This window comes from Fimbriimonadaceae bacterium, from assembly GCA_023957775.1.
Lineage (GTDB): Bacteria > Armatimonadota > Fimbriimonadia > Fimbriimonadales > Fimbriimonadaceae > JAMLGR01.
This window is the reverse complement of sequence record JAMLGR010000005.1, coordinates 1-57,671: the sequence shown is the minus strand read 5'-3', so window position 1 is coordinate 57,671 and position 57,671 is coordinate 1. Positions and strand designations below refer to the sequence as shown.

Sequence of the window (57,671 nt, the reverse complement as noted above, 5' to 3'; positions counted from 1 at the left end):
CCTCCGCGACGCCCCCGCGCGCAACCATCTGCTTGAGCGGGTGCCCGAAGAAGTGCGCGTTCGCGCCCATGGCGCACAGATGCTCCGCCGACCATGGGAAGGGCGTCACGATTGCGTCCGTCAGCGCCGGGAGGTCGCCGCCTTGACGGTCGCGCCTCCACGAACCGGGCGGAATGAAGTAGAGCACCCGCCATCCGTGGTTCTTCGCGTGCCGCGCCAGACGCAGGTTCATGTAGCCGAAATCGATCGGGACCAGCACCCCGGGTTCTCCGCGGCCCACCGCCCGCTTGGCCCGGTAGTAGGACCCCAGCATCCGCGGCACGACCCGCAGGGCCTGGGCGATCCCGATGGCGCCCCAGCGCGTCGAGTCCGCCACGAGGCGCGCGCCCGCCGCGCGGAGCTTCGGTCCGCCAACCGCTTCGACCGCCACGTTCGGAAGCGGCCCCAGCGCGTTCAGCAACGCCGCGCCGTAGGCGTCTCCGGAAGCCTCGCCGGCGGAGACGAAGAGCCTCACGGCTGGTCGCCGCGGCCGTTCTTGCCGCGAAACACCCGTTCCTGGAAGGCGAGCATGTACTCCACCTCCTCGGTGGAGGGCACTTCGCGCCGCACCGTCTCGAGCGCGTTCGTGAGGCCGAGCTGCGACTTGAACAACAGCTTCACGGCCTTGTGCAAGGCCAGCCGCGACTGGGACGTCACACCGATCCGGCGCAGACCCACGGCGTTGATGTCCCGCACCTCCCCTCCGTCGACCAGGGTGTAAGGCGGGACGTCGCGCACGATCTTCGAAAAACCGCCGACCATCGCGAGCTTCCCGACCCGTACGAACTGGTGGATGCCGCACATGCCCCCGATCGTCACCATCTCTTCGATCGTCACATGACCCGACACGCCGCACGAGTTCGCCATGGTCACCTGGTCGTGGATCGTCACGTTGTGCCCGAGGTGGCAGTACGCCATCAGGAAGCAGTTGTTTCCAACCACGGTGGAGCGCCCCTCGCCCGTGGCCCGGTGGATCGTCACGTACTCGCGGAACACGTTGTGGTCCCCGATCTCGAGGAACGTCGGCTCGCCGCCGTACTTGCGGTCCTGAGGGTCCCCGCCCAGCACGCTTCCCTGCGCGACGAAGTTCTCTTTGCCCAGCGTCGTCCCGCCCTTCACCACCACGTGCGACTCGAGGACCGTTCCCGCGCCGATGCGGGCGCCCGCTTCCACCATGCAGAAGGGTCCGACCTCGACGTCCGCGTCGAGTTCGCTTTTGGGATCGACCACCGAAAGCGGGTGAATCTTGGGCACTACAGATCCTTGGGTGCGAGTTTGAAGGTCAGTTCCATCGTTGCGGCGACCTCGCCGTCCACCGTGGCCACCCCGCGCATGCGGCCGACCCCGTGGCGGAACCAGAGGAGCTCGACGTCGGAAATGAGCTGGTCCCCCGGCACGACCGGACGCTTGAAGCGCACGTCGTCGATCGCTCCGATCAGGGGAATCGTCCCCAAATTGGCCTCCTCGCAGAGCAACACCACCGCGCCGGCCTGCGCGATGGCCTCGACGATGAGCACCCCGGGCATGATCGGCCGGCCAGGGTAATGGCCCTGGAAGAACGCCTCGTTGATCGTCACGTTCTTCAGGCCCCGGCAGCGTTTGCCGGGCTCCATCGAGACGATCCGGTCCACGAGCAGCATTGGGTACCGATGCGGCATCAGCTCCATGATCTGTTCGACTGTCAGCACAAGTGTCACTTCCCCCCCAAACGGGCTTTTCGCAGTGTACCGGGACGCCCTGGCTCCGGCTTCCGTAACCCAACCCGTCGAACAGACGTTGATCTAGATGTGAGATCCGTTTACTTGCTTTGTGTTGGGTTGGTCTGTGGAACGATGGCGGGATGCGGAGGTGGCGGCACCTCGGCCCTGGGCCAGTTGGCCGGCGTGATCACCGACATCAACGGCGGCGTGGTGCGCGGCGCGCGCGTGTGGATCGGGTCGAAGACCACGAATTCGAACTCGAGCGGCGCGTACATCCTCGACGGCATCGAGGAAGGCGAGCAGACCGTCCGCGCGGAGATCGTGCAGGACGGCATCCGTTACGTGGGCCAGAACGTCGCGACGATCTACCGCAGCGAGCGCTCCAAGAGCGTGAACATCGTCGTCGTGAACGAGAGCCAGCGCGGCAGCGTCCGCGGCCACGTGTACGACCGCCAGGGGCGCGGCCTCGTCAACGCGCGCGTGTTCGCCTTCGGCAACGCGCTCAGCAGCGCGGTCGCCATCACCGACTCGAGCGGCTACTACTCGCTCGACGGGCTCCAAGCGGGGCTGGACTACGAGATCGCGGGGAGCGCAAGGGGCTACAACAGCGACACGCTCTACGCGAACCTCGCCGCCAACGAGCAGCGGACCCTGAACTTCACCCTCGACGACGGCACCAATCCGGGCTTCGGCCCGCCCCAGAACCTCGAGGCCGTGATCTGGACCTCGCCGTTCGAAATGACGCGCGGAGCCACGAGCCGAGAGGCCGTCGAAGCGATCAAGCGGCTGTTCGATCCCCGCCACCCGCGTGCGGTCCACACCCGCGATTCGGTCGGCGGCTCGCCCATCGAGACGGACCTCTACTGGGACCCCGTGGTGAGCGACTCCCTCCTCGGGTACGGCATCTACCGGGGAACCAGCGCGTTCGGCCCCGTGGCCGCGATCGACTTCCTGCGCGACCCCCTGACGTACTTCTTCGCGGACTCGGACGACCGCCTCCAGGAAGGGATCGCCTACTACTACGAGATCACCGCGCTCGGCACCCTCTACCCGGACGTGGCGGGGAGCGAAAGCGCGCCCAGCAACCGGTACGGCGTCACCCCGCTCGGCGATCTGAGGCTCCTGTCCGTCGGGGCCGGACCCCGGTTCCAGTGGCAGCCGGCGAACCACGCGACCTCCTACGTCGTGTACCTGTTCGATCGGTATCCGGGCCTCGACGTGGACTCGATCTGGAACAACGAGAGCACGCGGACGACCAACAACTATGCGGACTACACCGGACCGGGTCTCCAGTCGGGGCGGCGGTACTATTACGTGGTCCTCGGTCTGGCCAACGACGACGACAGCCGCACGATCAGCGAGATCGGGGAGTTCGTCGCGAACTAATCCCCAGCCCGGAGTGGTCTTCCGCCACACCTCTTTCATGAACAACGTGTCGAGAATCCTTCGTCTCCTCGGGGCGTCCGCCCTCGTGGCCGTTTGCACGGTCGCCTCCGCACAAGATCCCGGCCTCGCCGTGGAGGTCTCCGGATGCCGCACGGCCGAACAGGTCGGACAACGCGTGGACGCTTCGGCTCGGGCCTTCGCCCGAAACCTGGCCAAGCTGACCGAAGCCGCGCGCGCCGCGCGCGCCAAGGCGGGGCTCTACGACGAGGCGATCCCGTTCAGCATGCCCACCGTAGCCCGCCTGCGCTACCAGGGCCGCGCACCCGTCTACGGTCCGGCGAGGCCGACCTTCCTGGGCCGGGGGCCCAGCCCGATCACCCTCGTGTTCGACAACACCGGCACCCGCGTCTTTCCCACGGCGTATCGGGACCTGCTTGCAAGCGTCCTGAGCTCCGCGGCCCCCACGATCGGGATCGTGTTTGGAAACCCCTCGGTGGGCGGCGTCGTCCACGTGAGGAACTACGACGCGGACATCGGCGACCGCGACGCGGTCGCGGGAGGCGTGTTCCTTCCCGACAACGGGTTCGGTGAGGCGGAGATCCGCTTCCCCGTGTACACCAACAGCGAGGCCGCGGCCGTCAACTTCCTTCACACGTTGCTGCTCGCCTATCTCGGGCCGTCCGCGTACGGGTTCGACGCCTTCCAAGAGGGCCTCGTGCGCGCGTCCGCCATGCGCATCGCCCGCACCCCCGGAGCCATGCCCGCCGGGCTCAGCTCAGCCCAGATCGACCAGGTGCTGGAAAACACCTACGACGTCGGCACGTTCTACGACTGGTACAACCAGCGCGCCCTAGGAGGACCGCGGTTCATCGCGCCCAACCTCTTCGATGTGCCGTTGCCCGCGGGAGGGAGCTTGGGAGGCATCTACCTCCTCCGCTACCAGATGGCCGGGAGCGCGTGGCAGAAGGCGCTCGTCGAGTACCCCGCGTTCGCGGCCTCGTTCAACCAGGCGTTCTACGCCATGCCCGGCCTTGCCAGCGACGTGCCCGGCCTGGTCGCCCTCGGCCAGCAGGTCATCGATTCGTTCGGCGGCGCCGGCTCGACGCTCGAGGGACTCCCCTTCGCCGAGTGGTTCCGCCGCCAGCACATCCTTGAAACCAAGCTCACGTACGGGCCGAAGCTGCTCGTGCAGCCCGTTCCCATCGCGACGGGCTTGGGAGGCAACGACTTCGGCGTATTCGACGTCCAGGCCACCTACTTCGACACCGACTCCAACGCCAACGAGACCCTGCTGAGCGGCGTCTCGTTCCCGATCTTCTGGGAGAGCGACTTCAACCGCGTCTTCCCCAGCGCCCAGGAAGACCGCATGGACATCGCCGGCGCGTTCGGATCCGTGGCACCCAACTTCCCGGACCTGAACGCCGGCGCTCCCTACCGCGTGGCGATCGACCTCCCGGTCCAAGACCTGATCGCCCGGGCCTACGTGCCCGCGGGCGCGGTGGCGACCGCCTCCAACCCCACGCCGAACGACTTCTACGGAACGGTCGTGGGGCTCGGGCTCGCCACCGGCGACACCGGCCGCGTGCGACTTAGCTTCGGCGCCACCACCATCGACACCATCCCGATCCAGAACGGGGCCTTCGGGACCCGCATCGCAACGGGCGCCTACCTGGGCAACCAACGCCTGCTCGTCGAGGTCGTTCGGACCCGGGGCGGCCTCGACACCGTCGTGCTCTCGCGCCGCGTCAACAAGGGTCCCGGCCCCCTTGCCCTCGACCTCCGAGTCGAGGGCGACGGCAGCTACGCCCTCCCCGGAGGGCTGCCCAAGGGCATGTCCCTGGTGGGAATCGCGATCGACCCGTACAGCAGCGACCTGGCCACGGTGCTCGGGGTGCCGGAGAACCAGATCCTCGCCGGGCGCTACAACCAGGCGCACGCGAGCTACGACCTGTTTCCGACCCTCGGCCCGTTCCGACAGGGCCACTCGTTCTTCGTCCGCCTGCCCGCCGCGCAGCCCGGCTTCACCCTTCAAGGCCGAACGAGCCCCGGCACCCCGATCGCGGTGGCCCTGAGACCGGGCTGGAACATGATCGCCGATCCGCTCCTGGAGACCGTGCCGACCAGCCGGGTGAGGGTCGTGCGCGCCGCGGACTTCCCACGCACCTATGGCGAGGCCGCCGGGGTGGAGATCGGCACGGACTTCTTCACGTTCCAACCCGGCCCGCCGGACGCCGCTTCGGGGGCGCCGGAAACCGGCACGCTCGTCGCCGCCACACAGTTCGAACCGGGCAAGGGGTACTTCGTGCGGGTCCTCGCGGCCGAGGGCGCGACGTTGTTGTTCACTCCGCAAACACCCCTGGGTCCGGGATCACCCGGGCGAACGGCCTCGGCCAACCCCATTCCGCACCCGGAAACGTGGAGCATGAAGCTGACCTTCGACGACCGACTCCAGCGCGCAAGCGTGATCCTCGGCCAGCGCCAAGGGGCATCCCGAGGCGTGGATTGGAGGGAGGACGGCGCCATCCCGCCGGGCATCGGGGGCTTCCAGGCGTGGGTCGACGGCGGCAGCCGGCTCTACCGCGACGTGCGGCCGGTCGAACCCACCGTCTACCGCGTGCAGCTCGAGGGCCTGCGGGTGCGGAAGGTCATCCGCCTCTCCTTCGAGATGCTCGAAGGCGACCTGCGCGAGTTCGACGTCTACGATCCCGTGTTGCGGCGTTGGAAGGAGCTGGAACCCGACGGCGGATTCCAGTTCACTCCCCAGCAGTCGCAAAGTTGGATCGACGTCCGCATCACGCGACGAGGCATCCGATGAGGGCGTGGACCCTTGCGCTCTTGGTCTTCGCCCTTCTCGCCGCGGGGTGCGGTGGAGGGGGCGGGGGCGGCGGAGGCACCGCCGTGATCCTCGGTCGCGTTCTCCAGGTGGCGACCGGCGGTCCGCCGAACCCGCGCGCTTCGGTGCAGCAGGGGGGCACGAGCGTGCTCACCTCCGCGGCGGACGGGTCGTTCCAGATCTCGGTGCCGAACGGCACTACCTCGCTCCTCGTGGACCCGCTGAACGGCTCGGGCACCTGGACCTTCGTGTTCCCCTCCGCCTCGGGAACGGTCGACATCGGCGACCTTTGGATCGGCCCCGAGCGCGTGCGCGTGCAAGGCAAGGTGCTGAACTCCACGAACAACCTGCCGGTGCCCGGCGCGACCGTCAGCTTCGCGGGACGCCTCGGAACCACGGACGCGGCAGGCCTCTTCGACCTCGTCGACGTGGCGTACTCGAGCGCGACCCAAACGGCCTTCTGGGGCATCACGGGCTCGGTCCGAGCAACCGGATTCTTCAAGACCGACTTCAGCGCCCAGCCGAATACGGCCGTCGCGGGCGTGGTGACCGTCAACGACATCCTGATCACGCCGACCAGCAACACGATCCCCCCCGGTCCGCCGTACAACGTGTGGGGGCGCATCTCGCCCAGCGCGAGCGCACCCGGCACCGTCGTGACGGCAAAACTCTCCGGCACTCCCGTGCGTATCTTCAACGTGGGGTCGGACGGCACGTACAAACTCTGGCTCAGCCCGGGCACCTACGTGATCACGTATGTGAACGGCGGCTTGACCGCTCCCGATGAGACCGTGACGCTGACCCAACCGAACCAGGTCGTCCAGCGCGACGTGGTCTTGCATTAGAACGATGAGCACCCGACCTCCCCGACGACTCGCACGCAACGCGCTCCTGGCGCTGGGAGGGGTGGTCGCGATCTTTGTGGGCATCGCGTGGCTGCGCGAACTGGCCCGGCTGGACCCGTTCGCCGGCTACCGGCGGACGCCCGAAATGATGGGACTCCACACGGCGGTCGTCCTCGACGACGTCCAGTTTTGGAACTATCAGGGGGGCGAGCTGACGGCCAACGGAAGCGTCGACCGGGTCAACGTGCGCGACGACCGCCAGTTCTTCGAGTTCCTCGGGGTGCGGGACAGCCGTTACCGCGCCAAAGAGGGAACGTTCGCGTTCGACGCCCCCCACGCCACGTGGAACTCGATCACCCACCAGCTCGAGGTGGACCGGGGCGTGCACGTGATGAACGACAAGATGAACCTGCGCGCCGCAAGCTTTACGTACGACGAGAAGACCGCCAAACTCACGGTTCCCGGTGCGATCAAGGGACGCCTGTACGAGGGCGACGTCGAGGCTGACGGCCTCGTGTACGCGATGGAAGAGGAGTCGTACACGACGGGCCCGGCGGTGTGGGAGGGCAAGACCCACTCGCCGCTCGACGAGATCCAAGGGGAAAGCAAGCCCACGAACTGGAAATTCGATACCAAGGGCGTCACCAGCCACAAAGGCGAGGTGCAGACCATGCTCGACGCCCAGGCGACCGACGGCGAAGTCATCGTGAAGGCCGAGAAGCTCGAGCGGAACGTGAAGACCGACGTGGTGATCGCCACGGGCAAGGTGCACTACTACAGCGCCAAGGCCAATCTCGTGTGCGACAAGGCCGTCGTGTACCGCAAAGAGAAGCGCGCGGTCCTCACCGGCAACGTGGACATGCTGGTCAAGCCCAAAGACCAGCAGAAGTTGGTCGAGGAGGAGATCCCTCCCTTTAGGCCGATGGTGCCGGACGAGGTGGCGAAGGACCGTCCCTCCCCGCCCGCTGTTCAGAAGTCCGAGGCGGAGAAGCAGATGGACGACGAGGTGCGCGCCTCGTCGAGCGCCCGGCGCTACCCCGTCTCGATCACCGCGGCCCGCATCGAGTACTGGTACGGCGAAGGCAACCGCCACGCCGTGGTGACGGGCTCGCCGCAGGCGATGCAGCAGATCGACGCGAAGCGCTGGCGCTACGTGTGGGCCGACAGCGCGCTCTACGACGGGGAGAAGGAACGGCTCCGCATGCTCGCTTCGGAGGGCAAGGACGACCTGCGGGTCAAGACCTCGCTCGGCGACGATGTGACCGCGCAGTGGTTCGACATCTCGACCAAAGAGAACGAGGACGACTGGCAGGCGCTTGGTCTGAAGGGCGTGCTCTATCCCGACGAGGACGAGGTCCCGAAAACGGGCGGGCAGCCCCCTCCGCTTCAAGGACCGATCGGCGGGAAGCGACCCCCACCGAGATAAAAAATGGGCCGCGGCGGCAAAGGGGAGAAAAAGCCGCACACGACCCAATCGTTTGCGTGTTCATTGTCGCCGACGATCTCCCTTCATGAACGGCCCGACGTTGCGGTTTTCAGCGCAATTTCCGCGCACCGATCCCGGCTCCATTCACCCCGCGAAACGAAACACCGCCGCCCCTCCCGCCACGCCGTCGCCCGAGGGAAGCTGGTAGCCGGGCCCCACCTCGCCGTCCAGGCTCATTCCCGAGTCCACCGCGCGGATGGTGTCGCGGACGGTCAGTTCCACCGAACTCGGCACGACGTCGGCGGCCGGAGTCAAGGTCGCGGTGCGGGTCGCCGCGTCGTAGGCGAAAGCGAAGGAGAGCGGTCGTCCGGCGGCCCGGAGCTGGAAGTCCGCCGCCGTCGCGAGGACGGGCGTGTGAAAGGTCACCTTGATCTTGCCCAGCGAGTTGTCCGAACCCGGGCCCGGCGGGGGGAACACCGACACGATCTTGGGAGGGCCCGGCCGGTACGCCTCGGTGCTGACCGAGGTGGTCAGCAGCCAACCGTCGGGATCGACGGAGGCCGACGATGCCGGTCCGGTCAGGGGGATCACGTAGTTCTGGACGTCGGCGAAATTCCAGAGCGAGCGCGTGACGGTCTGGCCGGCGACCGAGTAACGGAAGTCGACCGGCATGGTGAACCGGGGGTACGCGGAGTTTTGGGTCTGCCGCAGGTGGACCATCAGGTAGCGGCGCCCGTTCACGGTGGTTTCTTGGCTGCCCCATCGGTACGCCAGCGCTCCCCGGTCGTACACCCAGGGATCGAAGAACCAACGCAGGGGTGCTCCGTAGACATCTTCCGCGGTGTGGATGAAATCCTCCGTGGTGGCCGCGGAGTACTGGTAGCGGTTTCGCCACTCGGCGAGAATCGCGAAGAACGTCGAGTCCCCGACGACGTGCCTGAGCTGGTGCAGCACCCAACTGCCCTTCCGGTACGAGAAGTTGGAGTTGAAGATGCTCCCGACGCTGGTCGCGTCGTAGCAGTACACCGAGCCGTTGACGCTTGAGGGTTTCCGCGCCTGCATGGCGGCGCTCAGGGCCGGCAGTCCGCTGCTGCCGGGCTTCAATTCGAGCCACAGGGCTTCGGCGTAGGTGGCAAACCCCTCGTTGAGCCAGATGTCCTCCCAATAGCGGCACGTCACCATGTCGCCCCACCACTGGTGCGCCAGTTCGTGGGCGGTGAGGCTCTCGCTGAAGCCGCCCTGGCCCGTGATGGTCTGGTGCTCCATGCCCCCGCCGAACCCGAATTCGACGATCCCGTACTTCTCGCCCACGAAGGGGTACTCGCCAAAGCGCGTCGCAAACGTCTGGATCATCTGGACCGACTGGTTCCAACCCGCCCGGTTCGAAGGGGTGTCGTGCTCGGGGTAGACGAAGAACTGGACGGGCATCGAGCCGGAGCCGATGGAGTAGGTCTGGGACCAAGTGTTGAAGTTTGTGGCGTTGAAACTCACCAGATAGGGCGCGATCGGGTACTGGCTGCTCCACCGGTACCGCAGGGCTCCGCCGCCCAGGGCGTCGACGCCTTGGAGCAGGCCGTTGGAGGCGACGACCATGCCCGAGGGCACGACGACGGCCATGTCGATGAGGGCCTTGTCGCCGCTCACATCCTTGGCGGGCCACCACGTGTAGGCATACCACGGTTCGCTCAGGCTCCACGCCTCGGCCGCTCCGGTCGAGCGAGTCCGGAAGTTGATCGAGCCGAACCCCTGGCCCTGCGCGGTGGAGCCCTCGTAGGCGATGTCGAGTTGGAACACTTCGCCCATGGCGTAGGGCCGGTCGAAGTTCGCGCGCACGGTGGCGAAGTCGAGCCGGGTGTACGTGATCGGTCGCCCGTCGAGCGTGAGGTTGCCGATCGTGAACGAGTCGCCGAGGCGAAACGTGAACTGCGTGAGACCGTTGGTTTTGGGTTCGACGCGCATCCGGTTGGTGCCGGCGATGTGCTCATTCCCGAAGTTGGGCTGGATTGCGAGGCTGTAGCTGAGGACGTCGGTGTCCTGTTCCGCCTCCAGCCGGCGGATGGGGCGCTTGCCGATCTGCTGGCGTTGTGCGGCCAGCAGGTGGCCGCAGACCTCGTGGGTCGCGGCGCCGTTCCGGGCGGCGGGAGCGGCGGTGGCCGCCATCGCGGCGGCAAGGATCGAGAACAAGGCGGTACGAATCGTGCGTCTCATGCGAGGTCTCCCTTCCAATTTCAATGTCTCCCCTGTCCATGATACGCCGAGGTTGCGCGGCGGCACGTTGCCTCGCCGCTCGAAATCGCCTTACAATTCGGCAGGTGAGGAAGCGGAGGGAAGGTGCGAGAGTTCGGTGGAGCCGGCACACAGTGCTGCACATCCTCGTGTTCCTCGTCCTGTTCCCCACAGGCGCGTTCGTCGTCGAGCCCCGGGTGAGCGAGCGCGTCGAGTCTCTGGCACTCACCAACCTGCGAGAGTGGCTTCGGCCGGATCGGCTGGATCCCGCAAGTGTCCCCGTGGCCGTTTGCGATGTCAGCTCACTCTACGATTTGGAGGGCAACCAGATCGTGCGTCCCATCGGTTCCGAGCGGTGGGAACGGTTCTTCGCGGAATTGCGAGCGCTCGACCCGCCGCCGCTGGCCATCGGCTTCGACATCGACGTATCTCCCGGCACCGACGGGATCATGCGCTCCGAGCACGAAGCCTTGATCGCCCAAATGAAGCACTACACGGCCGACACGGGGGTCCCCACCTACGTGGGAGTGGGACGCGGGTTGTTGGTGGGTCCGGAACACTGGCTGCCCAAGGACGCGCGGCACCTCGCGGCGGCGATCTTCCTCCCGACCGACTTGACGGCCCAGCCGCTCTTCTACGAGGACACCCGGACTGGCGACCGCCTACCCGCCATGGGCGCGGTCCTTGGCCGCGCTAAGATCCGTCCCGAAGCGTTTGGTCAACGGGACGTCTTTCAGCCAAGGCACTGGATCGAGAGCGACCCCCGATTCCCCCCCGAACTTCGCGCGCCGAGGTTCCTCGTCGACTACTCGCTCCTCAAGCACGCTGAGGAGATCACCGCCTTCACAGGTCCACCCGAGGGAGGTGCCCTCCTGGATTCCCTCTCGCGCTCGATGCTGGAGGGCAAGATCGTGCTGGTCGGAAAGGCCGATCCCCTCCGCGACCAGGACTACTTCGCGTACGACGAGCATCGGCAGCCGGCGGGCGGGGACATCATGCGCGGCATCTACGCCCACGCGTGCGCGGCCTACACAATGGCGCAGGCTCCGATCCAGCAGCTGCACCATGCGGAGAGCATCGCTTTGGACGCGTTCATCGGTCTTTTGGGGCTCGCCCTCGCCCTGTTTTGGCCGTGGCAGACGCACCTCGATCTCCGCCGTCCGAAGACGTTGGCGTGGCACTACGGCGGGGTCCTCGTCCGCCTTGCTGTGGCTCTGGTGCCCCTGGGTCTGGCCTACCTCCTGGCGCACCAAATGCGGGTTCTGTGGCTTGACTTCCTGGGAGCCTGGGTCTATCTTCTATTCGAGCCGCTCTTGGCCCCGTTCATCGAAGGCTGGAGTCGGACGGAGGCCCATTGATCATGCTCAAGCTGATGCTGGGGCTGACCTTGCTCGCGCAGCAGCCGCCCCCGGAACCCCTCGCGGTCATCGTCTACGCGAAGGGCGCGGTGCAGTTGACCCGCGCCGGCAAGACCACGCCCGTTCGGTCGTTCGATGGTTCCGACAAGTACTCGTGGGTCCTGCTGTTCCGGGGCGACCGCGTGCGTTGCGGAAGCACCGGGCAGGCGATCGTGTTCGACGGGCGAGTGCCCCCCGCGGGTCAACGCGTCAAGGTCGATGCCGGCAAGACAATGATCCTGACAGGGGACGCGTCGCGGCTACCCGAACGAGCGCGGCGGCGCTTGGCCGGTATCGGAAAGACCTTTGGCGCATCGATGGGAGGAGGCAGCGGTTGGATCCTGCCGCTCGATCGCACCCCCGTTCAAGGCGACGGGTTGGTGTTTCGTACCTCGACGGTGCCCGCCGATTGGCAATCGATCCGGGTCCTCGATCCGGCCACCGGCGCCGTCGTCGCGACGGAAGTGCTCTCCCACGAGGCCAGGAAGGCGATGGCCGGCCGCGGCGGGCATCGACTCCGAGTGCCTCGGGTCCAACCTGGTTCCGAGCTCGTGGTGAGCATTCTTGGCGCCGCTGGGGAGCTCCTCAGGCGGCGCGTCGAGTGGGTCGGCGGCGAAGCCGTTCCGACGGACGAGGCGGAGCTGCGTGCACTTCTCCGGGCCACTACGAACCTCGAGGCCGGCGCAGACTTGCTGGAGGTGCTCGGGGCTCTCTATGAAGGGGGGCGATTGTCCGAGATGCTCGACCTCCTGATCCGGTGCGCGTGGCTAGAGCCCAAGAACGAGTTTTGGCGCACCCGGGCGCACGATCTCGCCGACTCGGTCGGTGTCTCGGATGCCGCTCTCGACGCGCTGCTGCCTCAGAAGGCCTGAATGGTGACGAGCAGAATTCGCTGGTCCTGGTACTGCTGAGCTTCCTGGAGGTTGGCGATGCGCTGGGTGACAAGAAGGTACTCCGGTGTGGGTTCCACCATGCCGATCTTGACGTACACGGACGCCCCGTTCTGATCGCGCCGCCGCAGGGTCACCACCTGGGGAAACCGCTCCTTGGTCCACATCCACTTGGGGGCATTGGGGTTCGCATTGGTCGGCCGTCTCGACTTGCCTCCGAGGATGTCGATCACGTCGCCCAGATCGATCTTCGACAGGTCGGGAAGGCCGCCCAGAATCCCCACCTGCTCGGTGCCTTGGGCCTCTTTGAACCGGAGGGTTTCGCAGAACTTCGTTGCCACCCCGTAAGCGTCGTTTTCCGTGGGATAAAGGCCAAGCACGGCATAGAACGTGTAACCGGAGCGGTTGTCCACGAGCCAAGTCGCTTCGGCACCTGGAAAGCCCCGTTTGGATTCGACGAGTTTCGGGCGACCGCGGCGGAGGACGTTCAGCTCCTGCAGTTCGGCACCCGCGAGGGTCCGGAATTTCGAAGCCGCATCTCCGTAAAAGGCGTTGAGGGACTTCCAGAATTTGTCCCGGTCGAAGGTTCCCGGGCGCACAAACTCCTCGGGCCGTTCGGGCGTTCCGCAGAAGTGGAGCCCGTCCCCCGGCAGGTTCGCGGCTTCGAATTCCGGTTCGACGCGTGCGTTCCGGAACTTCGTCCGGAACGACTTGTACCGCTCGGACACGTACTCCTGAAGGCGCGGCGTGCGCACTTCCGAGCCTTCGCGGTCCAAGTCGGCGAACTTCCCCGCTCGTCCTTGGGCTGCCTCGATCACGAACCGGCAAAGAAGGCTGCCGCCCGCGTCCGGGTGGGACAGTCCCACTTCGTTGTCGCGGGTCGCATGCACGACGAGCACGCGCCGCTTGTCCGCTCCCGGGGGGACGGCCGCGGCGAGTCGGCTGGCGAATCCGTTCCATCCATCGCCGCTGACGGCGCCTGCGGCGAGGTTGCGGCACGCGTCGTTGAACACCACGATCTCGCTCGCCTTAGTGCCCTTGAGCCAGTTGTAGAGGTCCTCGGTCGAAATGCTGCCTTCGGTCGAGGTGGGGCGGCCGGCGTCGGCGCGGGTGTCCACGGTGGCCCAGTAGCTCGAACCTCCGCTCTTGAACCCGTGTCCGAGGTAGTAGAGCGTGAGGCCGTCGTCGGAGCCGGCTCCCGCCGCCAGGTTCTGCACCGCGCGGGCGATGGCCTCGCGCCCTTCGTTGAAGGACGTCCCCTTGACGGTCACCCCGTCCAGCTTGGCGAGTGTGTTTTTGAGTTCGATGCCGTTCTCGACGGCTTGCGGGAGTTTGGAGTCACCCCCGACGTTGTCCACGACGATGACCAAGACGTGGCGCCGCGAAACGTCGGCGCGGGCGCAAGGAAGCGCCACGACCAGGGCCGCGAGGAAGAGCAGTGCGCGTGCCATGACCCTTCCATTATCCGGTACTTGCGCGTTCCCCTGTTGCAAAAACGGGGGGACCCCGGGGTCCGGCTTAGAAGTCCCAGTTCTCCCGATACGTCGGCTTCAGTTTCGAGTCCAGGTCCGGGCGGCCCTTGACGCGCATGTTCGCGGCGTCCCACTCGAGCCTCTCTCCGGGCGCCCACACCGCGAGGTTGCCGAGCACGACCGTCTCGGTCAGCGGGCAGGCGTAGTCGGGAAAGTTCGACATCGCGGGCTTGCCGCCCTGGATCGCGTTGATGAACTCCTCGAAGTGTCCGGGCGACTTCTCGAACTCCGCCTGGGGGGTGCCTTTGCCGACGATCGTCGCGCCGCCTCCGTGTTCGCCGGGAACGTAGAGCGTTCCGGTCGATCCCACGATGATCACGCCGCCGCCGGTGTACTGCACGCCGGGCACGTAGTCCTGCGACGGCTTCTTGCCGCCGTCGTACCAGGTCAAGTTCAAGGGGGCGCGTCCGTTGCGCTCGCCGAACTCGTAGTGGATGATCGACCAGCGCGGGAAGGTCTCGTCGTTGTGGTCGGACACCTCGGCTCGGATGGCGATGGGGTCGCGCAGATCCAGCGCCATGAACGGCAGGTTCATGACGTGGCAGCCCATGTCGCCGAGGGCACCGGCGCCGAAGTCCCACCAGCCGCGCCACTTGAACGGGTGATACGCGTTGGAGAAGTGGCGAATCGGCGCGGGCCCGAGCCAGGAGTCCCAGTCCACCGAGGCGGGCTTCACGTCGGGCATCGGGTGTCCGACGCCTTGCGGCCACCAGCCTTCGGCGCGGTCGGTCCAGACGTGGACCTCTTTCACGACGCCGATGGCGCCGCCTTTGACGGCCATGGCCGCGCGGCGAAGTTCGTCGTTCGCGGTGCCCTGGTTGCCCATCTGGGTGGCGAGTCGGTTCTTGCGCGCGAGCTCGCCCAGGCGGCGCGTTTCCCAGACCGTGCGCGTGAGCGGCTTTTGGCAGAAGGCGTGCTTGCCCATCATGAGCGCCATCGCCGTGGCGAGCCCGTGGTTGTGGTCGGGCGTGCTGACGGTGACGGCGTCGATGCTGTCGCCCATGTGGCGGTACATGTACCGGTAGTCGGTGAACGGCCGGGCGTCCGGATACTTCTTCATCGCGTCCGCCAGCCGGTTGCGGTCGGCGTCGCAGATCGCGACCACGACGCCCAGGCGGTTCGCGTCGGCGGTATCGCTGTCGCCCTTGCCGCTCACGCCGATGCATCCGAACCGGACCTTCTGCGGCGATTTGGGCGGCTTGTGGGTCGCTCCGAAGACGGGCAAAGCAAACGTGAAGGCTCCTGCGGCGGAGGCGCGGAGGATATCGCGACGGGAGGGGTTCTCGGCCATGGTGCTCTTTTCGGCGCGCGCCGGGGAGATTCCTTTCGCAACGTGCGACTTCTGCGTAGGCCGTCCACGCAGGGGCCGCACCTGGCCGTTCTCGGGACTTTGGGCCGGTCGCGGTCCACGCGCAACGCGGACGGGCGGACAATGCTTGTTGATGAAGCTCCTCCCCGCGGTTGTCCTCCTGCTGATGCCGGCCGCCGGCGTTCCACACCGCCTTCCCATTCGGTCCGGTCGGATCACCGTCGTCTTCGGAGCGCGCGACGCGGAGCAGGGCGCGGCGTTCCGTCGCCACGCGGCGGGCGCCGAGGCTCGGATCGCTGCGTTCTTCGGATCGGGATTCGAAAAGCCCGTCGAGCTCCGTCTGTGCGGATCGCGGGCCGAGTTCGACGATGCGCTGGCCAAGGAGTGGGGCATGCCGAAGAGCGAACCCTGGATGGTCGGGGCGGCCGGATCGGCGCATGCGTTCTTCCTCACGCCCAGGGTGTGGAAGACCGAGGCGCAAGAGCACGATTCGGAGGACGTCGACGCCATTCGGATGCTGGTCGCCCACGAGTTGACCCACTCGTACCACGCGCAGCACAACCCGTCGCACGATCTGGACGGGCTCGAGCCCATGGCCTGGTTCGTCGAAGGGCTGGCCACGCTGGTCTCGGGGCAGTTGGACGCCCGGCATCGCGACGATGCGGCGCGCGCCTTGGAGGCCGGGACCTTTCCATCGCGGCTCGAGGACGTATGGTCAGGAAAGGCCCGGTACGGGCTCTCGGGTTCCCTCGTTCGTTTCGTCGTCGAGCACCATGGCCGGCGTCGGGTGATCGAGATGTTGTCCGCAACCACCAACCAGCGGGCCCTGGAGAAGCTGGGGACGTCGGAAGAGCGGCTCCTGGCGGAATGGAGGCGCTCGCTACAAGACCCTTTTCTTGGGAAGCGCATGGAGAAGCTCCAGGCCTGGCGGCTTCGGCCGTGCCTTTCGACGCGCGCGCACAGGCCGTTGGAGTGGAGCGCAGCACTTCGATGGGCGGATGATCGTCGACGACGCCCGGCAAGAGGTGCTGGATCTAGGGATTCAATCCCCACGATTGCCGCGCACAACCTTGCCGACGGTTAGCATTGCCACCACACCGAAAAGCAGCGACAGCGCATCTGAAGCAAAGCCCTGCAACTGAAGCAGCGATCAGGCCAGCTTGCGCCGACGGCGCACGGCGGTTGCCAGCGCGAGCCCGACAAGGCTCAGCGTGAAGGGCTCTGGGACGGGGCTGCTGACATCGATTGAGATGCCTCCCGTGTTGTCCCCGAAGTTGTCGTCCAGCCAGAAGAACGTGACGTCCGTCGCTGAACCGTAGGTCAACAGAAACGGGGCCGGAGCCGCCGCAAACGCGGCGGCGGCGGTCGCCTGGTACGGGTCATCGTTCGAGGGCGACCCGCCTCCATACCCGTGCTTGACTCCTGTCAGCCCGCCGTCGGTAGAGACGAACACGTTCCACTCCCAGCCCTTGAAGGGGAGGTTGACTTGGCTGAACCGGTTTGCTGCCGTGTAAGCGCCCCCGCCGGAGGTGTCGATCGGGGTCACGGTGTGGGTCCCGGGCCCGAGCGAGAGGGTCACCCCGACGTGCTTGATCGAGCCGACCGTCACCTCGACGGGATTCGCACCCAGATGCGTGCTGATGTTGACGATGGTCGCGGACGCCTGACCCGCCAGCACGGCCCCTGCAAGGCACGCAACTCCGAACCTTCCTTTCATGATCCTACCAACGTACCACAGGAACAACAGTCCCGCAAGTCCCCGCCCCGGCCTACTTGGCAAACCCAGTAATTTTGCGCGGTGCGAGCGCAATCGGACTGGATGGACAAACCCAGTTCAAGCGCCCCGGGCGGGAATCGAACCCACGACCCACTGCTTAGAAGGCAGTTGCTCTATCCGCTGAGCTACCGGGGCTTGGCGCACCAAGGATACTCGTTGGGCTCGCGCCCGCAAAACAAGAGCCCTCGCCCCGCTACGGCGGCTCGGGCCAACCTTCCGCCCCGATCAACGGCACAAACCGGACCGCACCCAACGGCTCGCGCGAGAAGCGGCCGCCGCAACGCCGCAACCGGATCAGCTCTTGCGTGCGCGTGGAACCCACCGGCACCACCAACCGCCCCCCTTCCGCCAACTGCTCGAGAAGCGGCGCGGGCGGCACTTCGGGACCGCCTGCGGACACCAGGATCGCGTCGAACGGAGCGTGCTCGGGCCAACCGAGCGTCCCGTCGCCGTGAAGGACGTGGACGTTGCCGTACCCCAGCTCCTCGAACAACGCCGCCGCATCCGTGGCGAGACTCCCGTGCCGCTCCACGGTGTAGACCTCCGCGGCCAGATGGCTCAGAATGGCCGCCGCGTAACCCGAACCCGTGCCGATCTCCAAGACCCGCGCCCCGGAATGCAACTCCAGAGCCTCGATCATGAGCGCCACGATGTAGGGCTGCGAAATCGTCTGGCCCTCCCCGATCGGCAACGGCGCGTCCGCATAAGCCTCGGCGGCGAACTCCTCCGGCACGAACGCCTCCCGGGGGACCTCCCGGAACGCACGCAACAACGCCGCTCCGCGTATGCCGCGAGCCCAGATCTGACGGTCGACCATCGCCTCCCGCCGCGCGCACACCGCCTCCGTCGACGTCTGCCTCGATGCCATCGTGCCTCCACCCTCTACTACGACCGTTCGCGTGCTCGCAAGCGCCCGACGAGACTTTTCGAATTCCTCGCACCCCTGACCCTCGTCAAACCCCGCGCTTCGTCCAATACATCCTTAGGGTGTGCCCAACGTGATGCGCGACGGACAGAGGATGGAATCGGGAGACGGGTCGACGGACTCGCTGCTCGCCATTTGCAACGCCACGCCCGACATCGTTATCACGCGCGACCTCGACGGACGCGTCCTGTTCGTGAACCAAGCGGGTCGGGAGTTCTTTGGATCCATCGAAGATCTGCCGTTCGAGCCGATGATCCGAAGCCGCTACCCGCGGTGGGCGGCGGACCTCATGCTCGACGTCGCCCTCCCCACGGCCCGTGAAAACGGCTATTGGAAGGGGGAAAGCGCCGTCCTCGACCCCCAGGGAGGCGAGGTGCCGATGTCCCAGGTCGTCCTGGCGCACCGGGGCCCCGACGGCCAGTTGCTGGGCTACTCCACGATCCTTCGCGACATCTCGGAGATCAAGCGAACCCAAAACGAGCTGATGGAGAGCCAGAAGCTGGTCCGCGACGTTGCCGATTCCACCCTCGATCTGCTCTACATCCTCGAGTTGCCCTCGCGCCGCCTCACCTACGCCAACCACCAGTTCGGCGAGATGCTCGGCATCGCACCGGACAGCGAAGCCGAACTCAGCCTGGATTACATGGAGACGATCGTCCATCCCGACGACGCGCACGTGCTGCGGGACCGCGTCGATCTCGTCTCCGTCTTGCCCGACGGCGAAGTGCTCGAAAGCGAACTCCGCATCCGACGCGCCGACGGCGCGTGGCGATGGCTCAACATCCGCACCACCGTCTTCAAACGCAACCCCGAAGGCGAGCCGTGCCTGATCCTCAACACGGCGCACGACGTCACCGCCCGCAAACGGGCCGATGCCGAGGAGCGCGAGATGCGCCGCGTCATGGAGAACGCGCTCGAAGGCATGTCCAAACTCGACACGTCGGGACGCTACATCTACGCCAATCCCGCGTATGCCGAGCTGTGCGGCCTGAAGATCGAGGAGCTGATCGGGCGCGCATGGAGCGACCTGGTGCACCCCGTCGACCGGGGCGACATGGTGCAGCGCTACCAGGAGATGCTCAAAACCGGACGCGTCGAAGCCGAATGCCGAGGACAGCGTCCCGACGGCACCATCTACTTCAAACGCGTCGTGATGACCGCGACCCGAACCCCCGACGGCGACTTCGACGGCCACTACTGCTTCGCGAGCGACGTCACCGACCGCCGAGGCTTCGAACTGCAGATGCGCCAGCAGATGCAGGCGCTCACCGAGTACAGCCTCCAACTGGAGACCAAGAGCGCCGAGCTCCAAGACGCCAACCGTCGCCTTCAGAGCCTCGCGTCGAACGACGGATTGACCGGCATTCCCAACCACCGCACCCTCCACGACCGGCTAAGGCGCGAATTCGCGTGCCGGGAACGCGACGGCAAGCCGATCTCGTTCCTCCTGGCGGACATCGACCACTTCAAAGCCTACAACGACGCGTTCGGCCACCCCGAGGGCGACGAAGTGCTGCGCATGGTCGCCGCGATCCTCACGGGCTCGGCTCGCCCTCTGGACGAAGTCGCCCGCTACGGGGGCGAAGAGTTTGCCGTCATCCTGCCCGGAACGAAGCTCGAAGACGCGCTGCTCGTCGCCGAACGGTTCCGCGTCGAAATCGAGTCCCACGCGTGGCAGAAACGCGGGATCACCCTGAGCATCGGCGTCGCGGGGACGGAGATCCCCGGGATCATCTCGCCCGGCCAACTCGTCGAGGCCGCCGACCGGGCGCTCTACCTGGCCAAACACAACGGCCGGAACCGCATCGAGTGCGGTTCCCCGCTCTCGAAGTCCGCGTAGGAACCCCTTTGCGCGCCCCACGGGCGACAGATCCCTCGACTTCGCTCGGGATGACCGGGAGAGGCTCGGGATGACCGGAACGCTCGGGATGACCGGAACGCTCGGATGACCGGGGCTCGCCCCTCCGCGCCCCTGCACGCCCGTCGGGCGGGCGTGGCACCCACCCTTTCGCGTGCCCCCAGCGCCCTTAGCGCCCTTTGCGTGAAACCCCGAGCCCCTTCCCCCCTTTGCGCCCTTTGCGCCCTTTGCGTGAAACTCCTCCGCGCCTCTGCGCCTCCGCGTGAAACCCCGAGCGCCTCCGCGCCTCCGCGTGAAACCTCCGGCGCCCTTTACGCGCCCCTCAGCCCGCCTGGGTCCCTGCGAGCTCGCCATCCTCCGGGTTCATCGCCGCGCGGTTCGGGACAAAGAGCCCTACGACGTAGAACAGCGCCACCACCGCGCCGAAGACGACGACCATCGCCGCACCCGTCGGCCAGTCCCACCTGTAGGAGGCCCACAGACCCCCCAACGAAACCAGCACGGCCAGAGGCAGCGAGACCAACACCGCGGCCCGCATCGACGACACCCACAGGAACGCCATCACCGCCGGCATGACCAGCCACGTGAAGACGACCAGCACGCCCGCGATCTTCACCGACGACGCGACCACGAACGCGAGCAGCGAGTAAAAGAGGAAGTCGTACAAGGCCGCCTTCAAACCCGTCGGCGCGTCGGGCGTCTGCAAGGAGATGCGCGTCGTCGCCTTCCAGAACAAGATCATCACGGCAAGGATCGTCCCGTAGATCACGGCCGTGTTGGCCACGTGGGCATTGTCCACGAAGAGAATGCTCCCCGCCAACAGGTCCTTCAACTCCTCCAACCCGTGCGGCGTGTTCTCGAGCGCGATGATCCCGCCTGCGGAAGCCACCACGAAGAAGATCCCGATCATCGCCTCGTGCGGCACCCGCCCCAAGCGGTACTTCGTGAGCGCGATCGCCAAGGCCCCGGCGAGCGCGAAGCCGAGCGACCACCAGTACGCCTGGGGGGAGTGCGCATCGTGGCCTTGGCGGATCGCCACCACCATGCCGAGCGCCGCGATCTGCGCGACCGCGAGGTCGATGAAGATCACGCCTCGCCGCACGATGTGCAGCCCGAAGAGGCAGTGCACGGGCGACATCACCATCGACGCCAGCGACGCCGGACCCATCAGCAGCCAGTAGTCGCGCATGTCAGCCTCCGTACACCGAGGCCAGACGATCGACGATCGTGTTGATCAGGGAGACGTAATCGCGGGCCGCAGGGTCCTGGCCCACGCTGCCGGGAGCGACCACGACCTTCGCCCCGGTCCGCGACGCCACGAACTTCGCCTCGGTGTCGTGATAGAAAGGCTCCTGGAGAATGACCTTCACCCCGTTGGCGGAAGCGATCTTCAACAGCGAGGCCACGTGTCCGGGCGTGGGATCGAGGCCAGGCTTGGGCTCCAGCTCGCCCACGATCTTGATCCCGAACCGGTTGACGAAGTAGCTCCAACTCCGGTGGTACGTGATGATCGCCTTGCCGTTCAGCGGCGCCATCTTCTTCTCCCAACCGCCGACGAGGTTCGCCGCGCCGTTCGCGGCGAGCTGGCTGGCAAGCTGCCCGCCCACTTCCCATTGCCAAAGCTTGTCGCCGCCGAACTTCGAAACGAGCTGCGCCCCGAACATCGCGACGTCCACACTCCTCTTGAACGCCTCGGCATTCGCGTCGAACGTCTTCGCGCCCGCGGGACGCAAGGCCCCCATGCGCGCCGCGATGTGGTCCGCGATGATGCGCGCGTTGTACGGGTCGAGCCAGTAGTGCGGATTGCCGTAGGGATGGATATCGCCCTCGGCCCGCGTCACCGGCCCGGTGGGTTTGCCCACCAGCGGCACGTCGTCCGACGCGTACAGATGCCCGAGCTGGCCGATCTGGACTCGCCCGTTGCGGCTCCCGGACAGGATCGACTGCTCGTAACCGACCTCCAACTCGAGGCCGACGGCAATGAACAGATCGGCACCGGCCACCCGGCTCATGTAGCTGGGCTTGGCCTCGATGTGGTGGGGGTCCCGTGCCCCCACGATCAGCGAGCTCACGCTGGCGAGGTTGCCGCCGACGGATGCCGCGATCGACGCCAGGTCCTGGGTGGTCGTGACGACCTTGAGCGGGCTCTGGGCGGGCGCGGCGGCGGCAAGGAGGATTGCGGAGAGGAAGAGTAGGTGTTTCATCGTTTCGATTCCTGGATCAATACTTGTGGGCCGGGTGGGTGCCGATCAACCACTGGAACTGGAGGGTCAGAGTGGAGCGCAGCGACTCGTAGTTGCTGGCGATCTGCTTGAATTCGAGCCGCCAGTGCTCAAACTCCGTGACCTTGCGCGTCACGTTCGCCGTCCATGCGATGTGCGTGTCCGCGGTGCCGGGAATCTCGCTGGAGTCGTACCGGACGCCGGCAAACCAGTTGCGCGAAACCTGGTACTCCATGTCCGCAAACATGCCGAACGTCTTCGGAGTCCCCGGAGCCGCGCTGTCCGCCCAGTACGCTTCGACCTCGAACAGCAGCGAGCGCCCCTGCTTGCCGGGCTGCCACTTCATCGTGAAGTCCGTCCCCACCAGGTTCGACCGGCCGTCCATCGACGGGCCGTTGGCCGCGCTGACACCGAACTGCGCCGAAAGGTCTTCCGAGAAGTCGAAGAAAGTGCGGGCGTGACCGACCCACACCGGGCTCGGAGCGCGCGAGCCGGAGAACAGCGGACCGTCCTCGGCATCGACCCCCTCGAGCGTGAAGTCGAGGTAGCGGTCCCCGGGCATGAGATAGCTGATCGAAGCACCTCCGGCACGCAACCCCTCGTCCCCAAGCAGATCGGTGATCACGAGCGGATAGTCCATGAACGAGAGTTGGTCGCGGTGGTTGCGATTTGTGCGGCCGATCGCCGCCGCGATCCTCCCGAACTTGCCCGAGAGCCCCCTTCCCAACTGGTTGTACTGGCCGAACGCCTCTTCGACGTTGATGTGGGACTCCCCGTCCTCCTTCTCGATGGCGAGGTAAGCCTCCGCCTTGAGGAACGGGTCGACGTCCGCGGCGAAGCCGAGCTCGACTTCGCGAAAATCCGCGTGCTCCGCGTCCTTGTCGTCGTCCTTGAGCCGAAACGCAAAGTCGCCGACCAGCGAGATCTTCGGATTGAACGCGTTGGGATTCTGGACGGGGGCGCCCGTCATCGCAAGCGCCGCAACGAATGGGGTCAGAGATGGAATAGGCATGAAGGAACCTCCGAACTTCGAACGGAGAACAGTATGCAGACGACTCCTTCACCCTCCTGCATGTGTTAAGTTATTGCAATAGAGCCCTTCTGCCACTTGGCACGCCCGTCGGGCGGGCGTGGCACCCACCCCTTTGCGCGCGCCCCCCAGCGCCCCTTGCGCCCTTTGCGTGCAACTCCCCCTACGTCTCGACCAAGGTCAACAGAGCGACCTCGGGGGCGCAGCCCAACCGGGAGGGGAAGAACGTCGTCCCCACGCCCCGCGTGACGTAGAGCGGCGTCGGCGCCTCGGGGAAGAACCCGCGCACGTACCGCTCGCCGTGGCGCGTGTGCATCGGCGTCCATCCCCATGGAAAAGTGAACTGGCCCCCGTGGCTGTGCCCCGCCAGCATGAGGGCGGCCCCATGCGGCAGCCACTCGACCATGTCCGGCTCATGCCAAACCACGACCGCGGGCTTGCCGGGATCGGCGAACGCCTCGGCCATCGGGGAGAACGGGTCGGCCTTCCCGGCGTTGGCCGAATCGACCCCGACCCAGTGGATCCCCCCGTGGGTCCACGCCTCGTTGCGCAACAGGCGGATGCCCAGCTCGTCGAACACCGGCTGCAACAGCGTGGGCGTCCCGCCGAAATACTCGTGGTTCCCAGGCACGGCCACCACCGACCCGTGCATCAAGAGCATCGGCTCGAGCACGCGCCCAAGCATCGCCACGACATCCGGCTTCCAGTGCGCGATCAGATCGCCCGCGATCACGACCATGTCGGGCGCCTCGTCCAGCGCCATCGCCACCGCGCGTTCGGCCAGCTCCACCGAACGCTCGTCGCGCAGGTGGAAGTCCGCCAGCAAGGCGATGCGGGTGCCGCTCAAACGCGACGGCCAGCGAGGCAAACGCAAGGTGCGCCGCTCCAGCACGAGCCGGCGCGCCTCGACCAGCGTGCCGTAGGCGAGGGTCGCGGCGCTCGCGCCGGCCAAGCCCCACAAAAGGTGCCGCAGCTTCACGAGGCCGACCTCAGAGTCAGCACGCTCACCTCGGGCGGACAGAATGTGCGCAGATCCGGCCCGATCGTCCCCACCCCGCGGCTCACGTACAACGGCACCGGAGCGGACGGGTAGAAGCCCGCGATGTAGTCGCGCGCCCCGACCGGGGTGTGCACCGCGACCCCCATGGGAAGGCACATCTGGCCCCCGTGGCTGTGTCCGCTCAGTTGCAGCGAAGCGTCCAACGGCAGCTCGCGCACGAAGTCGGGCTCGTGCAACAGGACGAGGGTCGACTTGGAGCGCGGCCGCTCCCGAAGGAACGCGGGGCGCATGCGCCCCACCAGCGCGTCGTCCACGCCCGCCACGGTCACCCCGTCGCACTCGAAGATCTCGTTCTGCAGCAGCCGCACGGGCGAGTTCCGCACGGCCTCGACGACTTTGGCCGGCTGCTGCACCCAGTAGTCGTGGTTGCCGAGCACCCCCACGCACGGGCACTTGGCCTCCCGCAGCGGCTCGAAGCTCCGTGCGATGTGCTCCAGCCCGTACGCTTGGCTCGTGTTGATCGCGTCGCCGGCAAACACGATGAGGTCCGGCTTCTCCTCGACGGCGATCTCCGCGGCGCGCCGCCCCCGCCGCATCGCCGTGTCCGAGTTCACGTGGGTGTCGGACAGCAGCACGACGCGGAAGCCGTCGGCGTCCCAACGCGGGAGACGAAGCGTGTGCCGTTCCACCTGCAACCGGTAGGAGGAACGGTCGGCGTAAGCCATGAACGCGGAGGAGCCGCCGACGCCGAGCAGCGCCGCGCGCAACAGAGCGCGCCGAGAAACCAGCGGTCGGGTGTCCTTCACGCTAGATCACGGCCTCCATGACGCGCTCGGCGATTTGGGGACTGCCGAACGGCGGCATCAGATAAAGCCCCTGGGCGCCGCCGCTCTTCAGCGTCGAGGAGAGCCGCTGCGCCTCGGCGATGCCGACCTCGAGGGCCTCCGCATCGTCCGCGACGTCCGCCATGCGCTGGCGCAGCCAGTCCGGGATGCGGATGCCCGGCACCTCGTTGTGCATGAACTCGCAGTGGCGCTGGCTTCGCAGCGGGAGCACCCCCACGAAGCACGGCAAGCCCAGCCCGGAGCACTGCTCGAGCGCCCGTTCCACGTCGGCCTCCTCGAACACGGGCTGCGTGTACACGATGTGCGCGCCCGCATCGGCTTTGCGGTGGAGGCGGTCCAGCTCCACCTCGGGATCGAGCGCAAGCGGGTTGTATGCCGCCGCGATGGTGAACGCGCACTTGCGGCCCACGCTGTACCCCGCGAGGTCGATCCCTTCGTTGAGCCGGGAGAGGATCCGCACCAAGCCGATCGCGTCGATGTCGAACACGCTCGTGGCGCTTGGATAATCACCGATGTTCGCCGGATCGCCGGTCACGGCGAGGATGTTGCGCACGCCCATCGCGTGGCTTCCCAAAAGGTCCGCCTGCACGGCCAGGAGGTTGCGGTCCCGGCACGAGAAGTGCATCATCGTCTCGATTCCAACCTGGTTCTGGATGATCGAGCACACGGACATCGGATTCATGCGTAGACGCGCCCGGGCGCCGTCGGAGATGTCGATGAGGTCGGCGCCCCGGATCTTGAGCGAGCGCGCCCCTGCCACCACCTTGTCCACGTTGAGTCCGCGCGGAAGGTCCATCTCCACGGTGACGATGAACTTCTTGCCGAGCTTCTCCGCCAACTCCGTCGGCTCGGTATCGGGAAGCGGTTTGCGCTCGGCGACGTGGATGGCCGCCCGCGGCCGCGGCTGGGCTTTGATCCCCGCCGAATCGAGGTACGCGCGGAGCATCCGAATGTGCTCAGGGGTGGTGCCGCAACACCCGCCCACGATGCGGGCGCCCTCTTCGACCAGCCGTGCGGCGGCCTTCGCGAAATACTGCGGCGACGTGTCGTAGGTCACGGCGCCCTTCACGAGCTGGGGCATGCCGGGCGTGGGAAACGCGAGCACGGGCAGATCGACCTCTTCGACGATCATGCGCACCAGATCGAGCATGCGCTGCGGCCCCACGACGCAGTTGGCGCCCACCGCCGAAACGCCCCACGACGCCATCTCGCGCGCGCACCGCGCGGGATGCCCTTCGGCCAGCATCTCCCCGTCTTCGATGTACGCCTTGGAGACGATCACGGGGAGCTTGGACACCGAGCGGATCGCGTGGGCGGCCACGCGCAGCTCCTCCATGTCGATGTACGTTTCGAGGATGAACGCGTCGACGCCGCCCTCCTCCAGGGCCCGCGCCTGCTCGGCCATGGCCTCGAACACCTGCTCCTCGGTGACCGAGCCGATCGGGGCCATCGGCTTGCCGATCGGGCCCATCGCGCCGAGAACCAGCCGGTCCGGCCCCGCCGCCTCGCGGGCGAGCCGGGCTCCGGCGAGGTTCACCTCGAGGGCGTCGACGTTTGTGGGTTCGAGCCGGATGCGGTTCGCTTCGAACGTGTTCGTTTCCACGAAGTCGGCGCCCGCCAGAAAGTACTCCGCGTGGACCTCGCGCACCAGATCGGGGGCGAAGACGTTGGCGAGATCGTAGGGGCGGCGCGTAAATCCACGTTCGGCGAGGCACGTGCCGTTGGCGCCGTCTCCAATGAGCACCGGCCGCTTCAGGGCCTCGAGGAAACGCACGGGTAGGTTATACCCGTCGCCCGGGTTCAAGGAGTCGGGCGAACGGGCTCGCAGTAGCTCATCGCGCGGCTCATCATCATGCGCAGCGCATCGCGGTCCCCCTCGGACAGCTCGGTGGCGGGACGCCGCAAATCGATGGGCCCCATGACCTCGCCCACCCGGTCGCTGTCGCCGAGGCCGAGCACGTGGCCGAGCTCGTGGGCGATCGCTTGGAGCATGGCGGGACCGCTCATCTTCCGGATCTCGATATCCGCTTGGAACGTCTGCTCGATCACCTGGTCGCCGCACGTCGTCACCCGGCGCTTCCACGTGGCGAGCCCGCCGACGTTGCGGCCGTTCGACTGGACGCGCGAGGCGATTCGAATCCGAACCTGGGGCGCCCTGGCATCGACCGCGTCGAACAGATCCGGGCGGCCAAGGGCGTCCTCCCAAAGGGCGGCCGCGTCGCGCACCACTCGGTCGTAGCGGCTCGAGGACGGCTCGAGGATCAACCGGACCCCCTCGGGCAGCGCGATCAGCTCGGCGTGGGCGGACGCCGCCCGGACGTGCCCCAAACGGAACTCGGACCGCGCGCGCTCGAGGTGGGTGAACAGGTCGGGGAGCAAGCGGGACCCCGTCACGGGCATCCCGACCACCGCCGCCATCACGATTGTCGGACCTAACATCTTCGCTCCTCGCGGAGTCTCGGGGACCCCCCTCCCATCTTCGGAAGGCGGAGAGCGCGAATTTAGGGGCGGGACGCACGGTCGAAAATGCAACACTTTGGGGCGATGCGCGATTGGCTCGTGTGTTTCGATCTCGGAGGCGTGCTCGTGCGCATCAACTCCACATGGAGGGCGGCGGCCGACCATGCCGGCGTCGAACCTCGGTGCGAGGCCGATCGATTGGCCGCGCTCGGCGGATTCGACGCGTTCGAGGCGTTCCAGGCGGGAGAGCTGGAGGAGGACGCCTACCTTGAGGCGCTGCGGGCCCATCTGGGGCTCGCCCATGCGTCCGAAGCGCTGCGCGTGCACGAGAGCATCCTCGCCGAGGCGTATCCCGAAACCGAGCCTCTGGTGGCCCGGTTGCACGCGCTCGGAGTGCGCACGGCTTGCCTGTCCAACACCAACTCCATCCACTGGCGGCGGATGGCGCTGAGCGACGAGTTCCCCGCCATCGCCGCGCTCCATCACAAATTCGCGTCCCAGGCGCTGAAGCTCGCCAAGCCCGACCCGCGCATCTACCGCGCCCTTCAGCAAGCAGTGTCGGCCGAGCCCGAGCGGATCGTCTACTTCGAGGACGGCCCCGAGAACGTCGAGGGGGCGCTTCGGAGCGGGTGGCGCGGGTATCTCATCGACCCCCACGCCGACCCCGCCTCCCAGATGCGCCGCCACCTCACAGCCCTGGGCGTTCTGGACCCGAGCCAAAGCACGTAATGCCCCCGAGCCGCAAGGGCTCGAGGGCTGGAGCGGACGGCCCGAGCGGATGCTATTTTCCGCGCTTGGCGCGCCGCCGCATGGCGAAGGCCGAGGTCAGGAACGGCAGCGCAGCCGCAGGGCCGGGAACCGTCGGTCCGGGGCCGCAGGGACCCACGAGGTCCTGGTAGTAGTTGCCACCGGTGCCGTGTCCCGTCGCCTTCAGGTAGTTCGCCTGGGCCGACTGCCCGACGGAAGCCGCCAGGTACGCGTTGGCCTGGGTGAGGATGCCGCCGCCCACCGAGGATTTGAGGTTGCCGCTGGAAAGCCCGTCGCCGTTGTCCACGAGGACGTCCCAAATCGCAAGCTGGAGGGCCGCGCCTTGGGTCGAGCTCGCGACGGTCGCCGCATACGTGTTGTACAGGTACGCGATGCGCTGCCCGTTGCTGAGCAGATCGGTCGAGAGCGAGTTCACCGGATAGGAGGAAGGAATCGTGTTCCAGTGCGTGAGATCGACGCAGTAGGCGTCGAACATGGCTCCCCCGTCGAGGCTCGCAAGCTGCGGACCCGAAACGACGTTCAGCGTGCTGCCGAAATAGTTGAGGCTGACGTTGGCGTTCTTGCCGGCGGTCAGTGAATGAACCGTCAACAGCTCGCTGGCGGGGGCCACCGACGCCGCGACGACTCCTGCGAGAATCGCGAATGTTCTAATAGTGCGCATGGATTGTCTCCTGGCCGGGCAGACCGGCTCCGACCGACAGGAGGCAATAACCGTGCCAGCGCCCTCAGGCCACCGAAACGGGAACCCCGCCCTGGGCGGCCGATCGCCAGGCGGCTTCGGTCAAGCCGATCACCGCAAGGCCGCACTCGAAGGGCGACTCCACCTCGGCGCGCCCGAGAATCGCATCCACGAAGTTCGCGTCGGGATTTCCCGTCGTGTTCGAAGGCGGCACCTCCCGTCGCGATCCGTCCTCGGAGACGATCGTCAGCGCACCTTCCCGCAGGAAGTACGACTCGCGCCCGCACCACACGGTGAAATCCTCGTGCCACGCGTGGGCGTCCCCGACCACCGTGACGCTGCCCAGCGCTCCCCCCTTGAAACGCACGCTCAGCGTCGAGTTGATGTCCACCGGCGTTTGCCGCGAATCGTCGAACGCACAGACGCTCTCGGCCTCGAGTCCCGTCGCCCAAAGAAGCACGTCCAGCAGGTGGCTCCCGGAGTCGTTGAGCTGGCCTCCCCCCGAAAGAGCGGGGTCCTGCCGCCAAGTTCCCACCGTCAACCGCTTCCACTCCTGGCACTGGAGCGCGCTCACGAACTGGACCGGGCCCGCCACTCCCGAGAGCACGCGCTCCCGGATCAGGCGGAACTCGGGCTGGAAATGCCGCTGGTAGCCGAGCACGCCGACCCGTCCCGCGCGGTCCCGCGCGGCGATGGCGGCGCGCGCGTCCGCCGTGTTGGTGGCCAACGGCTTTTCGCACAGCACGTGGAGACCCGCCGCAAACGCGCTCTGCATTTGTTCAAGATGCTGTGTGTGCGGGGTGCTGATTTCCACGGCGTCGAGGCCGCCAGCGGCGATCATGGCGCCGTGGTCCTCGAATGCGGGCACCTCGCCGAGCGCCGGAAACTGCTCCCGGCACAAGCCGATCTGCTTGGGATCGGGATCGCACAGGGCGACGACCTTGGCTTCGGGGATCCCGGCGAGCAGGCCCAGGTGCCATCGCGCGATGCCGCCACAACCGATCAATCCCACGCGCACACGTTCCATGGAACAAGAGTTTGCGAGCGGGGCGCCGATTCCCTGCATGGGCGCGGAGATTCCGTTTGAAGCCACCCGCCGACGCTTGAGGATGCCCGCCGGACGACCGATAGTTTAGGGTGTTGAAACCCGAAGACGCCCCCGTTCGATGGGCACGCCTCGGCGCGTTCCTGGCTCAGGACGACCCGTACGCTTCGATGTACAGGGAGGCCCTCGAGCATGCGGGGCTGCGCGTGGAGTGGATCGAAGAGTGCGCCCCCGCGTGGTTGGAGCGGCTGGACGTCCTCCTGCTGTGCGGGCGCGGGTCGCTTTCAGACGCCGGCCAAGCCGCCGTGGAGGATTGGGTTCAGACCGGCGGGGTTCTCGTGTGCGGCGGCGGGATGTGGGGCCTCCACGAAACCCTCGGCCTCGACCCCCGGGGCACCTGGGTTTCCAACGGTCTGGCAGAGCCCTGCGGCAACGATCGTCTTTGGCCTGCGGGATGTCGCCAGGTGCGCTTCTTTGGAGGCACCCTGGGCACCTGCGTCCGAGGCAAGCCGATCGCCAAGGCGCAAGGGCTCGATGCCCTCACGCGAGCCTCGGTGCGCCGGGGCCATGCGCTCTACATGGGTCCCCACGTCGGCCAAACGATGCAGCTCATGCAGATGGGACGCAGCGTCGAGTGCGACGCCGTGGGCCCTTCCGACGGTTCGGCGACGCTGGACGACGGGCACCTGCGCGACGAGGACGGCACCCAGCTCAGTTACGAGCACGACCGGACCCGCGTGGACGGTTCCGCCCCGTTCTTCGGCCAGCCCCACGCCGACGCGGTGCGCGAGATCTGGATTCGCGCCGTGCTCAACGCTGCGGACCTGGCCGGCGTGGCGGTGCCCCTCCTCTGGCACTGGCCGCACAACGCCGCGGGAACGGCGATGCTCTCTCTGGAGTGCGAGCAGTTCGAGACAGACCGCGTGTTCCGCGTGTACCGCTCGCTCGCCATGTTCGGGTGTCCCGCGGCGTGGATGGTGCGGATGCCCGGCTTCTCGCTCAACGTGTTCCGCGCCCTGCGCTCCTGGGATCACGAGGTCGGCCTCTTGTTCGAGACCGACGACGGCCCGGGCTGGCACGAGGAGCGCGTGAAGATCCAGCTCACCGGCATGCGCCGCGCCTCCGCGCGCCCCTCGATCCTGTCGATGCGGGCCGGCGGCGGCCGATGGCGCGGGTACACCAAGCCGTACGAGCTGGCCGAAGCGTCCGGCGCGCGCGTCTACTGCGGCCGCGGCGGGCGGCAACCGGGAACGCAGGGATTCCTGTTCGGCACGTGCCACCCCTTCTTCCCCGTGCGTCCCGACGGCTCGTCGTTCTACGTCGCGGAGATGCCCGTGGTGCTGAGCGAACCGGGCGACACGGCCCCGGACGCGGTGTGCGACGCGCTGCTCGAGCAGGTCTTGGCTCGGCACGGGTGCCTCCACATCGCCTCGACGCCGGAATCGTTCGACGACCAAACGAAATTCAACGCCATCCGCCGTCTGCTTTCGCTCTGCAAGCAGCATCGCTTGGAGTTCATCCTGCCCGAAACCGCGTTTCAGTTCGAGAAGGCGCGCCGAACCATGAGGATGACGGCGAACGAGACGCGCAACGAGGGGTTCCTCCACTTCTCGTCCGACGTGGGCGTCGAGGAGCTGACGCTGCTGGTCTCGGGTCCTTCGGGGAACGCGATGGTCCGCGGCCGGGAGGCGATGGCGACCCCCGTCGAGCGCTACGGGACGGCGTTCCACGCCATCACCTTCAGCCTCGAGCCGAAACAGCAGGTCGAGGTCGCTTGGGACTTCGGCAATCGGAAGGCTGCCTAGGGCCTCCGGGGCATGCCAAACTAGCGGCATGACGACCGTGCGCGTCTTTGTGACGCTCAAGCCTTCGCTTCTCGACTCCGCGGGGCGCACCGTGGCCGGCTCCCTGCGCAAGCTCGGCTACGACGAGTTGGAGGAGGCGCGGATCGGCAAGCTGATCGAGCTGCAGTTGTCGCATTACTCGGAGGCCCGGGTCAAGGAGATGTGCGACAAGCTGCTCGCGAACCCCGTGATCGAGGATTACCGGTTCGAGGTCGTGCCTTGAGGGTCGCCATTCCCCGCTTTCCCGGTTCGAACTGCGACCAGGACGCCCTGTGGGCGCTGCGCGAGGACGTGGGGGTCGCCGCCGACTACGTCTGGCACGACGATCACTCCTTGGCCGGATTCGACGCCGTGTTCATTCCCGGCGGATTCTCGTTCGGGGACTACCTGCGGTGCGGCGCCATGGCGGGGCGGTCGCCGATCATGGACGAGGTGGCGCGCTTCGCCTCGGAGGGCCGCCCGGTGCTGGGCGTCTGCAACGGATTTCAAGTGCTTTGCGAGACGGGGCTGCTGCCCGGCGCGCTCCTTCTGAACCAGAGCGAGAAGTTCGTGTGCCGCCGCGTGCATCTGGCCGCGGTCAACCGCACCAGCCTCTGGACCGCCGGGGTCGATCGCGTCCTCGGGATTCCCGTGGCGCACGGCGAGGGCCGGTACGTGTGCGATGAAGCGACCTTGAAACGGCTCCAAGACGAGGATCGCATCGCGTTCCGCTACGTGGGACCCCGCGGCGAATCCGGTCGGGAACACAACCCCAACGGCAGCGTCGATGCGATCGCGGGAGTTCTCAACGCCCGAGGCAACGTATTAGGGTTGATGCCGCATCCCGAGCGCGCGACGAAGGCGCGTCTGGGATCGACGGATGGGCTGGCGATCCTTCGGGCTTTTGCCGCCGTCGGCGTCGGGGGGTGAGAGCCTCGCGAACTCAAGCCGATAATGGAGACGTCGCCGTTATGTTACACTTGAAGGACCTTTGATTCGACCAATGCGGGCATTCGTACTCCTTTTTCTCCTCGCCGTTGCCGCTCTTGCGGGAGCGGACGTACGTGTTTTGGGCAAGCTCGGGCAGGCGCTCGAAGCCACGCCGATCTACTCCAACGCGGACAAGGGCGCGCGTGTCTACTACCGCGCCAAGCAGTACGAGTACCTGGTCGTCCAAGACTTCAAATTCCCGCAGTGGCGCAAGGTGCTCCTGCAGAACGGCAAGTTCGGCTACGTGCCGAGCGACCTCGTTGCGGAGCTTCCCTACGAGGTGACCTTGGACGCCAGCACGCGCGGCGCCGCGCTGTCGTCGCGGGCCGGCGCCGGATCGACGGTCGCGAGCCAGTCGCTCCGCTACATGGGCACGCCCTACAAGTGGGGAGGCAACAACTTGCAGAACGGCATCGACTGTTCCGGCTTTGTGAAGCAGTTGTTCGGGCAGATCGGCGTCGACCTTCCGCGAACGGCCGCCGAGCAGGTGAACTACGGCAAGCCGATCACCAAGCTCGAAGATCTGCAGGCGGGCGACCGGCTGTACTTCTGGGACGCGAAGCGCGGCAAGGTGGGCCACACGGGCATCTACCTGGGCAACGGCTACTTCTCGCACGCGAGTTCGGGGAAAGGCCAAGTGAGCACCGACTATCTCGGCGCCGCCAAGTGGCTGAAGATCCTCGTCGCGGCTCGACGCTAGGCGTCGTTGGTCGTGATGGCGCCGAGGAGGGATTCCACACCGTTGCGGACCGGGTCCGTGGTGGGTAGGCCGGTCTCCCGTTCCACTTGCTCCACGGCATCCCTGGCCTCGTCTTCGCCGAGGTGGGACGTGTTGAGCGCGACGCCCACGGTGATCGGGGTTGGAAAGGTCCCGCACGTGGACGCGAGTTCTTCGTAGAGCCGCATGTAGGGCTTGAGCGGAGGGATGGCGATCTCCTTGAGGCGGCGCAGGTGCGTCTGCCCCGCCCGGTGGCACAGCACGAGGTGTGTGGGACAGGCGCCTCGGAGCAGGGGCAGCGTCGAAGTGCTGCCCGGGTGGCACAACGCGCCTTGGCCTTCGACGATCACCAGTTCGTCTCCCGCCCGGGCCAGCACCTCGCGCTCGATCGCTCCGCCGGCGAAGTCCACCCGCACGGCGTCCAAGGGGACGCCCGATCCGGTCAGCACGATGCCGATCTGACCCGTGGCGACGAACGAGGCGCGCAGGCCGCGCCGTTTGGCCTCTCTCCACAACTCGAGCCCCGCCGTCATCTTCCCCACGGCCATATCGGTGCCGATCATCAGGACGCGGCGGTTGGCGAGCGCGGCGGCCTTGCCCGTCGCCACGCCCAGCCCCTCGGGCTCGAGGCGCACGTCCCACACCCACTGCCCCGCCTGGAGCGTCGGATAGCGCGGACCGAGCAGGTCGTGCAGTCCGTTCACCACGCTCAGGCCCAGCTCCACGGCCCGGTCGATGACCGGCCACCACGCGGGAGGCACGAGCCCGCCCGGAGGGGCGATGCCCAACACGAACACCTCGGCTCCCGCAGCGGCTGCCTCCTCGACCGTGGCGACCACCGGGGCCGAGCCCGGCGTCTGGATCACCTCCTCGACCCGCCGGCCCGCGTGCTGGGAGTCGATCACGCACGCGATCGGGTTCTCGGAGTAGCGCAGGATGCCGAACCCCATCTTCCCCGGGTCGGTCGTGAGGTTCCCCTCCATATACAGCGCGAGGCGCTGCTCCTTACGAAGCATCGTGGAGGTAGGCCCCATGACCGGGCACGTCGCGCGGGGTCACCACGCCTTCCACGAAGAGCAGACCCCCCGCCGGATCCGGGTCGAGGTTCAGGTGCGAATCGAGGTCGATGTGGTCGAAGAAGGCGCCGATCGAGGCACCCGCCGCGATGGCGACCGACGACTCGCTCATGCAGCCGATCATGGTCTTCAGGCCGTGGGCGCGCGCGGCCGCCACGATCCGCACCGCCTCCGTGAGTCCTCCGCACTTCATCAACTTGAGATTCACCCCGTCCACAGCGTGGGCGACCTTCGGGACGTCGCTCGCGAACCGGCACGACTCGTCCACGAAAATCGGGAGGGCTCGACTTTCAAACAGCTCGGGCAACTGGTCCTCAGCGCCCTCGACCAGAGGCTGTTCCACGTAGTCCACACCGCGCTCGGCGAGCCAGCGCGTCATCGTCTTGGCGTCGGCCAGACTCCATCCGCCGTTCGCATCGACCCTGAGTTTCACCGCATACGGCTTCGCGGCCGCGGCGGCGGCTTCGAAATTCCGCTGGTCGGCCTCGATGCCGTCCGGGGAGCCCAGCTTGATCTTCAAGCACCGAGCCCGGGTGAGGTCGAGGATCTTGGGCACCCGCTCTCGCATGACCTCCGGCGGATTGATGCCGATCGTGACCGAGGTGGGAACCGAAGGCAGGGGGAGCCCCAACAGCCGGTGCAGCGGCTGTTCGCACCGCTTGGCCCACAGGTCCCACAGCGCGACGTCCATCGCCGCCATCGCGGGCGGGTCGATGGCGTCCTCGCGCATCCGGTCCCACACCTCGTGGATCGACCCGTCGTGGCGTCCGGCCGCGATGAACTTCTCAAGCTGGGCTTGGCCCCGCTCCGCCGTCCAAGCCGAGCCCGTTGCCGGCGAGAGCTCGCCAAGACCGACTTGGCCGGTCGGGCCGTGGACTTCGACGAAGAGGTTTTCGGACGAGGCCATCGTGCCGCGGCTGATGGCGAGGGGAAAGAGCTTCTGGAGTTCGATGCGCTGAAAGGAGACCTTCACATCCCAAGCGTACCGCTAGCCCAGCAGGTCGGCAAGGACGTCGGCGTACTTCTCTTTCACGACCTTGCGCCGCACCTTCAACGTCGGGGTCAGCTCCCCGCCCTCGATGGAGAAGGTCGCCGAAAGCAGACGGTGCTTCTTCACCAGCTCGAAGTTCGCGAGCGTCTTGTTGACTGCGTCGATTTCCCGCTTGATCAGTTGCTTCACCGCGTCGAGCTCGATGAGCTGCTCGGGCGGCGCGGGGGCGAGGCCGTGCTCCGCCGCCGCCTGCGTCAACGCGTCGAAATCGGGCACGATCAGCGCGCAGACGCAGTCCATGCCGTCGCCGAACAACACGGCCTCCGCGATCAGTGGGCTCTCCTTCAGCTTGTTCTCGATGGGCTGGGGCGCGACGTTCTTGCCGTTGCCCAGCACGAGGATGTCCTTCTTCCGGTCGGTGATCTTGAGATACGGCCCCTCGAACACGCCGATGTCGCCGGTGTGGAACCACCCGTCGGAGTCGATCGCCTGGGCGGTCTCCTCGGGGAGGTTCCAGTACCCGATCATGCGGCTCTTCCCGCGCACGAGGATCTCGCCGTCGTCCGCGATCCGCACCTCGACCCCCGCGATTGGCGGACCCACGGTGTCCGGGTGGTTGTCGTCGGGGTGGTTGATGCATGTGGCCGCGGTGGTTTCGGTGAGCCCGTAGCCCTGGAGCATGGGCATGCCGAACGCCATGAAGAACTCGCTCACGTGGGTGGGAAGGGCGGCGCCGCCCGATACGAAGAACCGCAGCTTGCCGCCGGTGAGCTCGCGCACCTTCGCCCCAACGAGAACGTCCATCAGCCCGGCGAGCGGGGCCGGCTTCCCGCGGTAGCGCTTGACCAGTTGGTCCTTGGCCAGGTTGAAGAGTTTGCGGCGCACGAGCGGCGCCTTCGACGCCTTGTCCACGACCTTGTCGCGGATCGACTCGAGGAACCGGGGGACGCAGAGCATCACCGTGGGTTGCACGGCCTTCATATCCGAGGGCAGCGAACGCAGGCTGCCGGCGAACCCGATCGTCGCCCCGCACGAGATCGGCAGAATCTGCCCCGCCACGCGTTCGTAGACGTGGCTCATCGGCAGGAAGCTGAGGAACCGGTCGTTGTGGTCGATCGGCAAGCTGCCCACGATAGCCTCCATGAGGCTCGTGAACCCCTCGTGTGCGAGGATGGCCCCCTTGGGCGCGCCCGTGGTCCCGCTCGTGTAGATGATCGTGGCGGGGTCGCCGGGCAACGTGCCCCGAATCGCCTCCTCAACGTCCGCATCCGTTAGGGACCCTAACAATTGTTGCGCTCGGGCGTCGAGCGAGTCCTCGCCTTCGAGCAACTGCAGGATCTCGGCCGGACGTCCTGCGGCGTGCTTCGCCGTCTGCTCGTCCGAACCGGCGAGGAGGAGCTTCGCCTCCGAGTCCGCGACGATGTACTGCGACTGGTCGGGCGGCAGCGTGGGGTAGATGGGAACGAGGATGGCGCCCAGCAGTTGGCACGCCCAGTCGGCCTGCGCCCACTCGGGGCAGTTCTCGCTTTGGATCGCCACGCGGTCCCCGCGCGCGACGCCCAGGGCGCGGAGGGCGGCGGCGTAGGCGGTCGCCCGCTGCCACAGGGTCGCGTACGAAACGGGTTCGAAACCGTGCTTGGAACGCACGAGGAACGCGGGCTCGTCGCCCCACTTCGAGCAGGATGCCCGCAACAATTCGCCCAGGTTGTTCGCCGCCACGCAGTTCCTCCCGTCCGGTTCCGATCATTGTAAACGATCGCACCGCGGTACAGTCGGGACCGATGTCGGCCGACCGTCTCCTGCTGTACGACGGGGTATGCGCGCTCTGCAACCGCGTGGTCGCCTTCGTGCTCCGGCGGGACCGGGCGCGCCGTTACCGATTCGCCTCGCTCCAGTCGCCCGCGGCCCTGCCTTATCTGCAGCGCCACGGCGTCGATCCCGATGCGATGGACACGTTCGTGCTCGTCCTCGACCCCGACACGGATCGGGAGCGTGTGCTCGTTCGCGGGCGAGCCGGCGTGCGCGTGCTCGGCGAGATGAGGGGCCTCCTTTCGCTGATGCGCGCGGCCGCGTGGCTGCCGACGCCTCTGTTGGACTGGGGCTACAACCTCGTCGCCCGCAACCGCTACCGCGTGTTTGGCCAGTTCGACGCGTGTCCCCTGCCACCCCCCGAACACCGCGACCGCTTCTCCTGAAGCCCCCGACAAACGACAAACGAAAAGCGATCAACGATCCCTAGAGTGCGCCGCGCTCCTTCACGCCGAAGTAGAAGGAGACGAGGGCCGTCGCCAGCTCCTGCGGCTCGGCGTCGAGGGTGTGGATGCCGCGGCCTCCCAACATCGAGCCCGCCCGGGCGCGCTCCGTCTCCAACTGCTGGGCCGCCGCCCTCCGGTACAGATCCTGCCTCGACTCGACGCCCGCGTGCGCCAGAGCGAACAGGCGCGGATCGGCGACCCGGGCGAGGAGCGTGAGGTGCCGCTTGGAGAGCGGACCCAGCGCGGCGGCCATCGAGCGCGCCTGCTCCTCGTCCTCGACGTCCGAGAAGCAGATGAGCAGGGAACGCCGGTTCCACCGGGACGCGAAGTACGCGAAGGCCCGCGCGGGATCGCTCTCGACCGGCTCCGCCTCGAGGTCGTGGACCGCCTCGATGATCGCACCGAGCGTGTTGCGGCCCTTGCGCGGCAGGATGGAGCGGCGCACGGTGTCCGCGTAGACCAGGATGCCCACACAGTCGCCCGCGCGCGCGGCCGCGTGGGCGAGCATAAGGACCGCGTCGAGGACGTGGTCGAGCTTGCGAACGCCGTCGACCTCCGCCAGCATGAGCCGGCCGACGTCGATGCCGAGGACGACCGATTGGTTGCGCTCCTGTTCGAAGTTGCGCACGACGAGCTTGCCTCGGCGCGCGGTGGCTTTCCAATCGATCTTGCGGAAATCGTCCCCTTCGGTGTACTCGCGCAGCGACTCGAACTCCATCCCCAGCCCGCGCATGCGCGAACGGCGGATGCCCATCTGGCGCAGGTGGCCGCGCTGGCGGAGCAGGTCGAACTCGCGCAGGGCCAGCACGTTGGGATAGACGCGCACCGGCTGCTCGCTCGGCAGGCGCCAGATGCGCTCCACAAGCCCCAGGGGGCCCGGGACCCGAACGAACGTGCCGCGGAAGAAATCGCTGCCGCGTTCGCGGGGAGTGATCCAGTAGTGGAACTCGGCGACGTCGCCCGGCGCCACGCGGAGCGGAAACTCGCGCGTCGTCGCCTCGAAGTCCGGCGGAGGTTCGTCCCGCAGCACCCCGCGCAACGGCTCGGCCCCCTCGTTCTCGACCGTCACGTCGATGCGGTTCGCCACGTTGACGGAGAGCACGGGATCGAACTTCCTGCGAACGCGGAGCTTCCCCGCATCGGCGGCCTGCAGCCCGGAAACCAGCGCCGCCCCCAACACGACGGCGTCGTAGAGGAGCCCGAGCCAGGGGGCTCCCGCGGCGGCGCAGGCCGCGACGACCGGAATGCCCAGCGCGATCAGGAGCCAACACCGCTTCGTCGGAATCATGGCGAGGTCTCGAAGGTAGCATCGCGTTTGACGCGATGACGCACGAGTTTGCCATTCTCAGCCCCGAAAAAACCATCTTGACCTACCCGCTCGCGCGCTTGGGCAGCCGCGTTATGGCGCACCTTCTGGATGTGATGCTGATAGGCGTCGCCCTCGTGGGCATCCAGTTCGTCTTCGGACTCCTGTCCATCGTGGAGCCTGGGCTTGCCACGGCCGTGCTCTCCCTGACCGCGTTGCTCGGACCGTTCGCCTACTTCATCCTATTGGAGGGCTTGTGGAACGGGCAGAGCCTCGGCAAGAAGGCCGTCGGGATCCGGGTCCGCATGGCCGACGGAACGCCCGTGACGTTCGGCGCGGCGTTGGGACGCAACCTCATGCGCCCCGCGGATCTGTTCCCCGGCTCGTACTTCGTCGGGCTCCTCGCCGTGTTCACCAATCCCCGATCGCAGCGGCTCGGAGACCTCGTGGCCGGCACGGTCGTCGTTCACGAGCGCACCGATCCCCCCCAGTTCCACACGGCGCCCCACCAGGTCGGCATCCACCCCTTGGAAAGCGCCGTGGGCGATCTGCGCGGCATGACCCAAGAGGAGTACGTGGCGCTCAAGCGGCTTTGCGACCGCTTTCCAGAACTGCCCGCGGGGGTCCAGGAGCGCGTGGTCCGCGAAGTGTGGCTGCCCTTCGCGCAGCGCCGCTCGGTCCCCGAGGCCCCCAACGTCCACCCGATCTTTCTTGCGGAGGCGGTCGTCATGCGCTACGGCCGAATCCATGGACTCCTGTAAGTCCCCTCGGGATAGCTCCCGGAAAACCCAGCGCCCTCCGTTCGATGGAAAAACGCCGGGCTCAAACTTAGACACATCGCTTCCTTTTCCCCACGCTTTTCCACGCTTTCGCGAAAGTACCCGGCAACGGTTTCAGATTCAAAACCAGACACCAAAGCTAGACTTTCAGATTCGGACGCCCTCGTTTTCCACAGTTTCCGGTCTCCTTAAGAACAACAAGAGGAGACTCCCTTGAGCTCTTCCGGAGGGATCTCACCGGGGGAAATCCGGTTCGGGGCGCGGATGGTCTCGCTGCGCCGGTTTCGGAACTTCGAGGAGTTGGATCTCGAGCTGAGCGAGGGGTTCAACGTTCTGGCGGGCCCGAACGCCCAGGGAAAGACGAACTTCCTCGAGGCCTTGCACTGGGTCTCCACCACGCGTCTGCTGCGAGGCATGCGCGACGCCGAAGCGATCCAGGACGGAGCCGACGCGGCCGAGGTGCTCGTCGAGCTGCTTTCCTCGAACACGCAGTTGGGGATGCGGTTGGTGCGGGGGGCGCGCAAGCGAGCCACGCTGAACGGGGTCGGTCTGCCGCGCGCCGCTGACTTGTTGGGGCGGATGCCGTGCGTGAGCCTGACAACGCTCGACCTGCCAATCGTGCGCAACGATCCGGCCGAGCGAAGAATGTTCCTCGACGTCGAGCTGAGCCAGCTCTATCCGGCGTATCTGAGGCACCTCAGTCTGTACAAGCGGGCGCTCGAGCAGCGGAACGCGCTGGTGCGGGCCAGTCGGGAGCGCTTCGTCTCCCCTTCGGAGTTCGAGCCTTGGGAGAGCCCGATGGCCGAACACGGAGCGGCGCTTCGGACCATGCGCAGCGCCTTTCTCGAGCGCCTGGTTCCCCACGCGGAGGAGGTGCACGCTTCGATGGGGGGCGGCGAAGGCCTCCGCCTGGCCTACACGCCGCGCGACGAGGCGACGGGCGCTTCGGAACTGGCGGACGCCCTTGGGGCGACGCGTGCGGCCGACCAGGCGCGTGGAGGCACGAGCGTGGGTCCGCACCGCGACGACTTTGCCATCGCGATCGAGGATCGCGAGGCCCGGCTGTTCGGGTCGCAGGGCCAGCAGCGCACGGCCGTGATCGCGCTGAAGATGGCGACCCTGGAGGTGGCGCGCGAAGAGCTGGGCGCCCCGCCGTTGCTGCTGCTCGACGACATGTTGTCGGACCTCGACGAGACACGCAGGGCGATGCTGGTCGAGCGGACGCTGGAATGTGCAGGGCAGGCGGTGTTAACGTGCACAGAAGCATCGTCCGCGGGTCCGGAAATCTTGGAGAAGGCGCGCGTGTTCAACGTGCGCGCCGGCACGATAGGCCCGGCGTAACGGGTGCCAAGGGTGCCCAAAACGGGGTGCCACGCCCGCTCGACGGGCGTGTCGAACACGCGAGCCCAAAACGGGTGCCACGCCCGCTCGACGGGCGTGAGTTCCCGGGACCCGGGCCTACCCGCCGCCGCGGCGGATGCGGATCGGATCGGCGGGTTGTTTCGGCTGCACCACCGGGTGCCGCTTCAGATCGTCGAGCAGCCACTCGACCGACTTGTCGAGTTGGGGGTCCTTCCCGATGGCGAACGCGTTGGGATCGCTGGGAACGTCGATGTCGGGGGAGACCCCGGGACCCTCGATCACCCACCCGTCCTTCGGCGTCCACATCCCGTAGTTGGGAACGGACACGACGCCGCCGTCGGCGAGGGGCCAGCCGGGCGACGAGCCGACCTCGCCGCCATACGTTCTGCGGCCGATGATCGGCCCAAGGCCGAGGTCGCGGAACCGGTGGGGAAACTCCTCGCCGCAGGACACGTTGAACTCGTTGGTGATGCAGACCTTGGGCCCGAGGAAGTAGTCGCCGTTCCGCGTCCAAGATGCCGAGCTCGCCCGCATGTTGAAGAACCCGGTCAGCTTCTCCGACAGGATCTTGTTGATGGTGTTCTGCGTGTAGCCGCCGTTGTTGAAGCGCGTGTCCACGATGAGCGCCTCCTTGTTGCGCTGCGGATAGAACTGGCGGATGAAGTCCTCCACGTCGGGCCCGGACATCGCGGCGAGGTAGAGGTAGCCGACCTTCCCTCCCGACGCCTTCTCGACGTAGCGCCGGTTCTGTTCCACCCACTCGAGCCGGCGCATGCGCGTCTCGTTGCCGATCGGCTTGACGAACACGGTGCGCGCCCCTTCGAGCGTCGGCTTGTCGTTCAGCACGACGGAGACGATCTGACCGGCCCGGCCCACAAGCGCGGCCCGGTAATCGGAGCGGGCGTCGAGCGGTTGGCCCGCCACGGCGAGGAGGAACTCGCCCTCCTTGGCGTCGATGCCGGCGACGGCGAGCGGCGAACGCTCGTCCTCCCGGAGGCCGTCGCCGCGGATCACCTTCGTGAGGCGGAGCTTCCCGGAGGGGTCCGGCTCGGTATCGATGCCGAGGAACCCGCCGGCGACCGGCTTGAGCAGTTCGCGCTCGTCGCCGGGCTGCAGATACTCGTGGGACGATCCCAACTCCGACTGCATCCAGCGGATGAGGATGTCGAGCTCGTCCCGGCTGCGCACCGAATCGAGGTACGTGGCGTATTTCTTGCCGATCGCCGGCCAATCCACCCCGTTCATGTTGGGGACGTAGAAGTAGTCGCGCAGCAGGCGCCACGCGTCCCAGTACATCTGCTTCCACTCGGAGGCCGGGTCGATCAACAACGTGAGGCCGTTGGTCTTGAGCGCGCCGGCCGTCGGGGGCAGGTCCTTTCCTGCGACATCCACGACGCGGTTGCGGACCAGGAGCTTCTTGCCATCGGCGCTCAGCTCGAAGGTCGTGCCCGGCGTGATCGTGGCGGGGGCCTTGGCGCCCAAGTCGTAGGAGGCGACCGCCTCGTCGTCGGCGAAGATCACCTTCGATCCCACCATGGCGACCTGCGTGTACTTGCCCGGCTTGAGGGGAAGCGCGATCGAGCGCTCGTACAGGCCGTCGAAATCGATCGCGACCTCGACCTCCTTGGCCTTATCGGACTTCTCTTCGGGCTTTTCCGCCCCTTCGACGGGGTCTTTGAGGGCGAGCGGGTTCTTCTCCTTGGCGGAGAGCAGCATCAGCATGATCTGCGTGGCGGGCTCCGTGTTCAACTGGTTGAGGATGGCGTCGTCGACCGCCGAGAAGGTGCGTCTCGAGAGGAACGCGAGGTACTTGCCGTCGGAGCTGAAGGCCGGCGCGGTGTCGTAGGCCAGGGGGTGCCCGAGCACGGTGGTTTTCGCCGTCGCGATCTCGTAGAGCGCGAGGTTGGTCTGGTTCGAAATCGGATCGGTCTGGGTGAGCGCGATCCATTTGGAGTCCGGTGAGAACGAGGTGGGCGTCGGTCCCCAGCTCAGGATCTCCTGGTGGATCACGCGGTCTTGGCCGGTGGCGGCGTCGACGAGCCGAAGGCGCATCTCGCTGTCGTAGAGCAGGATCCACTTCGAGTCGGGGCTCCATCGGAAGTCCACGAGTTGGCGCTTCGCGTCGGTGGTGAGGGCGTGTTCGCCGCTGCCGTCGATGTTCGCGACGACGAGCTGCTGTTCCCCGCTGGCGTCGCTGGTGTAGGCCAGGCTTTTGCCGTCGGGGCTGGGCTTGGGCAGGCGGAGCCGAGCGCCATCCTGACGCTTCCACACCCTGCTCTCGCCATCGCCGACCGGCAGGTCGAGGATTTGGCCCCGTGCTTCGGCGTAGACGCGTTTGCCCGTGGGACTGATCGCGTAGGCGCCGATCGGTTCGGGATCGGTGTGGAACGGCACCATGTGCATCCGGTCGCTGACGAGTCGGAACGGGAGGGGCGTGATCTTGCCGGTGGCGGGGTCCGCCATCTCGATGCCGCGTCCGCGTTCGTAGACGACGTGCGCGTCGTCGCCCGCGAGTTCGCGGATCTCGACGTCGCTGGCCGAGCCGAGGGGTTTGGGAGCCCCTCCCGCCAGAGGCACCGCCAGGAGCCGGAAGGTCCCGTCGCGTTCGTTGGCGAACACGGCGTGGCCTGCGGCCGCGACGGGGTACTCGTTCGTGCCGTCGACGTTGGTGATCTGCTTGAAGCGCTTGGCGCCGAGGTCGGCGGTCCAGATCTGGTTCTGCATGCCGCCCTTGTAGTGGAACCACGCGTCGGAGGCGCGGTAGAAGCGCGTGAAGACGAGTTGGCCGTTCGGCGCGTACGCCGCGTGCGATGCGAATTCGATCGGCAGTTTGGACTCGGGGCCGCCGTCGGCCGGGACCTGGTAGAGGCCGAAGCTGCGCGGCAGGCTGCGCGCGCGAAGCAGGACCGACTTGCCATCGGGGGTCCAGTCCTGCACGAAGGCGTAGTCGTGGCGGTACGTGATCCGCTTGGGAACGCCGCCGGCGGTGGGCATCACGTAGGCCTCCCGCACGCCGTCGTACTCGGCTGTGAACGCGATCTTGGAGCCGTCGGGCGAGAACCGGGCATCCATCTCGGTGCCCTCGTGGCGCGTGAGGCGCACGGCCTCGAGCTTGGAGATCGAGCCGAGCCAGAGATCTCCTTCGCACGTGAAAACGACCTTGTCGCCGTGGACGTCGGGCGTGCGGAGGAAGGGGGCGTCCTCGACGAAGAGCGGAAGCAGCAGAGCGCACAGCATTTTTCGAGCATAGCGCACGCGTGGGAAGGACGATGGAAAGCGATGGCGAAGAGGACCTAGGTCGTGCCGTTCTCCACGGGTTTCTTTCAGGGTGGGGACCGGTAGGATGCAGTGCGATGAGACAGATTCGCGACGTGATGGGAGGGGCGATCGAGCGGGCGGAGGTGCTCCGCGCCGCGCGCGCGCAACGCGTGCTGCGTCGCTGGAACGAGGTGGTGGGCGAAGAGCTGGCGAAGCGGTCGTGGCCCGACCGGTACGAGCGCGGCACGGTGTGGGTCGCCGTGAAGGGTTCGGCTTGGGCCAGCGAGCTGCGCCTGATGAAGGAGCGGATCCTCAAGGGGTTGGACGAGCTTGCGGGCGAGCGGGGCCTGTTCGAAGACGTTCGGTTCGGGGACCGGACCGTGCGCGAGGGCCTGGAGCCGGCGGAGCCCCCCGAAGAACCTTCGGAACCCAAACGATCGGATGTCTCGGGCCTTTCGATCCGGGAGATTGCCGAGCGGCGGTTGAGGCAGTGGGAGGATGAGGGCGGAGCTTGAGGCGCGTCCGCTCCTCGTCGCCGTCGCGGGGTTGGCCGTGGGGTTGGCTTCGCCGTTGGACGTCGCCGCGTTTCCGCTGCTGATCGTTCTGTTGCTGCTGGTTCGCTCGTGGGAGCTGAAGCGTCTGGCGTGCTGGATGGCGCTGCTGGGGTTGGCGCTGGCGCCTCGCGGGGCGATGACGCCGCTGCGGGAGAGGAGCTACTTCGAGGGCACGGTCTCGGTGGCGACGGTGCCGCGTTTGTATCCCGACGGTTCGACGTGCGAGGTGGAGGGCCCGACGGGGCGGTTCAGCATGTGGGTGGACGGGGATCGCATGCTCGCGTTGGGGGACGTGGTGCGCGTGAAGGGGGTGTTGCGCCCGCTGCCGGACGGGTCGGACGCCTACTGGCACGCGCGGGGCGTGTCGGCGCGCCTCCAGCCGGCGTCGCTGGTGCGTCTTGCGGGTTCGGGCGGCGTGTTGGCGTGGGGGGTGCGGTGGCGCGCGGCGTTCGTCCGCTTTTGCGGCGCGACGATGGTTCCCGAGGCGGCGCGCGTGGTGGACGCCGTGTGTTTCAACGTCAGCGGGGAGTTGGATACGGAGACGCGCACCGAGCTGCAGCGCTCGGGGACGACGCACATCGTGTCGGCCTCCGGGCTCCACGTGCTGATCTTCGCGTTCGCCCTTCAGATGGCGCTGGTGTCGCTGCCGATCCCTCGTTGGGCCCAACTGCTGTTGTTGTTGGGCGTGCTGGTGTTGTACGCGGCCGCGACCGGGTTTCGGCCGCCGGTCGTTCGTGCGGTGATCATGGCGGCTGTGTATGCGGCGGCGTACTTGTTCCGACGGGAGCCGGACGCGTTGTCCGCGCTCGCGTTGGCGGGGTTGGCGTACCTGGTGTTCTCGCCTCGCTCGCTTCAGGACGCGGGTTTCCAGCTCTCGTTTGCGACGGTCTTCGGCTTGGCATTGTTTCTTCGCGCCCGGCGGCCGGCGCGGGGCGGGCTTGGCCGTTTGGGCCGGGGGCTGGTCGACGTGGCGCGCACGAGTTTGGCGGCGACGCTCGCCTCGGGCCCGCTGGTCGCCTACCACTTCGGGATGGTGTCGCTGGCTTCGGTTCCCGCGAACGTGATGGTGGCCTTCGTGCTGCCGCCGATGATGACGACGGCGCTCGCGGCGTTGGCCGCGTCTTGGCTGTTGCCTTCGGCGGCGGCCGGCGCCATGGGCTGGGTGGTTCAGCCGTTGGCGGGTTGGGTGTTGTGGGTGGTGTCGCTGTTTGGGAGCCAGCCGTGGGCCGCGGTGGAGATTCCGCCCTTCCACCCGTATTGGATCGCCGCGTACTACTTCGTGTGGCTGGCGTTCTGGCGCCGGGTCCCGAGACCGGTTTCGGAGCCGGTGCCGCGGTGAGGGCCTTGCGCTGGATCGCCGGGGCGCTGGTTCCGGCGGCGCTGGGGGGCATGTGGGGTTGGAGCGAGCCCTTTCCCGCGAGCGCTCTGTCGTTCCTCGCGGTGGGCCAAGGCGACTGCGTGGTGCTTCAGCATGCGGGTTGCACGGTGTTGGTGGACGCGGCGCCCGCGACGGACCGGTTCGACGCGGGGCTTCGTTTGGCGGCGCCCGCGTTGCACGAGTTGGGCGTGGAGACGCTCGATCTCGTGTTGCTGACCCACCCGGACGCGGACCACATCGGGGGTCTTCCCTCCTTGGCGCGCGCGTTTCCCATCGGCCGGGTGGCGGCGTCGCGCGCGTTCCACGACCACAAGGACCTGCGCCGGGCGTTGCGTCGCGCGGGCATCGGCGAGGACCGGATACTCTGGATCGACGCGGAGGCGCACGTCTCGATCGGCGCGCTCGAGGCGCGGATCGTCGCCCCTCCCCTGGCCCGCGGGGCCGAGGACAACCAAGGATCGTTGTTTGTTCACCTAACGAATGGTCAAGCGAGCGCCACGTTGAGTGGCGACGCGGGGGTGGACACGGAGGCGGCGGTCTTGGCGCGCGGCGAGGATTGGCGTGCGGAGGTCATCATGGCGGGCCACCACGGCAGCGCGACGTCCTCGGGTCCGCGGTGGTTGGCCTCGGTGCATCCGCGCTACGCGGTCGCGAGCTGCGGGCGCGACAACCGGTACGGGCATCCGAGCGGCTCGGTGCTGGCGCGCTACGAGGCGGCGGACGCGAAGGTGCTGCGCACGGACCGCGACGGGACGATCCGCTTCACGTTCGGGGCCGAAGGGGTCCACCTTCTCGCGCCAGTTTCACGCAAAGAACGCAAAGATCGCTAGGGGTTTCACGCAGAGGCGCTGAGGCGCGGAGGGTTTTCACGCAAAGAACGCAAAGATCGCTAGGGGTTTCACGCAGAGGCGCTGAGGCGCGGAGGGTTTTCACGCAAAGAACGCAAAGACCGCTATGGGGCTAGGCGAAGGGCGCGGAGGGCGAATGGGGGTCATCCCGAGCGAAGTCGAGGGAACTGGTGGTGCAGGGCGCGCAGGTTGCGGGAGTAGCCGAGTCACGCTCGCTCCCGGCTCCAGGTTCCTCAACGTTGCTTGGGATGACTCGGGTGGCGTGAGTTGCTTCCCGATGTCCCATGCATGCGGGTAGGGCCACAACCCCAAACCAGAACCCCTCCGCGCTTCAGCGCCTCCGCGTGAACCCTCCCCTTAGCGCCCTTTGCGTCCTTTGCGTGCACCCCTCCGCGCCTTTGCGTGCAACCCTCCGCGCTTCAGCGCCTCTGCGTGAACCCTCCCCTTAGCGCCCTTTGCGTTCTTTGCGTGCAACTCCCCCTTCGCGCGCTCTCCCTACCCGAACATCGCCTGCCGCGCTTCGAGCTTCGCGATCCGCTCCTCGAGGTCCGCGGCGGTTGCGCGCTCGCGCTCCACGACCTCCGGCTTCGCGCGCTCGACGAACTGGGGATTGGCCAGCCGGGCTTGAAGCTTGGCGAGTTCGTCGGCGAGCTTCTCCTTCTCCTTCCCAAGGCGCGCCAACTCCTTGTCGGGATCGACGAGCCCTGCCAGGGGCAGCCACAGGTCGATCCCCTCGATGCTGGTCGAGAGGGCCTTCTCAGGGTCGGGCGGAGGTGTGGGGTGGAGGGTCTCGATCCACGCCTGCGATTGGACGATCGGCTCGCCGCCGCGAAGGTCGCCCGCGTAGTACGCATCCGGCACGGACTTCATCGCGGGCAGGTCCACCTCCGCCCGCAGGGCTCGGAGCGCCCGCGTGACTTCGAACGCCCGCTCGACATCGGCTTCGGTAGCGCCGTCCGCGTAGTGCTCGGGCAGCTCGGGCCACCGCGCCGCCATGAGGAAGGGCGCCTTCTCGGGCAGGGGCAGGTGGCTGTAGACCTCTTCGGTGAGGAAGGGCATCAGGGGATGGAGCATCGTGACGAACGCCTCGATCGCGGTCAGCAGCACCCACTGGGGAGCGGTTGCGGAAGCGGAATCGGTCAACCTCGACTTGGAGACTTCGATGTACCAATCACATAACTCTGACCACCAGAACTTATACAAATGCTGCGCTGCAACCTGCAAGTCGTAGCTTTCATAGGCTGTCCGGACGGCACGCTCGGTCGCCACGAGGCGACTCAAGAGCCACTTGTCGGCCGGCTCCAGTTCACCGGGACTGGCGGGTTTGCCGTCAGGCGTGTGGAGCAGCACGAAGCGGGTAGCGTTCCAGATCTTGTTGCAGAAGTTGCGGGCGTCCTCGGTCTTCTTGTCGCTGTAGCGGATGTCCTGGTTCGATCCGGTTTGGCTGAGGAGGGTCCAGCGCATGGCGTCGGCGCCAAAGCTCTCGATCACGCCCATGGGATCGACGCCCGTGCCCAGGCTCTTGCTCATGCGGCGGCCGTCTTCGGTGAGCACGGTGGCATAGATGAAGACGTGGTGGAAGGGGATCTCGTGGAGCAGGTCGAGGCTCATCATCGCCATGCGGGCCACCCACAGGTTGATGATGTTGCGATCCGTAACCAGAACGCTCGTGGGATACCGTTCTGCGAACTCCTCCGTGGCTTCGGGCCAGCCAAGGACCGCGAACGGCCAGAGACCGCTGCTGAACCACGTGTCGAGGACATCGTCGTCCTGGCGAACAATCTTCTTGTCCCCGGCCTTCGCCTGGGCATCGTTCCAATCCAGGCCTGCGAACGCCTCGCCGGCCTCCGTGTAGTAGATGGGAATCCGGTGACCCCACCAGAGCTGTCGGCTCAGATTCCAATCCCGGATGTTCTCCAGCCACTCGACGAAGATCCGCTCGTAGCGTTCGGGGGAGAAGCGGATCCGCCCCGCCCGCATGGCTTCGAGCACCGGTCCTGCAAGCTTGGGCTGGTCCACGAACCACTGCTCGGAAAGCAGCGGCTCGATGGGCTCCCCGCTCCGCTCGCTCACGGTCAAAGCGATCTCGTGATCCTCGATCTTCTCGAGGAGCCCCGCCGCCTCGAGGTCCGCCACGATCCGCTTCCTGGCCTCGACCCGATCGAGCCCGGCGTAGGGGCCGCCCTCGGAGGTGATGCGCGCGCGTTCGTCGAGGAGCACGGGCATGGGGAGGTCGTGTCGCTGGCCAACGGCGTAATCGTTGGCGTCGTGGGCCGGAGTGATCTTGACCGCTCCCGATCCGAACTCGGGATCGGGGTAGATATCGGCGATCAACGGAATCTCGCGGTTCATCAGCGGCAGCAGCAGCGTTTTGCCAACGAGGCCTTTGTAACGCGCGTCGGAAGGGTGGACCGCCACGGCCACGTCGGCGAGCATTGTTTCGGGGCGGGTGGTTGCGATCACCACGTGGCCCGACCCGTCGGCGAACGGGTAGCGGATGTAGTAGAGCTTGCCTCGAACGAGGCGCCGCTCGGTTTCGATGTCGCTGACACTGGTTTTCAGCACGGGATCCCAGTTGACGACGCGTTTCCCCCGGAAGATGAGCCCCCGCTCGAACCAATCGACGAACACGCGGTGGACAGCCTCGGCGTAGGCGTCGTCGAGCGTAAACCGGAGGCGCGACCAGTCGAAGGCGCACCCAAGGCGGCGAAGCTGGTTGAGGATCGTATCGCCGCTCTCCTTCCGCCACGACCAGACGCGCTCGACGAATGCATCGCGGCCAATTTCGGCACCGCTCGAGCCCTCCTTGCGGAGCTGCTTCTCGACGACGCTCTGCGTGGCGATGCCGGCGTGGTCTTGTCCGGGGACGATGAGCACGCTGTCTCCCTGCAGCCGACGGTACCGGCCCAGCACATCCTGAAGCGGATAGCAGAGGGCGTGGCCCATGTGCAGCGACCCCGTGATGTTCGGAGGCGGAATGGTGACGGTGTATCGGGGCTTCGTGGGGTCGAGGTCGGGGCTGAAGAGCCCGGCCTGTTCCCAGGCTTCGTACCAGCGTTGCTCGACCGATGAGGCGTCGTAGCGCGAGGAGAGAGAGGATTCGTTCATGTTGTCAGCCTCCTTTCCTGTCGTGAAAGGAGCTCCGAGGATACCTGGTTGGGGTGGGGGCTTGGTGTTTCACGTGAAACGTCGGGGGCCGGGCATGCTCGGGGGAGTCGCACGCAACGGTCGCCAGGGGGTTTCACGCAGAGGCTCTGAGGCGCGGAGGGGTTTCACGCAAAGAGTGCAATGGGCGCTGGGGCTTCACGCTGAGGCGGTGGGGCGCGGAGGAGGGGAGGGGAGTTGCACGCAAAGAACGCAATGGGAGCTGGAGGGGTTTCGTGCGGAGGCGCGGAGGAGGCGAGGGGAGTTGCACGCAAAGAACGCAATGGGCGCTGGAGGGGTTTCACGCGGAGGCGGTGAGGCGCGCTGGGGTTTCACGCAAAGTGCGCAACGGTCGCCAGGGGGTTTCACGCAGAGGCTCTGAGGCGCGGAGGGGTTTCACGCAAGGAGCGCAATGGGCGCTGGGGCTTCACGCTGAGGCGGTGGGGCGCGGAGGAGGGGAGGGGAGTTGCACGCAAAGTGCGCAAAGGGCGCTAGGGGGTTTCGTGCGGAGGCGCGGAGGAGGCGAGGGGAGTTGCACGCAAAGAACGCAATGGGCGCTGGAGGGGTTTCACGCGGAGGGGCCAAGGCGCTCGGGATGGCTTGGGGCTGCCAGGTTGAGTGGCGTTGCTGGGGTTCTGTGGAGACCGAAGCGAGGGTCCGGACCGCCCGTTCTTGGCGTTCACTCCGCGACGGATTCCCGATTCCCGTCTCCCGTCCCCGGATTCCCGCCTCCCACCCGCCCCTCCGCGAAGAGTTGTCGCACGACGTCCTCGATCGCCACCTCTTCAATCCCCACGTCGGCGACGCGCATGGACTGCAGGATGCTTGCCGTGATCCGCGGCGTGTCCTTGCGGGAGACCTCCAGAGTCGCAGTGGCGCCTTCGTGTTCGATCACCTTTCCGAAGCGGTCGAGGTCGGAAGCCTCCACTTCGTGCTCGAACAGAAGGCGGAGCCTCCGGCGGTCGCTGAAGCGGGCGGTGAGGGAAGCGAGGGTGCCGTCAAAGGCGAGCTTCCCGTGATCGATCACGATCACGCGCTCACACAGCTCCTGCACGTCCTGCATGTAGTGGCTGGTGAGGAGAATTGTCGACCCGTCCTCGCGGTGAAGCTGTTTGAGGAAGTCCCGAATGCGCTTTTGGCTGACAACGTCGAGCCCGATGGTCGGCTCGTCGAGAAACACCACGCGCGGGCCGTGAAGCAGGGCCGCGACCAGCTCGCACTTCATGCGTTCGCCCAAACTGAGTTTCCGCACCTGGGTGTGCAGTTTGTCCCCGATCTCGAGCGCTTCGACGAGGAATGCCAACCTGCGATCGAAGACGGCGTCCTCGACCTCGTAGAGCTCCTTGAGGACCCGAAAGCTGTCCCACGCCGGGAGGTCCCACCAGAGCTGCATCTTGTTCCCCATCACCAGGGAGATCTGGCGCAGCATCTCAGGCTCGCGCCTCATCGGCACGTGGCCGAGCACCTCGACCTCGCCGGATGTGGGCTGCAGGATCCCGGTCAGCATCTTGAGCGTCGTCGTCTTGCCCGCGCCATTGGGTCCGAGGAACCCCACCAACTCCCCCTGAGCCACGTCGAAGCCCACGTCGCGGACGGCGAGCACCTCGACCTTCTCGCGGACGAACAGGCTGCGCACCGCGCCACCCAAACCCGGCGCCTTCTTGTGCGACAGGTAGGTCTTGCAGAGATGCTCGACGTGGACGGCGGCCATCAGAAACGCATCATACCTGCAAGGGGTACGAAAGTCACTTCAGAGAGTGGAGAGCCCGGCCCATGCGGTCAAGCAACGATTCGAGGAGTGGGGGTGGACCCAGGGTGACGCGGACGAGTTCGCCCAACGGAGGAGCGATGGGCCGCCGCACGAACGTGCCTTCTCGAGCCAGGGCGTCGACCCATGCGGCCGAGCGGGTCTCGCTGCCGGTGCGGACGGAAACGAAGTTCGTTGCAGAGGGAAGAGAGGTCAGGCCGAGCGCCTCCACCTCCGATGCGAACAAGTGCCGTGCGGCCGCCACCTGCTCCACGGCCCCGGCAAGGAATTCTGGTGAGCGCAGAGACGCCAGTGCTCCTGCCTGGGCGATGCGGTTCACGCCGAAGTGGTTGCGGATGCGGTCGAGGGCGCGGATCAGTTCGCCGGGACCCATTGCATAGCCGATCCGGGCCCCCGCCATCCCATAGGCCTTCGAGAAGGTGCGCAGCCGGACCGTGCGCTCGGGCGCCGAGTCCTCGGGCAGCGCGCTGGGACAGAACTCCGCATAGGCCTCGTCCAGGATGAGCGTGCAATCGCCGGGCAGCCGTTTGGCGAATCGCTCGACGTCTTCGCCGAAAAGGAATGTGCCCGTCGGATTGTCCGGATTCGCCAGGTACACAAGCTTCGCCTCGAAGAACCGAACGGCGTCGAGAAGGGCGCCCAGGTCGTTCTGGAACGCGACGTACGGCACCGTCTCCATGCGTCCGCCGAATCCCACCACGTGGTAGGCGAACGTAGGGTAGCTGCCCAGAGAGGCGACCGCAACGTCGCCCGGATCGAGCAGCGCGCGGACGAGCACACCCAGGAGGTCGTCGATGCCGGACCCGACGACGATCTCCTCCATGGGCCGGCGGTGGATGCGGGACAACTCCTTCCGGAGGTCCCAAGACTCGGGATCGCCGTACCAACAGGGCGCCGATGCCTCCGCCGCCATCGCCTCGGCCGCCGCCGGCGCCACGCCGAACGCGCTTTCGTTGGCACCCAACCGCAGCTCGAAGGACTGCCCGCGGGCCCGCTCGAGGGCTTCGGGAGCGACGAACGGCACCGTGGCGGGTAGTCCGTCGACCGCGCGGGAGAGCCTCACACGACCCAGTTCGGCGGGGCCGCCTGGGCATCCTTCCGCCCGTTTCGCCGCGAGGATTCGCACCATAACCCAGGGAACACCTCCTCCCCCACCCCTGCCCCAGGTGTCGGGTCCCAGCGCGTCAAATCCCGATATCGCCCACGACCCCCGAGGGGTCACCGAAGGTTCCCCGGGGCCGAGCGAAGCGATGCCCCGGGTGCGAGGATCAAGCGAAGGCGACCCCGGGCGCAAGAGTCGAGCGGAGCAAACCCTCTGGTGGCGGGTCCAAACGCATCAACCCTCCAGCGCTGAGGTCGAACCCACACCGAGTTCCGACCGAGCCGAGGCCGCCTGGTTCAACAACGTGTCGAGAACCGCCCCCGCCTGCGCGTCGTAGCCAATGGCCATGAAGGCTGCCGCGACGTAGAGCGCTCCCAACGTCGCGCACGCCAGACCCGCTGCGCGCGGCCGTTCGCGGCGCCGAGGCAACGGGAGGACCGCCGCAAGAACGACCGTAGCGGCAAGCCCCGACATGACCGCCCCCAGCCACGAACCCAGTAGGGCTGAGAAGGCGGCGATCCCACCGACGATAAGGCTGGCTCCGGTCAAGGAGACACCTGCGACCCACCAAGGCACCTGCGCCTTGGGAGACAACGCTGCGGCCAAGATCACGACGGCCCCCAGTACCCACGCGGCGGTGCACCCCGGGATGGCCGAGACCGTGGCGATCGCAGCCACGCCGCCGACGAATCCCAGCGTCTCGGGCCTCTTGAACACCCACCCCAAGGGAGCGAGGATGGCGAGCAGGCTCAACTCCACCGGTAGCGGAGATCGGCCGGGAATCGCGGCCATCGCCAGAGGGATCGCCAACAACCACACAAGCGGCGCGCTGCAACGGCGGAAGCGATCGGTCATCCATGTTCGGAGCCGGTAAAGCCCCGCAAGGGCGGGAAGCGCTGCAAATGCCGCCAAGACCCAGGCGCCGAACAATGGCCGCAGCGTGTTCAAGCGGTCTTCCATATAGCTGCCGGGGCCGAAGCGGCCATGCGACATCGCGGGAAAGAATCGCCCGTAGTCCAGGGCGAGGTCGTCGAGAAGGGGGTCGTCCGTCTCCTCGGCGAGCACGGTCGCGCGGGTACGTGCCTCTTCGGGACTCAAGCGTGTAAGGAGGTTGGGCTCCCCCTTGGGCTTGAGCGCGTGAGAGATCAAGAGAAAGCCAACAAACGGATCGATCGGAGACGTGCCATCCCGAAGCAACAGCCCCCCGATGCGGACCACGGCCGCCCGATTCGCAGGCTCGTCCCCCGAGGTGAAGTTCCGGGTGGCGGTTCGGAAGGATGCCAGATGCGGCAAGACGACAGATGCTGCCAGCCACGCGATTTCGGCTTGCGACCGCGGGTACCGGGACTGGAGGGCGCGCCGCCCCACGGAAACCTCGGTCCACTCGTAAGCGCGGTAGTGGCGAAGGTTCGAGGCGGCGAACAGTGCTTGGGAGGCCCCGTCCCTGTGACCTTGAGCATCGAGGATCGCGCCTCGCATCAGCAAGAAGAAGGCGTTGTCCGGGTCGAGTTCCGCGCCCCTTGCGCAAGCCGCGAGCACCGTCGCCTGCAACTTCGCCCGCACGTTCGAGAAGTTGGCGGGACCACCGGTCCAGGTCGCCGGGTTCGATGCGACGCGGATGAACTGCGCCAGGGTGGGAGCCGTGTCAAGGCGGTCACACACAGCCTGCAGCGCCGAAAACCGCCCCCAATAGGCCTCCCCGTCACGGAAGTCGGGTGCTTCTCGAAGCAGCGCGAACATCCGCTCCTGGTCGTCGCGGGGGTCGGCAATGCTGAGAACCCGTGGCGTGGGTTCGAGGTGGGCGGGAAGCGCGATCTGATCGGCCTCCTCCTCGGGAACAAGGAAGTAATCCGGCTTCAGCTCCCATCCGCCCGAGAGCAACTCAAGCTGATTGGGCAACAGCCACCGTGTTTTCGGCAGCGCCAACAGGCCAGCCACGAAAGCGGCGACCGCCAGGGCGCACATCCAGGGGCGGTTCATACGAAAGCCCCCGGCTTCCGCCGAACGATGGCACTCACCGACGGAATGGGCATCGAATCCGTCATCTGGCGGCTCGCCAGGTAGCGCGCGGTATCCCTCGCTTGTGCCCAATCGATCGCGGGCGACCAGGTCGCCGCCGAGAACGCAAGCACGAACCCCACGGCCGTCGCGGCCACCCATTGCCTGGGATCGCTTCGGGCGGGAACCCGAATCGAGGCGGGGACCGACGCGCAGGCGCATTCATCGAACCAAGACTGGAGAGCCATCTCGGGATCACGCATCGCCCCACTCCTTCCGAAAGGCTTCGCGTGCCCGGTGCAGTCTCGATGCCACCGTTCCCATCGGAATGTGGAGGAGCTCGGCGACTTCCGCGTAGGCCAAACCCTCGAAGTGGGTGAGTGCGAGGAGGGCGCGATCGGCCGGGTCGAGCCGGGAGAGCGCGTCGCGCACCGCCACCTCGGTCTCGCACGCGGGAAGGGAACCCCCTTCGGCGATCGAATCGCCGCGCCGTTCTCCAAGCAGAGTGAGCGAACAACGCACCACGATGCGACGCAGCCAGGCCTTCGGGTCGTCCACGTGGGCCAACTTGTTCCGATTGCGCGCTGCGCGAACCAGGGCCTCCTGCGCGGCGTCCTCGGCCAACTCCGGGGAGCCGAGGATCGCGAGCGCCAGCCGAAACATCCAAGGTCGCAGCGTGACGAGGAGTCTGTCGACCTCTGTTCGGGAACGTGCGTCGCCCATCGATCTGGTGTGGGAAGGCAGCGTGTGCTCCATCTCTAACCCTAAGGACCGGGTTCAAGGGGCTTTTCTTCGACCGAAATGGGAAAAAGGAAGTGCCCAAGGAGAAATGCTGCAAGACGACGGTAACGGTCTCCGAATGCTCATCGGGTGCGACGCCCGCTGGGCGGGCGTGATTTCGAGGTTGGAGCTGAGCGTCTCCGCACGCTGCCAGGGCTTTGGAACAGCCTCTGGGGCGTCGCTATTCCCAGGGATCTGGCTGGCAGGGCGCTGAAGAACGACCTCGAAGAGTTCGCAGACGTTTGGCCCGGGGTCGAGCTGCAGCGAGACCCTGGGCTCATTCGGCGCCTTAACGCACCCGGAGCAAAGGGCCGAAAGCGGCGCGTGCGCCCTTATCAGGACCCCGCAAAGCGTGGATGGACCAACACGGCGGTGATCAGCGGGTACGCCTCGCCCGGCTCCAAATCGCTCAACTCCCACGGCTCGATCTCCGCGTCGAATCCCGCTTCGCGCAACATCGGCAACAGTTCGTCGATCTCCCACAGTCCCATCGTGTGCGTGTCGTGCTCGACCGTCAGCTCCCCCTCGCGCCGAATCAGAAACACGAACGTCGTTTCGAACGTGCGGTCCGAGGGGTCCGGGTCGAAATCCACTTCGAGGGTCGTGACCGAGAGGTCCGCATCGCCGATCGTGCGCACCTTCGTCTTGTGTTGCACGAAGCGGGAGCGCAGCTCTTCGGGAAGGTAGATGAGGACACCGTTGGGTTCGAGGTGCGCCGCGGCCGTGTGGAACGCGGCCTGCATCTCCTCGGGGGTGTGCATGTAGGTGCTGGCGTCGTGGAGCAGCACCCCGTCGAACGTGCGCCCCAAGCGCACGTCGCGCAAGTCGCCTTGGACGTACTCGACCTCGGGGTTGTGCGCCCTCGCGACCTCGATCATGGCGGCGCTGCGGTCCACGCCCGTCACGCGGTACTCGCGCTTGAGATGGAAATCGATGCTCCCCCCGCCGCTTCCCAAGTGCAGCACGGAGCCTTGCGAAGAGACGCCCTCGCGCGCGAACCGGAGGCGGAAGGACTCGACCTCCTCCGCGTAGTGCGACGGCGGGCTGAGGTAGTTCCAGACCCAGGCCAGATCGTCGTAGAGGCGCGGAGAGGGCACGGCCCAGCGTACTGGATGCGGGGCGCGGAAGGCGCGGAGGGTAGTTGCACGCAAAGAACGCAAAGGACGCTATGGGGGATTTGCACGCAGAGGCGCTGAGGCGCGGAGGAGGGAACAGGGGTCATCCCGAGCGAACTCGAGGGAGCTGGTGGTGCAGGGCCCCCGGGCGCGGAGGGTTGCACGCAAAGAACGCAAAGGACGCTATGGGGGTTTTGCACGCAGAGGCGCTGAGGCGCGGAGGAGGGAACAGGG

General features: G+C 67.1%; 48 protein-coding genes and 1 tRNA gene (1 of these 49 running past the window's edge). 19 read left to right on the top strand and 30 right to left on the bottom strand.

Translation table 11 applies throughout. From position 1 onward, the window contains the following. The 3 genes in view from M9921_05625 to fabZ are tightly spaced (each overlapping or abutting the next) and all read right to left on the bottom strand, a layout consistent with a single transcriptional unit that may run on beyond the window. Nucleotides 1-514 carry the 5' end (the start) of a hypothetical protein gene (locus M9921_05625; GenBank protein ID MCO5296320.1) on the bottom strand. Its footprint begins 578 nt before the window's first position, so only the first 514 of its 1,092 coding nucleotides appear in the window; it begins with the start codon at nucleotides 512-514; the stop codon falls past the left edge of the window. After that, nucleotides 511-1,293: an acyl-ACP--UDP-N-acetylglucosamine O-acyltransferase gene (lpxA, locus tag M9921_05620; GenBank protein MCO5296319.1), complete on the bottom strand. Its 783-nt coding sequence runs from the start codon at nucleotides 1,291-1,293 to the stop codon at nucleotides 511-513. Before lpxA ends, M9921_05625 begins: the two co-directional genes overlap by 4 nt. Beyond that, entirely contained in the window at nucleotides 1,293-1,727 is a 435-nt protein-coding gene (gene fabZ / locus M9921_05615; protein MCO5296318.1) for a 3-hydroxyacyl-ACP dehydratase FabZ, read from the bottom strand. The genes lpxA and fabZ overlap by 1 nt, the downstream gene beginning before the upstream one ends. Nucleotides 1,728-1,871: 144 nt before the next feature. On the opposite strand from fabZ, the gene M9921_05610 reads away from it, so the two are divergent. The 4 genes from M9921_05610 to M9921_05595 are packed head-to-tail and all read left to right on the top strand — an operon-like array spanning nucleotide 1,872 to nucleotide 8,229. Beyond that, on the top strand, nucleotides 1,872-3,125 hold the full coding sequence (locus M9921_05610; GenBank protein ID MCO5296317.1) for a carboxypeptidase-like regulatory domain-containing protein: 1,254 nt from the start codon (nucleotides 1,872-1,874) through the stop codon (nucleotides 3,123-3,125). Between the two features lie 37 nt (nucleotides 3,126-3,162). Next, nucleotides 3,163-5,940: a hypothetical protein gene (locus tag M9921_05605; GenBank protein MCO5296316.1), complete on the top strand. Its 2,778-nt coding sequence runs from the start codon at nucleotides 3,163-3,165 to the stop codon at nucleotides 5,938-5,940. Beyond that, complete coding sequence (locus tag M9921_05600) at nucleotides 5,937-6,803, top strand: hypothetical protein (protein ID MCO5296315.1); 867 nt, start codon at nucleotides 5,937-5,939, stop codon at nucleotides 6,801-6,803. Before M9921_05605 ends, M9921_05600 begins: the two co-directional genes overlap by 4 nt. Before the next feature lie 4 nt (nucleotides 6,804-6,807). Beyond that, entirely contained in the window at nucleotides 6,808-8,229 is a 1,422-nt protein-coding gene (locus M9921_05595) for a hypothetical protein (GenBank protein ID MCO5296314.1), read from the top strand. A 144-nt stretch (nucleotides 8,230-8,373) separates the two neighbouring features. On the opposite strand, the gene M9921_05590 is transcribed toward M9921_05595, so the two are convergent. Beyond that, nucleotides 8,374-10,437, bottom strand: coding sequence for a M1 family metallopeptidase (locus tag M9921_05590; protein MCO5296313.1), 2,064 nt, complete (start codon nucleotides 10,435-10,437; stop codon nucleotides 8,374-8,376). A gap of 104 nt (nucleotides 10,438-10,541) precedes the next feature. Here M9921_05590 and M9921_05585 point away from each other — a divergent pair, with 104 nt between their 5' ends. Next, a complete protein-coding gene (locus M9921_05585) occupies nucleotides 10,542-11,813 on the top strand; it encodes a hypothetical protein (protein MCO5296312.1) in 1,272 nt (423 codons plus the stop codon). A gap of 2 nt (nucleotides 11,814-11,815) precedes the next feature. Beyond that, entirely contained in the window at nucleotides 11,816-12,724 is a 909-nt protein-coding gene (locus M9921_05580) for a hypothetical protein (protein MCO5296311.1), read from the top strand. Here the strand turns inward: M9921_05580 and M9921_05575 are convergent. Continuing rightward, nucleotides 12,712-14,193, bottom strand: a complete 1,482-nt coding sequence (locus M9921_05575; GenBank protein MCO5296310.1) for a caspase family protein — start codon at nucleotides 14,191-14,193, stop codon at nucleotides 12,712-12,714. The two genes, M9921_05580 and M9921_05575, sit on opposite strands and share 13 nt — an antisense overlap. A 67-nt stretch (nucleotides 14,194-14,260) precedes the next feature. Continuing rightward, entirely contained in the window at nucleotides 14,261-15,565 is a 1,305-nt protein-coding gene (locus M9921_05570; GenBank protein ID MCO5296309.1) for a Gfo/Idh/MocA family oxidoreductase, read from the bottom strand. 151 nt (nucleotides 15,566-15,716) lie between these two features. Between M9921_05570 and M9921_05565 the strand changes: the two genes are divergently transcribed. Further along, nucleotides 15,717-16,667, top strand: a complete 951-nt coding sequence (locus M9921_05565; GenBank protein ID MCO5296308.1) for a hypothetical protein — start codon at nucleotides 15,717-15,719, stop codon at nucleotides 16,665-16,667. 66 nt (nucleotides 16,668-16,733) lie between these two features. Here M9921_05565 and M9921_05560 read toward each other — a convergent pair whose 3' ends face one another. The 3 genes from M9921_05560 to M9921_05550 all read right to left on the bottom strand — a co-directional run bounded on the left by M9921_05560 (nucleotide 16,734) and on the right by M9921_05550 (nucleotide 18,228). Continuing rightward, entirely contained in the window at nucleotides 16,734-17,300 is a 567-nt protein-coding gene (locus M9921_05560; protein MCO5296307.1) for a PEP-CTERM sorting domain-containing protein, read from the bottom strand. Between the two features lie 122 nt (nucleotides 17,301-17,422). Then, nucleotides 17,423-17,495 (bottom strand) — tRNA-Arg (locus M9921_05555). A 58-nt stretch (nucleotides 17,496-17,553) separates the two neighbouring features. Beyond that, nucleotides 17,554-18,228, bottom strand: a complete 675-nt coding sequence (locus tag M9921_05550; GenBank protein ID MCO5296306.1) for a protein-L-isoaspartate(D-aspartate) O-methyltransferase — start codon at nucleotides 18,226-18,228, stop codon at nucleotides 17,554-17,556. Between the two features lie 121 nt (nucleotides 18,229-18,349). On the opposite strand from M9921_05550, the gene M9921_05545 reads away from it, so the two are divergent. Then, nucleotides 18,350-20,125 carry a diguanylate cyclase gene (locus M9921_05545; GenBank protein MCO5296305.1) on the top strand — a complete coding sequence of 592 codons (1,776 nt, stop codon included), beginning with the start codon at nucleotides 18,350-18,352 and terminating at the stop codon, nucleotides 20,123-20,125. Nucleotides 20,126-20,465: 340 nt separating this feature from the next. On the opposite strand, the gene M9921_05540 is transcribed toward M9921_05545, so the two are convergent. From M9921_05540 to M9921_05510, 7 genes are all read right to left on the bottom strand, one after another. Beyond that, complete coding sequence (locus tag M9921_05540; GenBank protein MCO5296304.1) at nucleotides 20,466-21,332, bottom strand: metal ABC transporter permease; 867 nt, start codon at nucleotides 21,330-21,332, stop codon at nucleotides 20,466-20,468. A 1-nt stretch (nucleotide 21,333) separates the two neighbouring features. After that, nucleotides 21,334-22,347, bottom strand: a complete 1,014-nt coding sequence (locus tag M9921_05535) for a metal ABC transporter substrate-binding protein (GenBank protein ID MCO5296303.1) — start codon at nucleotides 22,345-22,347, stop codon at nucleotides 21,334-21,336. Between the two features lie 16 nt (nucleotides 22,348-22,363). Beyond that, entirely contained in the window at nucleotides 22,364-23,377 is a 1,014-nt protein-coding gene (locus M9921_05530; GenBank protein ID MCO5296302.1) for a hypothetical protein, read from the bottom strand. 181 nt (nucleotides 23,378-23,558) lie between these two features. Beyond that, entirely contained in the window at nucleotides 23,559-24,374 is an 816-nt protein-coding gene (locus tag M9921_05525; protein MCO5296301.1) for a metallophosphoesterase, read from the bottom strand. Continuing rightward, complete coding sequence (locus M9921_05520; protein ID MCO5296300.1) at nucleotides 24,371-25,201, bottom strand: metallophosphoesterase; 831 nt, start codon at nucleotides 25,199-25,201, stop codon at nucleotides 24,371-24,373. The genes M9921_05525 and M9921_05520 overlap by 4 nt, the downstream gene beginning before the upstream one ends. Nucleotide 25,202: 1 nt before the next feature. Then, a complete protein-coding gene (locus tag M9921_05515) occupies nucleotides 25,203-27,014 on the bottom strand; it encodes a bifunctional homocysteine S-methyltransferase/methylenetetrahydrofolate reductase (GenBank protein ID MCO5296299.1) in 1,812 nt (603 codons plus the stop codon). Nucleotides 27,015-27,040: 26 nt separating this feature from the next. Next, nucleotides 27,041-27,679: a hypothetical protein gene (locus M9921_05510; GenBank protein ID MCO5296298.1), complete on the bottom strand. Its 639-nt coding sequence runs from the start codon at nucleotides 27,677-27,679 to the stop codon at nucleotides 27,041-27,043. Nucleotides 27,680-27,784: 105 nt separating this feature from the next. Here M9921_05510 and M9921_05505 point away from each other — a divergent pair, with 105 nt between their 5' ends. Then, nucleotides 27,785-28,429, top strand: a complete 645-nt coding sequence (locus M9921_05505) for an HAD-IA family hydrolase (GenBank protein MCO5296297.1) — start codon at nucleotides 27,785-27,787, stop codon at nucleotides 28,427-28,429. Between the two features lie 52 nt (nucleotides 28,430-28,481). Here M9921_05505 and M9921_05500 read toward each other — a convergent pair whose 3' ends face one another. Both M9921_05500 and M9921_05495 read right to left on the bottom strand, forming a co-directional pair. After that, nucleotides 28,482-29,129: a hypothetical protein gene (locus M9921_05500; GenBank protein ID MCO5296296.1), complete on the bottom strand. Its 648-nt coding sequence runs from the start codon at nucleotides 29,127-29,129 to the stop codon at nucleotides 28,482-28,484. Nucleotides 29,130-29,193: 64 nt separating this feature from the next. Further along, nucleotides 29,194-30,174, bottom strand: a complete 981-nt coding sequence (locus tag M9921_05495) for a Gfo/Idh/MocA family oxidoreductase (GenBank protein ID MCO5296295.1) — start codon at nucleotides 30,172-30,174, stop codon at nucleotides 29,194-29,196. A 113-nt stretch (nucleotides 30,175-30,287) separates the two neighbouring features. On the opposite strand from M9921_05495, the gene M9921_05490 reads away from it, so the two are divergent. The 4 genes from M9921_05490 to M9921_05475 all read left to right on the top strand — a co-directional run bounded on the left by M9921_05490 (nucleotide 30,288) and on the right by M9921_05475 (nucleotide 33,705). Continuing rightward, nucleotides 30,288-31,997 (top strand): hypothetical protein, encoded by a 1,710-nt coding sequence (locus M9921_05490; GenBank protein ID MCO5296294.1) that lies wholly within the window; start codon nucleotides 30,288-30,290, stop codon nucleotides 31,995-31,997. A gap of 28 nt (nucleotides 31,998-32,025) precedes the next feature. Continuing rightward, on the top strand, nucleotides 32,026-32,259 hold the full coding sequence (gene purS / locus M9921_05485; GenBank protein ID MCO5296293.1) for a phosphoribosylformylglycinamidine synthase subunit PurS: 234 nt from the start codon (nucleotides 32,026-32,028) through the stop codon (nucleotides 32,257-32,259). Next, nucleotides 32,256-32,945, top strand: a complete 690-nt coding sequence (purQ, locus tag M9921_05480; protein MCO5296292.1) for a phosphoribosylformylglycinamidine synthase subunit PurQ — start codon at nucleotides 32,256-32,258, stop codon at nucleotides 32,943-32,945. The genes purS and purQ overlap by 4 nt, the downstream gene beginning before the upstream one ends. Nucleotides 32,946-33,018: 73 nt before the next feature. Next, nucleotides 33,019-33,705: a C40 family peptidase gene (locus M9921_05475; protein ID MCO5296291.1), complete on the top strand. Its 687-nt coding sequence runs from the start codon at nucleotides 33,019-33,021 to the stop codon at nucleotides 33,703-33,705. Here M9921_05475 and M9921_05470 read toward each other — a convergent pair. From M9921_05470 to M9921_05460, 3 genes are read right to left on the bottom strand one after another with little or no spacing between them, the layout of a single operon-like run. Then, nucleotides 33,702-34,739 carry a DUF1611 domain-containing protein gene (locus tag M9921_05470; GenBank protein MCO5296290.1) on the bottom strand — a complete coding sequence of 346 codons (1,038 nt, stop codon included), beginning with the start codon at nucleotides 34,737-34,739 and terminating at the stop codon, nucleotides 33,702-33,704. The two genes, M9921_05475 and M9921_05470, sit on opposite strands and share 4 nt — an antisense overlap. Beyond that, nucleotides 34,729-35,772, bottom strand: coding sequence for a hypothetical protein (locus M9921_05465; GenBank protein ID MCO5296289.1), 1,044 nt, complete (start codon nucleotides 35,770-35,772; stop codon nucleotides 34,729-34,731). Before M9921_05465 ends, M9921_05470 begins: the two co-directional genes overlap by 11 nt. A gap of 15 nt (nucleotides 35,773-35,787) precedes the next feature. Further along, complete coding sequence (locus tag M9921_05460; protein MCO5296288.1) at nucleotides 35,788-37,509, bottom strand: long-chain fatty acid--CoA ligase; 1,722 nt, start codon at nucleotides 37,507-37,509, stop codon at nucleotides 35,788-35,790. Between the two features lie 62 nt (nucleotides 37,510-37,571). Here M9921_05460 and M9921_05455 point away from each other — a divergent pair, with 62 nt between their 5' ends. Beyond that, nucleotides 37,572-37,985 (top strand): DCC1-like thiol-disulfide oxidoreductase family protein, encoded by a 414-nt coding sequence (locus tag M9921_05455; GenBank protein ID MCO5296287.1) that lies wholly within the window; start codon nucleotides 37,572-37,574, stop codon nucleotides 37,983-37,985. 40 nt (nucleotides 37,986-38,025) lie between these two features. On the opposite strand, the gene M9921_05450 is transcribed toward M9921_05455, so the two are convergent. After that, nucleotides 38,026-39,333 (bottom strand): DUF58 domain-containing protein, encoded by a 1,308-nt coding sequence (locus M9921_05450; GenBank protein ID MCO5296286.1) that lies wholly within the window; start codon nucleotides 39,331-39,333, stop codon nucleotides 38,026-38,028. Between the two features lie 35 nt (nucleotides 39,334-39,368). Between M9921_05450 and M9921_05445 the strand changes: the two genes are divergently transcribed. Continuing rightward, on the top strand, nucleotides 39,369-40,112 hold the full coding sequence (locus tag M9921_05445) for an RDD family protein (GenBank protein MCO5296285.1): 744 nt from the start codon (nucleotides 39,369-39,371) through the stop codon (nucleotides 40,110-40,112). 231 nt (nucleotides 40,113-40,343) lie between these two features. Further along, nucleotides 40,344-41,471, top strand: a complete 1,128-nt coding sequence (gene recF / locus M9921_05440; protein MCO5296284.1) for a DNA replication and repair protein RecF — start codon at nucleotides 40,344-40,346, stop codon at nucleotides 41,469-41,471. 117 nt (nucleotides 41,472-41,588) lie between these two features. On the opposite strand, the gene M9921_05435 is transcribed toward recF, so the two are convergent. Continuing rightward, nucleotides 41,589-44,729, bottom strand: coding sequence for a S41 family peptidase (locus tag M9921_05435; protein MCO5296283.1), 3,141 nt, complete (start codon nucleotides 44,727-44,729; stop codon nucleotides 41,589-41,591). Nucleotides 44,730-44,845: 116 nt separating this feature from the next. Here M9921_05435 and M9921_05430 point away from each other — a divergent pair, with 116 nt between their 5' ends. From M9921_05430 to M9921_05420, 3 genes are read left to right on the top strand one after another with little or no spacing between them, the layout of a single operon-like run. Next, a complete protein-coding gene (locus M9921_05430) occupies nucleotides 44,846-45,265 on the top strand; it encodes a DUF721 domain-containing protein (GenBank protein ID MCO5296282.1) in 420 nt (139 codons plus the stop codon). Continuing rightward, a complete protein-coding gene (locus tag M9921_05425) occupies nucleotides 45,249-46,643 on the top strand; it encodes a ComEC/Rec2 family competence protein (GenBank protein ID MCO5296281.1) in 1,395 nt (464 codons plus the stop codon). The genes M9921_05430 and M9921_05425 overlap by 17 nt, the downstream gene beginning before the upstream one ends. Further along, nucleotides 46,586-47,512, top strand: coding sequence for an MBL fold metallo-hydrolase (locus tag M9921_05420; protein ID MCO5296280.1), 927 nt, complete (start codon nucleotides 46,586-46,588; stop codon nucleotides 47,510-47,512). Before M9921_05425 ends, M9921_05420 begins: the two co-directional genes overlap by 58 nt. 513 nt (nucleotides 47,513-48,025) lie before the next feature. Here M9921_05420 and M9921_05415 read toward each other — a convergent pair. From M9921_05415 to M9921_05385, 7 genes are all read right to left on the bottom strand, one after another. Beyond that, on the bottom strand, nucleotides 48,026-50,638 hold the full coding sequence (locus M9921_05415) for a valine--tRNA ligase (protein MCO5296279.1): 2,613 nt from the start codon (nucleotides 50,636-50,638) through the stop codon (nucleotides 48,026-48,028). Between the two features lie 715 nt (nucleotides 50,639-51,353). Next, nucleotides 51,354-52,385 carry an ATP-binding cassette domain-containing protein gene (locus M9921_05410; protein ID MCO5296278.1) on the bottom strand — a complete coding sequence of 344 codons (1,032 nt, stop codon included), beginning with the start codon at nucleotides 52,383-52,385 and terminating at the stop codon, nucleotides 51,354-51,356. A 34-nt stretch (nucleotides 52,386-52,419) separates the two neighbouring features. Beyond that, the gene (locus M9921_05405; GenBank protein ID MCO5296277.1) at nucleotides 52,420-53,571 is read right to left on the bottom strand and encodes an aminotransferase class I/II-fold pyridoxal phosphate-dependent enzyme; all 1,152 of its coding nucleotides are present in this window, start codon (nucleotides 53,569-53,571) and stop codon (nucleotides 52,420-52,422) included. Nucleotides 53,572-53,778: 207 nt separating this feature from the next. Beyond that, complete coding sequence (locus M9921_05400) at nucleotides 53,779-55,524, bottom strand: hypothetical protein (protein ID MCO5296276.1); 1,746 nt, start codon at nucleotides 55,522-55,524, stop codon at nucleotides 53,779-53,781. Continuing rightward, nucleotides 55,521-55,805, bottom strand: a complete 285-nt coding sequence (locus M9921_05395) for a hypothetical protein (protein ID MCO5296275.1) — start codon at nucleotides 55,803-55,805, stop codon at nucleotides 55,521-55,523. The genes M9921_05400 and M9921_05395 overlap by 4 nt, the downstream gene beginning before the upstream one ends. Then, the gene (locus M9921_05390) at nucleotides 55,798-56,205 is read right to left on the bottom strand and encodes an RNA polymerase sigma factor (protein MCO5296274.1); all 408 of its coding nucleotides are present in this window, start codon (nucleotides 56,203-56,205) and stop codon (nucleotides 55,798-55,800) included. Before M9921_05390 ends, M9921_05395 begins: the two co-directional genes overlap by 8 nt. 452 nt (nucleotides 56,206-56,657) lie before the next feature. Then, nucleotides 56,658-57,419 (bottom strand): class I SAM-dependent methyltransferase, encoded by a 762-nt coding sequence (locus M9921_05385; GenBank protein ID MCO5296273.1) that lies wholly within the window; start codon nucleotides 57,417-57,419, stop codon nucleotides 56,658-56,660. Nucleotides 57,420-57,671: the final 252 nt, after the last annotated feature.

What these genes read in the sequence shown, in the direction of transcription:
- M9921_05390 (MCO5296274.1), bottom strand. Translation starts at nt 56,205, where the DNA reads ATGTTTCGGCTGGCGCTCGCGATCCTCGGCTCCCCGGAGTTGGCCGAG.
- M9921_05550 (MCO5296306.1), bottom strand. Translation starts at nt 18,228, where the DNA reads ATGGCATCGAGGCAGACGTCGACGGAGGCGGTGTGCGCGCGGCGGGAG.
- M9921_05425 (MCO5296281.1), top strand. Translation starts at nt 45,249, where the DNA reads ATGAGGGCGGAGCTTGAGGCGCGTCCGCTCCTCGTCGCCGTCGCGGGG.
- M9921_05495 (MCO5296295.1), bottom strand. Translation starts at nt 30,174, where the DNA reads ATGGAACGTGTGCGCGTGGGATTGATCGGTTGTGGCGGCATCGCGCGA.
- M9921_05540 (MCO5296304.1), bottom strand. Translation starts at nt 21,332, where the DNA reads ATGCGCGACTACTGGCTGCTGATGGGTCCGGCGTCGCTGGCGTCGATG.
- M9921_05455 (MCO5296287.1), top strand. Translation starts at nt 37,572, where the DNA reads ATGTCGGCCGACCGTCTCCTGCTGTACGACGGGGTATGCGCGCTCTGC.
- M9921_05610 (MCO5296317.1), top strand. Translation starts at nt 1,872, where the DNA reads ATGGCGGGATGCGGAGGTGGCGGCACCTCGGCCCTGGGCCAGTTGGCC.
- M9921_05395 (MCO5296275.1), bottom strand. Translation starts at nt 55,805, where the DNA reads ATGCGTGATCCCGAGATGGCTCTCCAGTCTTGGTTCGATGAATGCGCC.
- M9921_05400 (MCO5296276.1), bottom strand. Translation starts at nt 55,524, where the DNA reads ATGAACCGCCCCTGGATGTGCGCCCTGGCGGTCGCCGCTTTCGTGGCT.
- M9921_05595 (MCO5296314.1), top strand. Translation starts at nt 6,808, where the DNA reads ATGAGCACCCGACCTCCCCGACGACTCGCACGCAACGCGCTCCTGGCG.
- M9921_05590 (MCO5296313.1), bottom strand. Translation starts at nt 10,437, where the DNA reads ATGAGACGCACGATTCGTACCGCCTTGTTCTCGATCCTTGCCGCCGCG.
- M9921_05580 (MCO5296311.1), top strand. Translation starts at nt 11,816, where the DNA reads ATGCTCAAGCTGATGCTGGGGCTGACCTTGCTCGCGCAGCAGCCGCCC.
- M9921_05560 (MCO5296307.1), bottom strand. Translation starts at nt 17,300, where the DNA reads ATGAAAGGAAGGTTCGGAGTTGCGTGCCTTGCAGGGGCCGTGCTGGCG.
- M9921_05405 (MCO5296277.1), bottom strand. Translation starts at nt 53,571, where the DNA reads ATGGTGCGAATCCTCGCGGCGAAACGGGCGGAAGGATGCCCAGGCGGC.
- M9921_05430 (MCO5296282.1), top strand. Translation starts at nt 44,846, where the DNA reads ATGAGACAGATTCGCGACGTGATGGGAGGGGCGATCGAGCGGGCGGAG.
- M9921_05500 (MCO5296296.1), bottom strand. Translation starts at nt 29,129, where the DNA reads ATGCGCACTATTAGAACATTCGCGATTCTCGCAGGAGTCGTCGCGGCG.
- M9921_05450 (MCO5296286.1), bottom strand. Translation starts at nt 39,333, where the DNA reads ATGATTCCGACGAAGCGGTGTTGGCTCCTGATCGCGCTGGGCATTCCG.
- M9921_05570 (MCO5296309.1), bottom strand. Translation starts at nt 15,565, where the DNA reads ATGGCCGAGAACCCCTCCCGTCGCGATATCCTCCGCGCCTCCGCCGCA.
- M9921_05510 (MCO5296298.1), bottom strand. Translation starts at nt 27,679, where the DNA reads ATGTTAGGTCCGACAATCGTGATGGCGGCGGTGGTCGGGATGCCCGTG.
- M9921_05415 (MCO5296279.1), bottom strand. Translation starts at nt 50,638, where the DNA reads ATGAACGAATCCTCTCTCTCCTCGCGCTACGACGCCTCATCGGTCGAG.
- M9921_05535 (MCO5296303.1), bottom strand. Translation starts at nt 22,347, where the DNA reads ATGAAACACCTACTCTTCCTCTCCGCAATCCTCCTTGCCGCCGCCGCG.
- M9921_05475 (MCO5296291.1), top strand. Translation starts at nt 33,019, where the DNA reads ATGCGGGCATTCGTACTCCTTTTTCTCCTCGCCGTTGCCGCTCTTGCG.
- M9921_05605 (MCO5296316.1), top strand. Translation starts at nt 3,163, where the DNA reads ATGAACAACGTGTCGAGAATCCTTCGTCTCCTCGGGGCGTCCGCCCTC.
- M9921_05575 (MCO5296310.1), bottom strand. Translation starts at nt 14,193, where the DNA reads ATGGCACGCGCACTGCTCTTCCTCGCGGCCCTGGTCGTGGCGCTTCCT.
- M9921_05435 (MCO5296283.1), bottom strand. Translation starts at nt 44,729, where the DNA reads ATGCTGTGCGCTCTGCTGCTTCCGCTCTTCGTCGAGGACGCCCCCTTC.
- M9921_05470 (MCO5296290.1), bottom strand. Translation starts at nt 34,739, where the DNA reads ATGCTTCGTAAGGAGCAGCGCCTCGCGCTGTATATGGAGGGGAACCTC.
- M9921_05530 (MCO5296302.1), bottom strand. Translation starts at nt 23,377, where the DNA reads ATGCCTATTCCATCTCTGACCCCATTCGTTGCGGCGCTTGCGATGACG.
- M9921_05505 (MCO5296297.1), top strand. Translation starts at nt 27,785, where the DNA reads ATGCGCGATTGGCTCGTGTGTTTCGATCTCGGAGGCGTGCTCGTGCGC.
- M9921_05600 (MCO5296315.1), top strand. Translation starts at nt 5,937, where the DNA reads ATGAGGGCGTGGACCCTTGCGCTCTTGGTCTTCGCCCTTCTCGCCGCG.
- M9921_05445 (MCO5296285.1), top strand. Translation starts at nt 39,369, where the DNA reads ATGACGCACGAGTTTGCCATTCTCAGCCCCGAAAAAACCATCTTGACC.
- M9921_05410 (MCO5296278.1), bottom strand. Translation starts at nt 52,385, where the DNA reads ATGGCCGCCGTCCACGTCGAGCATCTCTGCAAGACCTACCTGTCGCAC.
- M9921_05565 (MCO5296308.1), top strand. Translation starts at nt 15,717, where the DNA reads ATGAAGCTCCTCCCCGCGGTTGTCCTCCTGCTGATGCCGGCCGCCGGC.
- purS (MCO5296293.1), top strand. Translation starts at nt 32,026, where the DNA reads ATGACGACCGTGCGCGTCTTTGTGACGCTCAAGCCTTCGCTTCTCGAC.